This is a genomic window from Rheinheimera sp. WS51 (genome assembly GCF_050936095.1).
Taxonomy (GTDB): domain Bacteria; phylum Pseudomonadota; class Gammaproteobacteria; order Enterobacterales; family Alteromonadaceae; genus Alishewanella.
In genome coordinates this window covers 230,686-288,356 of record NZ_JBOTRC010000003.1, presented here as the reverse complement: position 1 = coordinate 288,356, position 57,671 = coordinate 230,686, and the positions used below count along the sequence as shown (strand labels likewise).

The following is a 57,671-nucleotide window of genomic DNA, read 5'->3' as shown; positions in this document are numbered from 1 at the left end:
TTATGAAGGCTGCCGGCAGTTATTTTTATCTATAGTGCGCCACCCGCGCGGCATGGATAATGCGATTACCTTAATGCATCGTTATGGCATATTAGCCGCTTATCTGCCGCAATGGCGCAATATTGTCGGCCAGATGCAATTTGACTTATTCCATGCTTATACTGTTGATGAACATACTCATCGTTTATTAAAAAACTTATATAAATATACCCTTGCTGAGCATGAGAATGAATTTCCATTATGTAGCGACATTGTACGTCGAATGGAGAAACCCGAGCTATTATATTTAGCCGGTATTTTCCATGATATTGCTAAAGGCCGTGGTGGTGATCACTCCGAGCTTGGCGCAATGGATGCCCGTGAATTTGCTAAGTTACACCATTTAAGTGACTTTGATAGCAAGCTTATAGTCTGGCTAGTTGAGAACCATTTACTGATGTCTATCACAGCGCAACGCCGAGATATTTATGATCCTACCGTCGTGACTGAATTCGCTGAAAAAGTACGGGATGAAACTCGACTAAATTACCTTTACTGCTTCACCTTAGCCGACATTCGGGCCACCAACGATAATTTATGGAATGACTGGAAAAACTCGTTATTGCGAGAGCTATTTCTAAGTACGCAAAAAGCATTTCGCCGCGGTTTAGAAAAGCCTATGGATTTACGTGACTTAATTAGAGAAAACCAAGCAGGTGCTTTACCCTTATTATTAAAACACAAGTTTAGTGAAAGCGAGATATTACAGCTTTGGGCCCGTATTAAAGCCGATTATTTTGCTCGCTATAGCCCAAGCCAAATTGCTTGGCATTGCGAGCATATTTTACGGCATAAAAACCCGCTGCAGCCTATGGTGCTTATTAGTAAGACACCTATTCGCGGTGGCAGCCAAGTTTTTATCTATACCAAAGATCAACCACAACTGTTTGCCCGCATGGTCGCCGCTTTAGATAGCAAAAAAGTGAATATCTTTGATGCTCAAATTATGACCAATAAAGACGGTTATGCTATGGATACCTTTGTAATATTAGAACAAAATGGTAAACCCGTTAATTCGCCTTCGCGCCAGCAAAGCATAAAACGCGCCCTAGAATTATATATTCAAGGTAAACCAGATTTATCTCGGCAAAAAAATCGTTTATCCCGAAAAATGCGCCAATTTAATGTGCCGCCTAAAGTCGCTTTTATGCCCGGCAATACTAGCAAGCGCACTATGCTAGAGCTTGCCGCTTTAGATACCCCAGGTTTACTGGCAAATATTGGTGAAGTATTCCAACGCTGTAACATCAATATTCACGCTGCAAAAATTACCACTATAGGTGAAAGGGCTGAAGACTTCTTTATGCTATCAAATAGCGATGAACAAGCACTTAGCCAAGAGCAGCAAGCCAGCTTAAAAACAGCATTAATTGAACAACTCTCACAGCACTCAGAAGGTCTTTAATACCCATGTTAGAATTAAAAACAATTATTGAACACGCATTTGAACATCGTGCCGAACTTAGCCCGAAAACGGCCTCAGCAGACATAGTTCATGCTGTAAATACAGTAATAAGTAAACTCGATGATGGCAGCTTACGTGTTGCTGAAAAGATTGCCGGTGAATGGGTAGTCCATCAGTGGCTAAAAAAAGCCGTTTTATTATCATTTCGCATTAATGATAATGTCGTAATGGACGGCGCTGAAAATCGCTTCTTTGATAAAGTGCCAATGAAGTATGCCCATTATACAGCAGAACAATTTCAACAAGACGGTGTTCGTGTTGTTCCGCCAGCCGCAGTACGCCAAGGTAGCTACATTGGCAAGAATGTCGTTGTTATGCCATCTTATGTAAACATTGGCGCCTATGTAGACGAAGGTACTATGGTAGACACTTGGGCCACTGTGGGTAGCTGTGCGCAAATAGGTAAGAATGTCCATTTATCAGGCGGCGTGGGTATTGGTGGCGTATTAGAGCCATTACAGGCTAACCCAACTATCATTGAAGATGATTGTTTTATTGGTGCACGTTCAGAAGTTGTTGAAGGTGTTATAGTAGAACAAGGTGCCGTCTTGTCTATGGGCGTATACCTTAGCCAAAGTACCCGTATTTATGATCGCGAAACCGGCAACATCAGCTATGGCCGTGTTCCTGCAGGTGCGGTAGTCGTGCCCGGCAATATCCCAAGCAAAGATGGTAGCCATAGTTTATATGCCGCTATTATTGTTAAACGTGTAGACGCACAGACGCGCGCTAAAGTAGGCATTAATGCCTTATTGCGCAGTATTGATTAAGACGTAAATAACAGCTATCAATATTCGGGCCGATTAAGATGAAAGTACTCTAACGGCCCGCACTATAAAGCTTTGATAGGGAGGTAAAACTCGCTTTATTAGCTAATAAATAGCATTACAATAAATAAAATTAATCCTGCACCACCTAGCACACCATATTCAAGCCTTTTTTCAAAACGCTTTTCTGGGTTTGCTTGTGCTGGCACTAATGCTGCTGAAACACAAAATGTCAGGCCCATCACTAGGCATAGCACGGTAGCGGCAAACACTAACGCAGTAAATAACATCGTCATATCACACCCTTTATTTAAAACATTACTCAGCAATAGTATTTACTACAGCATAAATATCAGCCGCTATTCTAGCATAAAACCTTAGGCTAATTACTAGCTTTAGCAGCAAACAAATTTCCTGTAATTGTCATCAATTATATTCTGTTACGAAAAATAGGCTAACAATAGCAGTTATTTTTGCTTAACAACTTTATACTGAAGCTAATTGAGATCTGTGCGCTTAATTGTTTCAGATTATTTTATGCTTAATTTTCAATTATAATAACGGCTAATTCATGGCCAGCCCGTTTAAGCGAGATACTAATGCATTATTTTTTTCAAGGCTTCCGTCTCATTCAAACCAAAGGCCTAAAGCGCTTTGTGCTAGTCCCCTTATTGATAAACCTCGTTTTATTCTCTTTTGCTTTTTATATTTTATTAGCACAAATTAGCGCTATGGTAGATGCCGTTCAACAGTACTTACCGGCGTGGTTGCATTGGCTAGAGTACTTACTGATCCCGCTTGGCGTTATGACCTTAGTTATCAGCTTAGCCTATAGTTTTACTATGGTAACTAATTTTATTGCGGCGCCCTTTAACGGCTTATTAAGTGAAAAAGTTGAAGCTCATTTAAGCGGTAAAAAGCTACCGGATGTTGGTTTTAAGGCCTTCCTTAAAGATGTACCAAGAATGCTAGGCCGCGAATGGCAAAAACTAATCTATGCCTTACCGCGCATGGTAGTGTTATTTATTCTGTTTTTATTTATTCCGGTTATTGGCCCTATTCTTTGGTTTTTGTTTACCAGCTGGTTATTGGCTATTCAGTATATTGATTACCCCTACGACAACCATAAAATTGATTTTTATACCATGCGGTCACAATTACGCAATCAGCCAATCACTAGTTTAGCCTTTGGGCTAACGGTAAATATCGCTTGTATGATCCCTATTTTTAATTTATTCGTTATGCCAATAGCTATTTGTGGTGCCACAGCAATGTGGGTAGATAAACTAGCAATACAAAACGACTCTGAATTAAAAGCACCAGGGGCTAAAACCTATAGTAAGTTAGATAAATACTGTTGATTAAAGTTGATAAATAGCTGTTATTGACTATTTATCAACTCAGTCGCTACAGCTAAGCTTGCTTAAGCACAGTAAAATCAACCTTTAACTAAAATGGCTTTCAAGCCAAGGTATAGCAATTAATTCTGGCTCTAAGGTTTCAATGGCATCAATGCGTAACATAGCTGCAATCTCGTTACCTTGTAGCTCAGCCAGCAGCTCTGAGAACTTTTCACCGGCACCACAAAAGTTGTCATAACTACTATCGCCTAAAGCAATAACAGCATAACGTTTATTGGTTAATAGCGGGAATTGCTCTTTCGCTTGTAAGTAGAAAGGGAACACATTATCGGGTATATCACCCTCCCCTGTTGTAGAACTGATAACTAACCAAATATCGGCATCAAAGGCTAACACTTGCTCTAAACTGGCCTCTTCAAATAGCTGACACTGATAACCACGCTCAGCTAATGTTGCCTCTGCTTGTTCGGCAACATACTGTGCGGCTCCATATACTGTCCCTACAATTATTGCAATTTTTGTCATGCTTCCTCCATAAACTGTATTTAAACGAAATTATCAGCAAATTGCTGCTGATAATAATCTTCGCTTAGCGGCCAGCCAAACTGCTGGAATAGGGGTTCAAGTTCGTTAAGACCTGCACTAAACAATAAAGGTTCGCCCGTAATGGGGTGCAAAATACACAGTTGTTTAGCAACTAATAATAAACGGTGACAATGTAAATGCTGCTGAAACAACTTATTGTGTTTGCCGTCACCATGGCTAGTATCACCAACTATAGGGTGACGCAAATGAGCCAAATGTCGACGAAGCTGGTGTTTTCTACCCGTTAGCGGCTGTAAAGCAAGCAAAGAGTAACGTGCTGTCGGATAGCGACTGACCGCAATAGGCAACTCGACTTGCTGTAAGGGATGATAACGGGTGACTGCCGATTGAGCCGCTTTATCATCTCGACTAAATTTATCTGCAATCTTATCTTGCTGCTCTTTTAACGGATAATCTAATTCAGCGCCTTGCAAAACATAGCCTCGCACCACAGCTAAATAATACTTCTGCCATACATTTTGCTGCTGCTGTTCAGATAAAATGCGCGCTACTTCACTTGATAAAGCAAAAACTAATACGCCCGATGTTGGCCTATCTAAACGATGCACCGGAAACACATGCTGGCCAATTTGGTTACGCAATGTTTGCATCACAAACACAGTTTCATGCTTATCTAAAAAAGAGCGATGTACTAACATACCGCTTGGTTTATCAATTACCACTAAGTAGTTATCTTGATATAAGATCGTTAACAACGGAGGCGCAGCTACCGTTTGCTCGAATTCAGACAACCTTGTAGCTAACTTTTGCTCGCTCATTTTTCACCTGATAAGCATATATCTATACGTTTAATTACGCTTAATAATGGCTGAGCAGTCACCGAATGGTGCTTAAAGGCTTCTTCAGCCATAGGATGAACGCTAATTTTTGTCGGTAAAGCGACTTTAGCGGCGATGAGTGCCTGCATTCTGGGAATAAAAATATACTGCAACCAATTCTCTAATGGCATAGTGTCACAGCAAAATGGTGCTGTACTACTCATCGCCTTGCTATCCGGCACAGAGCTACTCCATAGTTCGAGTTGTTTTAGCTGCTGCTCTAGCTCGGCTAGCAAGCTTTCAATGGTACTATTCATAAAGCTCTATTCATTACGCTTTGAAATTTTTTGCTAGTTTACCATAAGCTGATTCCAGCGCTAGGCTTGTAAAATTAGTAAAACAACAGCATGATCAAGACTTAATTGCAGGAGAAAGCAATGGGTTCAGTATTATTATTATTAGTCTTAACTGGAATTTGTTATGGATTTTGGTTGCAACGAAAACAAGATGAGCGCGCCAGTTTATTAGCCAAACAACTATGCCAACAACAAGAGCTACAATTATTAGATTGCGCCAGACAAAAATACTGTTTTAAAAAGCATAATGGTAGCTTACGCTTTTTAACTAGCTATCAAGTCGACTTTAGTGGCGATGGTGAAAGCCGCTATCAAGCTGAGCTACTATTATCAGGCATGCGGTTAGCGGCTTTTCAATTACCCGCTTACCGTGTTTAGTGTTTAAGCTTTAGGCTGCTGCGGCCTAAACATTAAATAACCGCTTACATTATTAAAACTAAGCTCTGTAATATGTTGATAATGATTTTCAACAAATAAAGATTTGTACTTATCTAGTGTAACAAAGACACCTACACCCGATGAGTTAGTATTACCTTCTACAAGTGTATTAACCGCGCGTAATAAATAATGGCCCAACCCCAGCGCTTGATGCTTAGGTGACACTGCTAAAAATGCCAACATATGATAATGCTCAACTGGCATAGCTGAATGCACAGTTTGCTCTTTTTCTAAAAGTTGCTTAGTTGAAACATAGCCTGCCGTGAGTAACATTTTTAAACGCCAATGCCATAAGCGTTGGCCATTATCTGTATTTGGTTCGGTTAAACAGGCCACACCCAATAATTGCTGCTGATTAAATAAGCCAATCATTGGCTGCTCTGCATGCCAAAATGTCGTTAACTCTTCTCGAATAGCTGCCCGTAGCCGTAATTCATAATCTGACTCGTTGGCGCGAAATATTTTCATAAATAGTGGATCATCATGATAGGATAAATAAAGTAACGACCCCGCTGACTTAACGTCTTCAGCCGATAGCATAGCTACACTTAGATTATCTATAGATAACGCATGATCATTAGTACCCATAATATCTCGTCTTGGCTCATTTATATGTATTCACATTAGCAGCAAGCGGCAATATTGCCAACTTCATACTATACTTTACCTATACTAATCTTTACCCATACTGTGCTTTATCTAGGCATTAACCATAAGTAGTTAATAAGGAGTGAAGACATGCAAGCAGAAATACACCGAATGGCTAGCCTATTCGCTCAATTAGGTTTGCCATCTGAACCTAAGGCTATTATCAGTTTTATACAAAGCCACAAGTTAGCAGCCAATGTTGCTATTGAAGATGCGCCGTTCTGGCAGCCTAATCAAGCGGCATTTATACGCGAATCTTTAAAGGAAGATGCTGAATGGTGTGAGGTTATAGATGAGCTTAATATATTGCTGCATTAACTCCGGTGCTAACATCAGCAATATATTAGCCTAATTATCACCCAAGCTATATTACAAATATTGATAGGCTTTATCACCCCAGCCAACTAATTTGTCTTGCTTAAAAATAAGAGGTGTACACTCGTCTTTTGTCGTTTTACCGTCACTTTTCATATGATGAGTACGGTAAAAAAGCACCTGAATAGTTTCGCCTTCCTTTGTAAAGGTTTCACTAAAGTCGGGGGCACCCATTAAACTACGAATATGCTCAGCTGATAAGTCTAGCGTTAGTTGATTAACCTGTTGTTGATTATGGCGTTGGGTTTTCTCCCAACTGCTATCACCAACGGTATCATTATCATTCTTACCGCCAACGGCAACAACGCAGCCCGATAACGCTAACACTAAACCTGAAGTGACAATAAGTTTTGCTATCATAATGTTTCCTTTAATTATTATTTAAATTAATTTTTTAAATGATTATATATGAAAAGCGATACAGCAATAGATATGCCATAAAATAACCAGAATTAAAACAACAACTTAGAAAGATAGCACTACTTTTATTTGAATAAGAGTGGTAAATTTCACTACTTCTTAGTCAAACAGGTTGCCACAATGTCAGACTCGGTACTCTTACTACAACAGGTTGCTGCCCAGCTAATACAAGAGGGTAAAACGCCTAATCTGGCATTATTTCGCGCTCGTTTAGCCGGAAAAGTAGCCCCCGCTCAACTTTTTACTGCTTACCAACATTGGCGGGCTAACCCTATTGCCATAAGCCCCTCTTCTACCCAGCTACAGGAAATAACGAGCCCTACAAGCAACCAAGATACGGCGAAGCTAGAACAGAATATCAAAAGCAGATTAGAGCGTGTTGAAGCTAAATTAGATCGGATCCTAAGCCTGCTGGAGTCACGCTAATGTATGTCGCTGAATTAACCTTTAGTGTTATTGCCGATACTGACTTTAATCGAGCTGAAGTGGCTATTCGCCGTTATATAGAAGCCTTAATTTTTAATGGCCAAGTATTAGGCCGAGAATTCCCGACTGCCTGGTTACAAGACAGTTTTAGCTGCCGTGTTGTTTTACCGCATAATGAGGCCTTAATGGCGAAACATCATAGCCCAAAAGCCACAGCAGCGTTAAATCAATTAGGCTCTGCAGGGCTAGCTTACCCGAAGCTGGCAATTTTGGGCATGGATCTGATGTCGCAACATACCGATCCCTGTGCAGCGCCAGCAAGTTACATTTTGTATACTCGTTTTAGCGATACCTGTTCACCGCTGCGCTGCGCCGAGCATTTAGCCCCAGTACCACTATATTTACTTAATAGCACTGAATCAGATTTTGAACAGCTGATCCGATGGCAACTGCAATACCAAGCCTTAGACGAAATACAAATGCAACAAACACGGGTGTTAAATAAAACGGCTGAGCGCAGCCTGCAACAACTTAATAGCCAGCTTAACCGCCAAGGCCGAGCTTTAGCCAAAAAACTTGAACTTAGTATGCAAATGCCAGTTTATTACGCGCTATATAGTGGTACTAGCACAGACTGTGCAAGTGAACAGAATAAGCGTTGCCCCAGCTGTCACTGTGAGTGGAAACTCGCTGAACCTCTAGCTGAGCTATTTGATTTTCAGTGCCAAAACTGTCGTTTAGTCAGTAACATAGCCTGGGAATGTCAAAGCCCCTCATAAGCACATGGCTGCAACTGGGTGAAAAACTCGGCTAAGTTTGCAGCCAATTTTTCCGTCACTTCTTGGCCTACTCGCTCTAAGAACACTTCGCCAGTGCTATTTAAAACGCTCAGTAAAATATCATCATCTTCTGTGGTGGCAAAAAACACGGTTTCTTGCTGCTTTAAACGCCGTTTCATTAAAATATGGCCAATAATATTCTCTTGTAAGCGGTTTAAATCATCGTTATTCCATACCATCAATAAAGCCAATTTACCTTTTGGGTGCTCTGCGGCTAAACCTGCACCAAAATAGGTTTGATAAAAGGTTATAATATCAGGGTGTAAGGTTAGCTCTAAGGCTTGCTCAACATTAGAAAAGTCAGCTTTAGGCTGCTGTAAAACAGGCTGCCACTGCACAGTACCATCAACAATATCATTTACTTGGCACTGCGATGGACTCTTAGGATCGGCCCAGGTTATTAAGGTCAGCTTTTGCTGTTGATGCCAAAGCAAAGATTGCTGAATAAAATCTGCATAATTACTACTTAAGGCCACAGGATCTTCCATCTTGGTTTATGGTAAACTTAGGCTATTGTACCCTTAACTTCTAACTGATGACAAAGCCGATATGAGCAACGACTCTCTTGATCCATTAGCAGCTTTAAGCCTAGGTAAAGCGACTGAGTATCACAGCCAATATGATGCCACTTTGCTACAGTCTGTGCCTCGCAGTTTAGGCCGTGATGCCTTGGCTTTAGATAATAACGCCCTGCCTTTTGTTGGCCATGATATTTGGCACGGCTATGAGTTATCTTGGCTTAACAGCAAAGGCAAACCGCAAGTCGCTTTAGCCACCTTTACTGTGCCCTTTGACTCTGAGAATCTCATTGAGTCTAAATCTCTTAAGCTATACTTAAATAGTTTTAACCAAAGCCGCTTTGCCGATTTAGGCCAAGTTTACCAATGCTTACAACAAGATTTATCTAAGTGCGCGGGCAAAGCAGTGACAGTAAGCTTACATCATGTTAATGAACTAACCGCTTTTCAGCCTACTTGGTTGCCTGGTTTTTGTATTGATGATCAAGACATAGAGGTGAGCCAATATAACTATGATGTTAACTTACTTAAACTTACAGAAGATGCTGTTATTGTTAATGAAAAGCTACATTCGCACTTACTTAAGTCAAATTGTTTAATTACATCCCAGCCTGACTGGGCTAGTGTATATATTGATTATCGCGGTCGTCAGATTGATCACGAAGCCTTACTACGCTATTTAATTAGTTTTCGTAATCATAATGAGTTTCATGAGCAATGTGTTGAGCGAATATTTCTTGATATTTGGACTCGCTGCCAGCCCGAGTATTTAGCCGTTTATGCCCGCTATACTCGCCGCGGTGGTTTAGACATAAACCCATGGCGTTGCAGTGAAAAAAGACTGCCACCCACAATACGTTTAAGCCGACAGTAAATATCGCTTTTAATTGGTTTAACGATATACTCAACTTAGTAAGCTATGTTATCGCTAATATAGGACATTATTTTGCAAAACGATCAAACAAAACTTGAAAAGGCTATTCAAGCACGTAGATTACTAGAAGAGACTTATGAAGCTCAATTTACTATTTTAGCTCAGTTTGTATCGCGTTTATCTTTAGCTTGCAAAGGGATTGATACTGAACTTGATAACCGACTAGCTAAGCTACGTACTGAGTTAAACCGAGGCACTGATTTAGAAACACTCTTACCCTTTATTGAAACAACCAGCGTTAGCTTGCAACAATTAGAAGCAAAACATCAACTTGAACTGCAAAAAGTGCAGCAAGGCTTAACTAACGCCGGTAAATATTTACAGCTACAAAAAGGCTTGCCAGATCAGCTAAGACGTGAATTGCGCTCTTTGCTAGTCAGCGTAGAGCAACCCTCAGCTTCAATGCATGCCTTTTTACCGCATTTATCTAAGTTATCAGAGTTATATCAAACCGCTTTACAAGCTAAAGCAAGTTTAAAACAAAGTAAGTCTGATTATAAAGAAAACCATCAATATATTGAAATTTGTCAGAAAATTAGCCAAGAGCTGATGAACTTATTAAGTGAGCTGGCATTTTCTGAAGAGTCGGCACAAGAAATTGATCACATCAGAGATAGTTTACTTGGCGAGCTGAATATTGAAGGTTTACTCCAAGCTTGTTTAAAAACAATTACCGTTATTGTTCACAGTATTAATAACGAACGCCAGTCTGCAGAGCACTTTTTATTAAATCTTAATGACGCTTTGTCTAGTGTACAACAGGCCGTGATCACCTCTGTTTCTAGTTCTAATGAGTTGCAATCGCAACTTAACAAGTTTAATCAGCAAATTAGTACTCAAATAAGTCACTTATCAAAAGACAGCCATAACGCAACCTCTTTAGAACAATTAAAAAGCTTGGTTAATGATAAGCTTTCGGCCATATCGTTATCATTAGCGCAAAAACAAAAAACGGAGCAACAACATAGGCAACAAACAGTCGACACCTTAAATACGATGAGCCAGCGTTTACAAGAATTAGAACAAGAGGCCGTGACATTTAAACAACGCATTGCTGAGCAAAACTTCCGTAGCTTGCAAGATGCATTAACCCAGATCCCTAATCGTGCTGCTTTTGATGAACGTTACCTCTTGGAAATTAAACGTGCTCAGCGCTATAAAACGCCTTTATGTGTAGTCATTGCTGATGTTGATCACTTTAAAAGTATTAACGATAACTATGGTCATAATGCGGGGGATAAAACTTTAAAGCTAATCGCGAAAGCATTACAAAGCTCACTGCGTGAAACCGATTTTATTGCCCGCTATGGTGGTGAGGAGTTTATATTTTTATTTCCCAAAACCTCATTAACCAATTTAAAAGTGCCTTTAAATAAAATACGAGAAAAAATTGCTAATATTCCATTTAAATTTAAAAACGTTAGAGTACCTATAACTATTTCGATCGGTGCAACTCAACTCGGCAACTCGGATACACAGCAAAGTGCCGTTGACCGTGCCGATAAAGCATTATATGAAGCCAAGCATTCAGGTCGTAATCTGGTTATTTTAAAATCAACATCAGACACTGTGACTGACTGACTTTAGACAAGGAATTTCTATGCACGTGCAGTTAAACCCTCTAGGTTCAATGGATTTACTATCTCAATTAGAAGTCGACAAGTTAAAACAAAATACCGAGAAAGCTACTTTTCAGCTATTTAGAAATTGCTGCTTAGCCGTATTAAACGCAGGCAGCCATACCGACAGTTCAGCTGAGATTTATGAGCAGTTTCAAAACTTCAGTGTTAACTTACTTAGCCGCGAGCGCGGCATTAAGATAGAACTTTTTAATCCCCCTGAAGATGCTTTTGTTGATGGTAAAATTATAAAAGGGATCCATGAGCATCTCTTTGCTGTTCTAAGAGATATTTTATTTTACCACTCTAGACTACAAAACCAGAAAAGCTGGCTTGATCTTAGCAACAGTAGTCATGTTACTCATGCCGTATTTGATATTATGCGTAATGCCCGCGTGATTGACGGCACCAATGAGCCTAATTTAATCGTTTGCTGGGGTGGTCATTCTATTAGTGATACCGAATATAAATACACTAAAGAGGTGGGCTATCAACTTGGCTTGCGTGGTTTGGACATTTGTACAGGCTGTGGTCCGGGCGCAATGAAAGGCCCGATGAAAGGTGCGACTATTGGCCATAATAAACAACGTATTTATAATGGTCGCTACTTAGGTATCACAGAACCAAGCATTATCGCCGCAGAGCCGCCTAACCCCATTGTAAATCAACTGGTTATTTTACCTGATATAGAAAAACGCTTAGAAGCTTTTGTTCGCACCGCTCATGGGATAATTATTTTCCCAGGTGGCGCCGGTACTGCTGAAGAGATATTGTATTTGCTCGGTATAATGCTGCACCCAGATAATGCCTTACAGCAACTACCCATTATTTTAACTGGCCCTAAGCAAAGTGAAAGTTACTTTAACTCTTTAGTCTATTTTATAGAGCAAACCTTAGGAGCAGAAGCCTTAGCATTAATAGAGGTTATTATTGATGATCCAATAGCAGTTGCTCGCAAATTAAAACAAGCCAATAAGCAAGTTCGAGACTATCGGTTACAAGTAGGCGATGCTTACCATTTTAACTGGACTTTAAAAATAGAAGATGACTTCCAACAGCCATTTTTACCTACCCATGCTAACGTCGCTAGATTAGACTTACACTTAAACCAAAGTAAAGCCAAGTTAGCCGCCAATTTACGTCGTGCATTTTCTGCCGTTGTTGCTGGAAATGTCAAAGAAGAAGGTATTAAGGCAATCCGTGAGCAAGGACCTTTTGTTATTAGTGGCGATGCAAAGCTGATGCAACTTATGGATACGCTATTACAGGAGTTTGTTGTTCAAGGCCGAATGAAGTTACCTGGTTCAACCTATACCCCCTGCTATCGAGTGGTTAAATAAATGGTTCATCTGCTATTGATAGATGCAATGAATTTAATTAGACGCATATATGCAGTGCAAGAACGCCCCTATGCGCCTTTAGCTGACGAAGTTGCTGATACCACTAAAGCACAAATTGTGACCAATACCGAACAAACATTACGGCAATCTTTGCTACGGTTACAACAGGAACTAAAACCTAGTCACGCCGCTTTAGTCTTTGATGGCCAAAGCAGTTACTGGCGACGGCAGCTATTTGCTGATTATAAAGCTAATCGTAAGCCCATGCCTAGTTTGCTTGCCGATGCGTTACCAAGGCTGCAATTAGTTGCCAAAGAACTCGGTTTTGTTTCGCTGCAACAGCAAGATTATGAGGCAGATGATATTATTGCCTCTATAGCCACACGCATGGCTAAACATCAGCAGCAGGTAACCATTGCCTCAACCGATAAAGGCTTTTTACCTTTACTGTCGCAGCAAATTCAAATCTACGACACTTTTAATCGACAATATAATAGCTCTGACTCAATTCATGAGAAATTTGGCGTTCAACCTTCCCAGCTGGTTAGATATTGGAGCTTAGTGGGTGACAGTACTAACAACATTCCAGGGGTACCAGGCATTGGCCCTAAAACAGCGCTGGAAGTTTTAGCCTTAGCCAACACTTTTAGCCAAGCGGTTCAACATGAGAGTTGTCATAAAAAAACGGCTGAAAAATTAATTCAACATAAAGCAGACATTCTGGTCTTTATGCAAATTTTAAGTTTAAAAACCGATGTTGAAATGGGTATTAATTTACAGGAGCTACGTCTTGAATCTAACTTGGCTTAGCCAGATAAATCTACGTCACTGCGTTGCTAGCACTAAAGCAAAATTACTCTGCTTTTTGTTATTAGGTGTCGGCAGTTATTTACTATTAACTCTAATAGTTGTATTTTTTTATCAAGATAATACCGAACAAATGAACTGGGTTGACCGTGAGGCCTTTAATAACAAGGTTATCGCAAAATATAAGCCCTATTCAGGATTAATGCAGACAGAGATAATACAACGATTAGGTAGTCCTGATATCACCGAAGCCATTAAAACTAATGCCGACCTATATCAAATTTTATATTATCGCAGTAATAGAAATAACCCGGATGGCATCACAACTGCAGATGAGTGCACCGCCTTACTGTTAAAAAACCGTCAGCTTATCGCCATAGGGCCTGATGCTGTAAATCAATTTTCAGCAGTAAAACAATATGAAGATAGATAATGAACAATCACCGTGGCAACGTTATAGTCAGCTGTACTTAATACAGCTAAGCCTGCTAAAACAAAATCAACCCCAAACTCAGTTAGAAACACTCAGTCAACAATTAACTGAAGCTCGATTAGCCTTAGTTGAAAAGCCGAGCCAGGTATTAAAATTTCAAGATCAACTAACCCCAGCCTTAGCTAGAATCGAACTGATTTATATTTGGTGTATAGAAAAACAATGGCCTACACCTATTACAACCTTATTACTCAATGCGAGCTTTTGTAGCAGCCTTAATGCCGACATGATGGCAGAGCATAATAAGACCACGACAAAATACCCTGCACTAGCCTGCATTAAATACCAGCAGCAAAGTTTGCCCAACCCTATAATCACACTACTAACTCATTGCTATGCCAATCAGCGTAAGCTTGCATACTATAAGCAAAACCCATTAAGTGCCCTACTTACTTTAGCGGAGCGACTGACAAACTTTACAAGCCTCACAACACCTACAGTTATAAACCTAGCTTTGTTACGCCAGCAAATAGGGTTATGTATTCTGTCTAGTCGTTGTGAATTAGAACTTAACTTATTGGCGATACTTGCTAACTACTTACAGCCTAAAGCTAAAGAAATCATTGCTTTAGCCCCTTTATTATCTGAACATTCAATAACAGCAAGTTTACCTTTAGAAGAATATAGTCAATTAGAAAGCTATCTCTCCCAATACCCTGTCATGGCAGGTTATATAATGCGTCGTGCATCACAACTTAATCGTAAAAAGCAGCCTATAAATCAAATTAAACTCGCAATTTCTCTGCTGGGTTTAAATGCATTACCTTTGTTACTAGCCACAGCTGAGATTAAGCAACAACTTGCAGATCTTATGCTACCTAACCACGAAGTTTTAGACCAATTTAGCCGTTGTTTTGCTGTGGCTATACATTTACTCCTACCCGGCGACTTGACTAAAGATAAAGCAGATTTAGTCTGCTATTGTCTTTGCGCGCCTCTTTGGCTTAATCAGCAAAATTATTTACAAGCCTTAGTTAAGGTTAAGCCAAATTCTTCAGCTCAATTAAACTTGCCTTTTACAACACGGCTAAGTGAAACGCGTTATATAGATAACCTTCGCACAATTTTGCCGCGCTATGAGCTCGAACACTGGTTTCTCCCCACAACAGAACTAATACATTATCTAAATCGTCAGCCGACTCAATTAACCTCAAGCAGCTTAGTTTTATTAACCGCTTGGCAAGCAGCAAAAATACTTTTAACGGGTATAACAGACAAGAATCTCGTTTCGCTACAGCAATTATTAAACCGCTTTCAACAATTAACATCAGCCAACTTTAGTTATCAAGCCGATGAACTATGTCAAAATATCGCTACCTATAGTAATTGCTACTGCCCCATAACCTTGTCGTTATAATTTAGCAGCAACCTTTTCGCTGCCAGCATAAACATTCACCTCACTTATAAGCATTATAACCAATGACATATAAGCTACAGCCCTTGTAAACTAGCGCATACATCAAATAAATGCTATATTCTTCCGCATTCTCAGAGGCCCATCAGTGGCTCTCTCTTGCATAAAAAGCTAAGGATCTCCCATGAGTAATCAAACTATCACTGTCATCAAAGGTGATGGCATAGGCCCGAGTATTGTTGAAGCCGCAATTCAAGTATTAGATAAAGTGGGCTGTAACTTTACTTATGAATATGTTGACGCAGGATTAATCGCATTAGAGAAAACCGGTGAGCTTTTACCCCAAGCTACGCTAGATGCAATTGCTCGAAACAAGATAACCCTAAAAGGCCCACTCACTACGCCTGTAGGTGATGGTTTTACGTCTATTAACGTAACGTTACGCAAAAAGTTTAGTTTATACTCTAACGTTAGACCCGTTATTTCATTTAAAGGCACTAAGGCGCGTTACGAAAATATTGATATTATTACTATTCGTGAAAATACAGAAGGCATGTATTCAGGCCATGGCCAAGTGGTCTCTGAAGACGGTATGGTTGCAGAAGCAACAAGTATTGTCACTCGTGAAGGTGCTGAGCGTATAGCCGTTTTTGCTTTTGAAACCGCCCGCCGCGAAAAACGTAAAAAGGTCACTATTGTTCACAAAGCCAATATCTTGAAATCTACTTCAGGCTTATTTTTAAAAACTGCGCGTGAAGTGGCAGGACGTTATCCTGATATTGAAGTGCAAGAGATGATAGTCGACAATGCTTGCATGCAGTTAGTTATGAATCCACAACAGTTTGATGTTATTGTTACAACAAACTTGTTTGGCGATATTTTATCTGATTTATGCGCTGGTTTAGTAGGTGGCTTAGGTATGGCGCCGGGGGCAAATATTGGTACTGACTGCGCTATATTTGAAGCCGTCCATGGTAGTGCACCTGATATTGCAGGTAAAAACTTAGCTAATCCTAGCTCAGTGATTTTAGCTTCGATCCAAATGCTTGACTATTTAGGCGAGCAAGAGAAAGCCTTAAAAATTCGCAATGCCTTAGCCGATGTCATTGCAAAGGGTGATCGTACCACACGCGATTTAGGTGGCAATTATGGCACAACAGACTTTACAGCTGCTATGTTAGAGCGTTTATAATTTAAGCTGCATCAGATCAAAATAAAAAAGGCGCCATAAAGCGCCTTTTTTTTAAAATCTATATTCGGAGCAATAATGGCTACAACTCAAGCAAACAATCCGCTACACGGTATAACATTAGAACAAATTGTTACTGCCTTAGTCGCTCATTATGGCTGGCAAGCATTAGCTGAAAAAATAGATATAAACTGCTTTAAATTAGATCCTTCAATAAAAAGCAGTCTAAAGTTTCTGCGCCGCACACCTTGGGCAAGAGATAAAGTAGAGCAGCTTTATGTTAATACAAAGCTAAATAACTAATTTAAGTTGCTAGCAATCAACTAATGGCTAGCTTTCTCTACTAATGGCTGGCTATAGGCCAATTCCATATCCCAAGGCAGCTGGATCCAAGTATCTTGTTCTATATCTGTAATATACTTATCCACTAAGGGTTTACCTTTTGGTTTGGCATAGACAGTAACGAAATAGGCTTTAGGAAATAGTTCACGCAATACCTTTGCGGTTTCACCGGTATCAACTAAATCGTCAACCACTAATAACTTTTCACTATCTTCAATACTAGCTTGCTTTAGTACTTGCAGCTTGCCTTGCTTATTATGATCATAACTTGCAACACAAACGCTATCGACTAAACGAATATTGAGTTCTCTAGCCAAAATTGCGGCCGGAACCAAGCCACCTCGACTCACCGCAATAATGCCGGTATAGCCACCATCAATTAGCTGATGAGCAAGTTCTTTTGTGGCACGATGAAAAGCTTCCCAAGAGACATAAAACTGCTTATTTTTAGATAAAGACATGTATTAACCTGTATATTGTCACAATTTACATTAAATTATAAACAGCCTAGCGCCACTTCAACCATTTCATTAAAGCTTGTTTGGCGTAGTTCTGCACTTAATGACTCGCCGGTACGAATATGATCGCTAACGGTGAAGATAGATAGCGCATTAATACCATACTCAGCAGCAACACCATATAAACCAGCGGCTTCCATCTCAACGGCTAAAACGCCATATTTTTCTAGCCTATCAAACACGGTTGGATCAGGGTTATAAAATAAGTCAGCGGTAAAAACATTGCCTACTTTTACATTGATCCTATTCTCTCTAGCCGCACTAACCGCCTTCTCTAGTAAGGGATAACTAGCAATAGCCGCAAAATCCATTCCGCCTAAACGATTACGATTGACATTAGAGTCAGTGCACGCGCCCATTCCTATTACCACATCACGCACTTTTACTGATAACGGTAAACCACCACATGAACCAATACGAATAATATTTTTAACGCCATAGAATTTTGCCAGTTCAGTAGCATAGAGTGACATAGATGGGATCCCCATACCGGACCCTAATACACTGACAGCTTTACCTTTATAGTTACCGGTATAACCCAGCATATTACGAACAGTGTTAACACAAACAACATCTGTTAAAAATGTTTCAGCTATATGTTTAGCCCGAAGCGGATCGCCAGGCATTAAAACGGTTTGCGCAAAAGAACCTTCATCTGCATTAATATGCGGTGTAGCCATAATATTCTCTCATCATTTAATTAATAGTAAGCCAAATTAGCCCTTGTTAAAAAAATTAAGTTAAGCCTAATTCAGATAAAAAAGATTCGCCATAAGGCATGGGCTCCAAACTAAAGTAAGCCGCTAACGTTTGGCCGATATCGGCAAAGCTGTTGCGCTTTCCTAAATTAACCGCTTGGGTACCAGGTTGATATACCAATACCGGGATATATTCACGAGTATGCTCTGTTCCTGGCCAAGTTGGATCGCAACCATGATCAGCAGTTAAAATTAATAAGGTATCCTTATCGCAAGCCGCCATAATTTCAGCTAAGCGGCCATCAAAATACTCTAAGGCTTCACCATAACCTATAGGATCGCGTCGATGACCATAGTTTTGATCAAAGTCGACTAGATTAGTGAAGATAAGACTGTTATCAGGCTGCTGAGTCATTTGCGCTAAGCTAGTGTTCACTAACTCCTCTAGACCTGTCGCCTTAATATTAGTGCTGATCCCTTGGTGGGCAAAAATATCTGCTATTTTACCAATACTAATAACCTGACCGCCGGCTTTGCTTAACTTATCTAAGACTGTCGGTTCAGGGGGTAATACCGAAAAATCACGCCGGTTACCTGTACGGGCATAATTATCCGCATTGTCACCTAAAAATGGCCGGGCAATTACTCTACCAATATTATATTTATCTAATAACTCGCGCGCCACTAAACAAAAATCGAGTAAAGCTTCTAACCCAAAATGCTGTTCGTGCGCCGCAACCTGAAATACGCTATCAGATGAGGTATAACAAATGGGTTTACCTGTTTTAATATGTTCATCGCCTAACTTAACTAGAATGTCAGTACCAGAAGCATGGCAGTTTCCCAATATGCCACTGACGCCGGTACGTTGACATAACTCTTGGATCAGCTCATCTGGAAAACTATTGGTTTTCTTTGCAAAATACCCCCAATCAAACAATACTGGCACGCCTGCCATCTCCCAGTGTCCACTTGGCGTATCTTTACCACTACTGAGCTCTTGAGCATAGCCATAGCTGCCTTTAAGTTGATCTACATCAGCAACCTTAGGCTGCAAGCCTAAACTGGCCTCTGTGGCGGCTTTAACTAAGCCTAAAGAGCTTAGATGTGGTAATGCTAACTGCCGCCCCTTTTGCTTTACAAACTCTGACGCTATGCTGGCAAAAGTATTAGCTCCAACATCATTAAACTTGGCAGCATCGGCTGAATAGCCAATGCCAAAACTGTCTAGAACAAGAATTACTGCTTTAGCCATATCTGTGACTCCACTGATGTTCGAATAATACTCTAGCCTAAGGCGCGGTTACTTGCGTGATACCAAGACATTTTATTGAACTGGCTTAGCATCTGTCGCTATGACTTGCGATTATACTGCTAAAAATGAAAAACCCGCTAAAAGCGGGCTTTTCATCGCTAATAACCGCTATTTAGGCAATGTTTGATAACCCATATTATATAGCGTAAAGCTAAATATATCGGCCATTTGCTCAATTTGCTTTGACACTGGTGTTCCAGCGCCATGCCCCGCATTCGTTTCAATACGAATTAACTGCGGATTTAAACCGGCATCTTTGGCTTGTAATTCTGCCGCAAATTTAAATGAATGTGCAGGTACAACTCGATCATCATGATCAGCTGTCGTGACTAAGGTAGCAGGATAAGCCACATCTTGCTTAACATTATGAACCGGTGAGTAAGCATGTAAGTAATCAAACATCTGAGCGCTTTGCTCACTGGTGCCATAATCATAAGCCCAACCGGCACCCGCTGTGAAAGTGTGATAACGCAGCATATCCATAACGCCAACGGCAGGTAGCGCTACTTTTACTAAGTCTGGCCGTTGGGTCATCACTGCCCCTACTAATAAGCCGCCGTTAGAGCCGCCACGTATCGCTAACTTTTCGGCAGACGTATAACCTTGCTTTTGTAAATATTCAGCTGCAGCAATAAAGTCATCAAATACATTTTGTTTTTGCATTAAAGTGCCAGCTTTATGCCATTCTTTACCGTATTCACCACCACCACGTAAATTAGGGACAGCATAAACGCCACCTAACTCCATCCACACAGCATTAGTTACCTTAAAATTTGGGGTTAAGCTAACATTAAAACCACCATAGCCATACAAAATGGTTGGGTTAGACCCATCACGTTTTAAGCCTTTTTTATAGCTAATAATCATTGGCACTTTAGTGCCATCTTTTGAAGTATAAAATACCTGTTCTGACACAAAGTTATCACTTGCAAACTTAGCGCCTGACTCTTTATAAACTTCTGATTTACCACTTGTTGCAGCATAACGATAAATCGTTGGCGCCGTTGTATAGTTATCAAAACTATAATACAAGGTATCGTCTTGCTTTTTACCTGCAAAACCAGCCACGCTGCCTAAGTCTGGCAATTGAATATCACGAATTAAATTACCGTCGTAATCGAATTGTTGCACTTTCGAAATAGCATCAACCATGTATTCAGCAAAAAGATAACCAGCTCCTGTACTAACACTTAGCACATGCTCAGTGTGCGGAATAACATCTTGCCAATGTTCAACAGCAGGATTAGCCGCATTCACTTTAACTACTTTTTTATTCGGGGCATTTAAGTTAGTGACCAGCAATAAGCTATCACCATCACTATCTAATAAATCGGTATCAGAGTCAGTATGGTCTAATATAGTAACTAATGGACTATTAGGCTTAGTTAAGTCCTGTAAAAACAGCTTATTTCCAGAAGTTGAAACAGCAGCTGAAATTAATAAGTAACGGCCATCATCTGTTACAGAGCCACCAACATAACGGTGCTTCTGAGCATCAGTAGCACCAAAAACAACTTTATCTTGCTGCTGTGAAGTACCTAACTTATGGTAATAAAGCTTATGTTGATCTGTTTTAGCTGACAACTCGCTACCATCTGGCTTGTCATAGCTTGAGTAGTAAAACCCTTCATTCCCAACCCAGCTGATGCCACTAAATTTAACATCAACTAATTCAGGCTCTAGCTGCTGCTTCGTTTCTACATCAATAATAAAAACCTTACGCCAATCACTACCGCCTTCAGAAATAGCATAAGCAGCTAAAGAGCCATCTTTAGAGAACGTGACTCCAGCCAATGAGGTTGTGCCGTCTTCACTGAACGTATTTGGATCAAGAAATACCTCACTGCTGCCATCTTCTAATTGGCGATATAAAACATATTGATTTTGTAAGCCATCATTTTTATAAAAATAGGTGTGCTTACCTTCTTTAAAAGGAGCACCTACTTTTTCATAATTCCATGAAGCGGTTAATTTTTGTTTAATTTGCTCTCGGTATGGGATCTGTTGCAAATAATTAAAGGTCACTTTATTTTGCGCTTTAACCCAAGCTTCAGTTTCTACACTGCGATCATCTTCTAACCAACGGTACGGATCGGCCACCTTTTGTTCAAAATACTGGTCAACTACATCACCTTTATGAGTCGTAGGATAAGTTACAGCTGAAATTGTTTGCGGCATAGTCACTGTCGTTTCGCTAGTTGAAACTTTATTGTTATCTGCACTGCCACAGGCAGTTAATAAAGAAAGAGTTAGAATACTAAGGGCGTACTTCATCGCTGAAAGCTCCAATTTATTGTTGTAATATCTCAGAGCAGCTTAACAAAGAAGCCTAAGCTTGCCTATTAGCAATAATGTAAAAATAGCATTGCGTAATAAGAACAATAAACCCGAACGAGATTTGAGTTCTCAAAAACAAAAAAACCAGCCTAAGCTGGTTTTTTTGTTTATTTATGGTGCCCAGACCCGGAATCGAACCAGGGACACGAGGATTTTCAATCCTCTGCTCTACCGACTGAGCTATCTGGGCAAAAATGGTGCCGCTTATCCGAGTCGAACGGATGACCTACTGATTACAAGTCAGTTGCTCTACCAACTGAGCTAAAGCGGCTACGATTTAATCGTAATTTTTTTAATGCTGTTTTTTGTAACACAGGTTAAACGTTTAACGTTTATCTGTCAAAATATTACAGGCACCAATTTATTCAATGGTGCCCAGACCCGGAATCGAACCAGGGACACGAGGATTTTCAATCCTCTGCTCTACCGACTGAGCTATCTGGGCAACGCGGGACGTATTAAACGGATTTTGCGCTATTAAGTCAACAGATATTTTTACTAACCTGACTGTTAGCTTATAAGTTAACCAAATACGATTAATTAAGCTGTAGTTTTAGCAATCAACTATGCTATTTTGCAAAAGTTGTTAAAATAGTCTTCAGTCGATAAATCTGCTTAAGTTAAGCTACAAAAATGGATTAAAAATGAAAAACTCGTCATTTAGCCAACCAATTTTAAAAAGGTTAGCTTTACTAACGCTGATTACCTTGTGCCTTCAAGCCGGTTTACTTTTCTTAATTACCTTGCCGGATCCAGCAAAAAATGAAAACGCTATCGAGCGACTTGAAACTGAAACTAAAATGCTCAGCCGCGTATTAGTGCCCTACTTACAGCAAGACGATCATGCCCAAGCTGAACAAATGTTACTGCAGAGTCGTAACGGTGACTCACTACGTGCTCTTTATTTATATCAAAATAAAAGCAAGAGTAACAATGTTGAGTTAATCGCTAACACCAGTAATGTGCAAGGCTATGCACCAGAGCCTAAATGGCAGAACCTTAGCCAACAACAAGATAATTATCTAATTAGTCAGCAAATTATTGAAATCAACGGTAAAGCTCAGGCTTTGTTGGTCTATATTCAAAAAACAATCCCAGCGACGCCTGTACCTTTCTTTATAGTATTTATCCTGTCTTTGTTGTTAGGTATTATTTTAAGCTTTTTATTTTCTAGACATATAGCAACCTTTTTTAGTCGTCGTTTATCCCCTTTAGTCAGCGGCACTCGTCAGGCGTTAGATAAAGAGCAATATTATGGCAGTTTAGACAGCCACGCTCAGGATGATTACGGTGTTTTAGCCGGCTATATTAATCAGTTGTTCCGCCGTATCGAGCAGTCTCATGAAGATTTCGCTGAATCAGAAGCCAATATTGCTAATTTGAAGCAAGAAGTTGAACAGCAGATTAAACAACGTACTGAAGCGTTACAAACAGCAAAATTAGCCGCAGAAAAAGCAAATGAAGCGAAATCAACATTTTTAGCAACCATGAGTCATGAAATTCGCACTCCGATGAATGGCATCATTGGCACTGTTGATCTACTACGTAAAACTTCGCTATCGACATCACAATTTCGCATGTCAGATACCATAAGAGAATCTTCATTTTCATTACTGCGTATCTTAGATGACATTCTCGATTTCTCTAAAATAGAAGCGGGCAAATTAGAGCTAGAGACAATACCGCTTTCTATAACTGAAACCATAGAAGCTGTTGGCCGGATCTTAGTTTCTGTCGCCCATCAGCGACAAATTGATTTAAAGCTATTTATTGATCCAAAAATTCCTGAAGGATTGATTGGCGACCCAGTACGATTACGACAAATTTTATATAACCTTGCTGGTAATGCGATTAAATTTACTAATACAACCAGTGACAAAGTCGGCTTAGTAATGATTAAAGCCGAGTTACTAGAAGAGAATCTAGACTTTAGCCAAATTCAATTTAGTGTGATTGATAATGGTAAAGGCATGACACAGCGTCAGTTAAATTATGTGTTTCAGCCCTTTAATCAAGCCGAAGGCTCTATTACTCGTAAGTTTGGCGGTACCGGCCTAGGCCTATCTATTTGTCAGCGCTTAGTCACCTTAATGTATGGCGAAATAAATGCCCAAAGTGAAATAGACAAAGGTACAGAGTTCTCGGTTCGCATACCAATGCGTCGTTCTAACGAGTTGGAGTACATTGCAAAAGAGTTATTAAATAACATCCATATTTGCTTCTTTACAACCGATGAATTTAACCGTGAGCATCTGCAAAAATATTTAAGCTATGCTGGTGCAGAGCTAGATTATGTCAGCAGTATTAAAGCCTTAAATCAACGCGTGACTAAACAGCAAATACTGCCACCGAAAGAAGCTGCTGTCTGGGTGTTAGATGCAACTTATGAACAAATATCATTAACTGAAATAGAACAATTACAACAGCACGAGAGCATGAGTCAGGTTAAGTTTGTTGTAATAACTAACCAAGTTGAATTATCAGAGAAAAGTAATGATAAAGTCTATTTCTTACATAGCGCACCAATTTGCCGCAGTCATTTATATGATGCCATTTTAATTGCGGCTAATCGCAAGCCGAAACCGGCTTATCACGCAACAAATTCAACTGAAATTAAACAAGCTCCTTCAATTAACGATGCTAAAAAGCAACGACGCTTAGTACTGCTAGCTGAAGATAACATTATGAATCAACGTGTTATTGTTGATCAACTTAATGCCTTAGGTTATGCCGTTGAAGTCGCTGATGACGGTGCTATTGCGCTTGATATGTGGCGTCGCTATCACTACCCCTTGATTTTAACTGATCTACATATGCCAAATATGAGTGGTTATGATTTGGTCACGGCCATTAGAAAAGAAAGCTTACACTTAAGTGAAGGTGCAGAATTTACTCGTATTATCGCCGTGACAGCAAATGCGCTTAAAGGTGAAGAGCAAAAATGTTTAAGCCTGGGTATGGATGGCTATATTACTAAACCAATTGAACTTGCTACATTAGAAACCATGATGGAGCATTGGTTGCCGCAAGATGCTGCGGCTAAGCGTATTCTAGCGGAAATAAATCTTAAGGATACACATCCTGCACCGATTTGCTTCACAACAATGGCAAACTATTTAGGCAATGATCCAGACAAACATGAGCAGCATCTAAATAATTTTATTAAAAATAGTTCTGATTTGCTAAAGCAACTTGAACAACACACTCAGAACCAAGATAGAAGTTTAGTCCGCTCTATTGCACATCAATTAAAGTCCACAGCAAAAAGCGTAGGTGCTTTAACGCTGAGCGAGCAAGCCTTAAAGTTAGAAAAGGCAGCAGAGCAAAGCGATTGGTCTGTTATTAATGAGTTGATTCGTATGATAAATCAACATTATCAAGAAGTCGTAAGTTACGTTGAGCAGCGTTACTAAAAACTGATATGTTGATCAAAAATAAAGGCAGCTATAGCTGCCTTTATTATTTTTAGAACCTAGAGACCTTTAAAAGTACATCAAAACTGATTCATAGTATTATCTTTACCACCAGCCTTTAATGCTGCATCACCAGAGAAGTATTCTTTATGATCATCCCCAATATCTGAGCCTGACATATTTTGGTGTTTAACACAGGCAATATTTTGTCGGATTTCTTTGCGTTGTACACCAGCAACATAACCCAACATACCCGCATCACCAAAATACTCTTTTGCTAAGTTATCAGTGGATAACGCTGCAGTATGGTAAGTAGGCAAGGTAATTAAATGATGGAAGATCCCTGCTTCTCTTGCGGCATCGGCTTGAAATGACTGAATACGCGCATCAGCCTCTTTAGCTAAAGCCGTAACATCATACTTAACATCCATCAGCTTAGCTCGCTCATAATTCGAAACGTCTTCACCCGCTTCTTGCCAAGCATCAAACACTTGCTGACGAAAATTTAGGGTCCAGTTAAATGATGGACTATTGTTATAAACCAATTTTGCATTAGGCACGACTTCACGAATACGATTCACCATTTGGGCTATTTGCCCCACATGCGGCTTTTCTGTTTCTATCCACAGTAAGTCAGCGCCATGCTGTAATGAGGTAATACAATCAAGCACTACACGATCAACACCCGTATTTGCTTTAAACTGGAATAAACCACTCGCTAAACGCTTGGGCTTTAATAACTTACCATTAGCTTTAACAACTACATCACCATTAGCAATATCCGCAGCGCCATTAATAACATCACCATCTAGGAAACTATTGTATAAATCACCTAAATCGCCAGCTTGTTTCGTTACTGCAATTTGCTTAGTTAAGCCTGCACCTAATGAGTCGGTTCGGGCGACTATGATGCCATTATCTACGCCTAGCTCTAAGAATGCATAGCGAATAGCGTTAATTTTAGCTAAGAAGTCAGCATGAGGTACAGTCACTTTACCGTCTTGATGGCCGCATTGTTTTTCATCAGACACCTGATTTTCAATTTGAATAGCACAAGCACCGGCAGCTATCATTTTTTTAGCAAGAAGATAAGTCGCTTCTTCATTACCAAACCCAGCATCAATATCGGCTATAATTGGTACAACATGGGTTTCAAAGCTATCTATTTTTTGCTGCACTGCTGCTACTTGGCTCGCACTTTTTGTAGCCTTAGCCGCATCTAGCTCACGAAATAAGCCTCCTAATTCACGCGCATCGGCTTGCTTTAAAAATGTATATAATTCCTCTATTAATGCAGGCACTGAGGTTTTTTCATGCATAGACTGATCTGGCAAAGGGCCAAAGTCTGAACGTAATGCCGCTATCATCCAACCAGATAAATATAAGTATTTCCTTTTAGTGCTGCCAAAGTGCTTTTTAATTGAAATAAGTTTTTGTTGACCTATAAAGCCATGCCAACAACCCAGTGATTGCGTATAAGCACTAGGATCTGCATCATAAGCAGCCATATCTGCCCGCATGATGTCTGCGGTATAGCGAGCAATATCTAGTCCGGTAAGAAAGCGGTTTTGCACTTGCATTCTAGCAGCCGATTCTGGGTTAATCGCAGCCCAAGCAGCACCATTTTTTTGGCGTAGTTGGCTTATTTTCTGTATTGCATCTTGGTACGCTGACATAGTTGCATCCTCTTATAATTTTTGTATATAGCGTCTTAAAGCTAACGGGCTATAGGTCAGTCTTGCCTAGTTGATTAATACTATAGATGCGAAACAGAAGATTCATATAGCTAATTCCAATGATTCTTATCATTCATAAAATTTATAGCCAATTAAAATTAAAGTTTACTTGACGCTGAACACAGCTTGCTGCCTATAATTCAGTATTCTTATTTTATAACCCTGAGTCATAGATAAAATGAATATCAAAAAGATGGATCTAAATTTATTAGTTTATTTAGATGTTTTACTTAGAGAAAAAAATGTTACTAAAGCAGCAGGCCAGTTAAATATCACGCAACCAGCGATGAGCAATGGTTTAAAGCGGCTGCGAAATTTATTAAATGATCCTATTTTAGTTCGTACTTCTGAAGGTATGGTTCCAACAGAAAGAGCTCGTGAGCTTGCCCCTATAGTGCGTGGCGTACTACTAACATTAGAAGAAACCTTACAGCCCAATAAAGACTTTGAACCAGAACAAAGCCAACGGGTGTTTAGAATTATGGCCAGTGATTACGCTGCATCAACCTTAATCCCGGTGTTATTAAAAAAAATGCGCGTATTAGCTCCTAATACCAGCCTAGATATTATGACGCCATCTGATGTTAACTTTCATGATGTTGAAAACGGTAAAGTCGATATGGCAATAAATCGCTTTGATCAACTACCACAATCTTTTCATCAAAAAACCGTTTGGCGTGACACCTTTTCATGCTTGATTAATGCTAAAAATCCTGTATTAGCGCGTTTTAACTTAGATAGTTATTTAAAAGCACAGCACATTTGGGTTAGTAAAACCGGTTTTGGCGTTGGGGTTGGTATGGATCCCAAAGATGTACAAAAACTTGGCTGGGTAGATGAAGCGTTAGCCCATTTAGGTAAACAACGTAATATCTCTGTTTTTACTCGTAACTATCATGTCGCCATGCATTTATCAGTAGGAATGGATTTGATTGCCACTTTACCAACACGGGCTGCACGCTTGTATGAAAATGATCCATCAATGGCCATTATGGATCCTCCCTTTGTTATCCCTGCAATCGAGCTAAAAATGATATGGAGCCCATTATTGCATCAAGATGCCAGTCATATTTGGTTTAGACGTTTGATTACTGAGGTTGCTGAGGAGCTAAATTAAACTTTACCATCAGCGATAAAACCAGCAGGCGTGGCGGCTTAGTCGCCTGCTAGTGTTATTCACTCGGCTAATAATAATTAGTGTAATAATTCATAAGCGGGCAACGTCAAAAAATCGACTAATTGATCAGAGGTAGTAATGTCTAGCAATAGTTTTTTAGCTTGGCTAAAGCTATTGCAGGCCCACACGGCTTCCCCTACTTCATCCCGCACTACTGCAGCCTCTTGCTCTAACATAGTACTAAATAGCTGTTTAGTAATTAACTGGCCATTACTTAATGTCTTTTTATGTTGGATCCATTGCCAAATAGATGTTCTTGAAATTTCAGCTGTCGCTGCATCTTCCATTAAGCCATAAATAGGCACACAGCCTTTACCACTTATCCAAGCTGCAATATATTGTAATGCCACCCGAATATTTGTTCGCATACCTTGCTCGGTTCTTTCCCCCGCACAAGGCTGTAATAAATCTGCCGCTGTTATCGGCGCATCATGCTCACGCAACACATCTAATTGGTTAACTCTTGTGTCACTAAGGTAGTTATCAAGTACCCCATTTACTGTTGCGGCTAATCCAGGGTGAGCAATCCAAGTGCCATCATGACCATTTTTCGCTTCTAATTCTTTATCTGCTTGTACCTTAGTTAAAATAGCTTTGTTCTCAGCTTCATCTTTAGTAGGAATAAGTGCAGCCATTCCGCCCATAGCCAAAGCGCCACGTTTATGACAGGTTTTAACTAATAAACGGGAATAAGCATTTAAAAATGGTTGCTGCATTGTCACTACTTGCCTATCTGGCAAAATTCTATCAGCATGATTCTTTAACGTTTTAATATAGCTAAATATATAATCCCAGCGGCCACAGTTCAGTGCCACTATATGATCTTTTAACATATATAAAATCTCATCCATCTCGAACACGGCAGGCAAGGTTTCTATTAAAACAGTCGCTCGTATACAGCCAACCTTTTGGCTAAATTTCTGCTCGGTATAACGAAAAACATCAGCCCACCATTTAGCTTCTTGGTGGGTTTGCAGTTTAGGTAGGTAGTAATAAACACCGGTGCCTTTCGCTATACGCGTTTGATAGTTATGCAAAAAATACAAGGCAAAATCGACTATAGCACCGGGCACTGGCTCACCATCAGCAATGAGATGCTTTTCCCATAAATGTAAGCCACGCACTCTAGCAATTAACAACGCGGGATCTGGATCTAACTGATAATACTTACCCGACTTTTCATCGGTATAGTTAATAGTCCCTAAGTTCGCATCACGTAAATTAATCTGCCCCGCCATTAAACCTTGCCAACTTGGCGCTTGCGAGTCTTCAAAGTCAGCCATAAATACTTTTACATCAGCGTTTAGGGCATTGATAATCATTTTACGATCCACCGGCCCAGTAATTTCAACTCGCCTATCTTGCAAATCAGCAGGAATAGGGGCAACTTGCCACTTTGACTGTCTAATTTCTGCCGTCTCGGCTAAAAAATCAGGCAGCTGCCCGCCATCATATCTTTTTTGCACCTGTTGCCGTTTAGCAAGCAACTGTTTTAAACCAGGCCGAAACTTCCTAGTTAATTCAACAAGCAGCTTGCAAGCATCCGGGGTTAAAATTTGCTGATATTCAACAGTAAGTGGTGCATTAATACATAATTCAGCTTGGGTAGTGGTTGTCATAGTAGTCGTCCTAATTACTGGCTTAGCTTTTAATTTATAAGCCTCTAGCTTGCACTAAATAGTTTTTAACTATAATACCTATCAACCATAAAGCATATTAATACCAATAATCCCTATCATTCACATTAAATATGATTAGATTTAATTAACTCTATAAAAGTTGGCACACATTGTGCTTAATCCTTTATGAGTAAATTGACGCTGCACATTGTGTCAAATTAATGTCAGAGGTAGTTATGGAATTTGTTCTATTATTGATTCTACTGTTAGTGATAGTGGTTGCTTTGGTTGCTAATCGATTTGCATCTAATGACAATCCCTTTCCAGTGCAAAAACGCACCAGCATTTTTAGCCCAGTTGAACGGGCGTTTATGCAATTGCTAGAGCAAGCTGTTAATAATGAGTACAAAGTATTAAATAGAGTTAAGCTAGCTGATATTATAGAAATTAAATCAGGTGTTAGTGATAAAACACGTAGCAGTACCTTGCGTAAGCTAAATGCAAAATATTTAGACTTTGTATTGTGCAATCCTAGTGATATGAGCGTGGTTGCTGTTATTGACTTAGTTAACAATACTAATAAAGATGGCCATAAAGCCATTCCTGACTGGTTTGTTAATGGCGCCTTAGATGCTGCAGCTATGCCCTATTTAAGAATGAAAATTAAAACAGGCTATACTGTAAACGAAATTCAAGCTGTGATTGCCAATAAGCTAGGTAAGGTTGTCACTAAACCTGAAGCCACTTTAAAAGGTTTAGTGAAAAAAGGCCCAACAAGACCAGTACGATCGTTAAGGCCAACAACTAGCGGCAATACTATGCCGGTACCGGCGTTATCGCACTCACAAATTAAGGCGCAGCAAACCGCGCTAATACAGGCTTCTTAACGCTTTGGAGAAATGAGTCACTCCGCGCTAAGTTGGAATGCCGCCCGCTGCAACGGGCGGCATTTTTTATGCCTAGAAAAAATAATTAAATTTAATTTTAAAAAAAGCTTAAGTTTTTCTGTGCATTGCCGTTAGACTGGAACAGAGTATTGTCATAGGAGGTAACTATGAGTCAATCTGTAGGATCTACTGCATCAGCACAAGCTTTTGAAGTTCTTGGTGCCGTAATGGCTAAAAAGCAACAAAATCAAGAAGCTAAAATGGCAACTATGCTAGTTCAAAGTGCCATGCAAAGTGTTGAACAAGTGCAATCTTCTGCACCTGTAGGCAATTTAGGTCAAAACATTAATATTAGTGTTTAATCTGTCAGAAACTAAAAAGCCAGCATAATGCTGGCTTTTTTATATTTCCCAATTAAGTTAGCTTTTATCTTGTTGCTCTAAAAAGCCTTTAAATTCGATTGCGTATAACTTCAATAACACAACCGTTAAAGCAAAAATAATAGGTCCATAGATAACGCCAATTAAGCCAAATAACTGAATACCACCAATTAATGATAAGAAAATCATTAGTGTATTCATATTTGAGCTACCTTGCATTAAAATAGGCCGTAAAAAGTTGTCTATTGATCCGACAACGATAATACCCCAGCCCACTAAAAATGCCGCCCAACCCCATTCACCCGTTAAGCCTAAATACAAAGCAGCAGGTATCCAAATAAGCGCTGTTCCAACCAAAGGAATAAAAGACGCAAAAGCCATCATCGTGCCCCAGAACAAACCGGGCAAGCCCACAATTGACATCGCTATACCACCCGCAACGCCTTGCGCAATCCCAGTTAGAAATGATCCCATAACCGCTGAGCGAGCAACTGACTTAGCTTCTACTAATAACGCATTTTCCTGACTACGCGATAAAGGCACTAACCAATGAAGAGCATCTACCACTTTGTCATGATCGCGTAATAGAAAAAATAAAATAAATAACATCAAAAATAAGCCAAATAGAACACCGGTAATATCACCGACTAATTTAGTTCCCATATCTAATAGTACTTTGCCAAAACTCGATGCAAATTCAGTTAAACGCTGCACTAGATCCTGAGTATTAATGCTATCCGGTAAGTAAGGTTCTATTTTTTGTTTAGTGTTAATAATATAGGGGTTTTGTAGCAGCTTTTCAGCCCCCCCCTTGCTTAGCCATTGATAACTCTGTTTAGTAAACTGAGCCGCTTGCTGAACAATGGCAAAAAATACTAAACCGGCAGGTATTACAATAACCAACACCAAAGTTGTGCAAGACAGCGCCGCAGCTAAATTAGGCTTACCTGGCAACTTTGCTTCTAAGCGTTTATGTAATGAGATGCAAAGTAATGACAGTACAAAAGCCAATACAATGGCACCAACATAAGGTGCTATCAGCAGATAGCTAGCGTAGAGTGCCAGTAACAAAGCAATAATTAATAACCAATGCCTAGGCTCTGCTTTAAATCCTGTCATTACGGCTCAATCCTTTTTCAATAATAAAAGTAGTAAACAACTGTCCGCAAAATGCGACTAAGGTGCCACTTGCTGCAACAGCAAGCCACAAATATAGGCACCATAAGTGCCTAAACCATAACCTAGCACAGCAAGTAACACACCAACCGGTGCTAACGAAGGATGAAAAGCCGCCGCAACAACAGGGGCAGAAGCCGCACCACCGACATTAGCTTGGCTACCAACAGCCATATAAAACATAGGAGCCTTAATTAACTTTGCTACCACTAACAGTAAACCGGCATGAATAGCCATCCAGACCAGTCCAACTAAAAACATATGCGGGTAATCAAGTATCGCAGTAATATCCATATGCATGCCAATAGTAGCAACTAGAATATATAAAAACGCAGAGCCTATTTTCGACGCACCGGCAGCCTCTAAGTTACGAGCCTTAGTTAAAGACAAGATTAAACCCACAGTAGTAGCAATAACCACTAGCCAGAAAAAACTACTTGTTAAGCTATACATTGCTAGCTGAGGAGCGACCTGTTCTATCCAAGGTGCAATAATATCAGCCATTGCATGTGATAAACCTACCACACCAAAAGCTACTGCAACTATAAGCATAATGTCTGTTAGGCTTGGGATCCGCGAGTTTTCAGCTTGGTACTTTTCTATTTTTTCACGTAAAAATTTAATGCCGCTAGTATCAGCACCATTAGCTTTATCAAAGAAATCTGCTCTACTGGCAATCCAAAGCAAAACCGCCATCCAAATATTAGCCACAATAACATCGACAGTAATCATGACAGAGAAAATATCACCTTGAACTTCAAACACTTCTTTCATTGCTGCTTGGTTTGCGCCACCACCTATCCAGCTGCCGGCAATTGTTGTCATGCCACGCCAAACATCGCCACCTAACTCTTGTGGAAAAATGGTTCCCATAAGTGTTAATGCGATAGGACCACCAATAATAATACCTAATGTTCCGGTTAAGAACATAATTAATGCCTTAGGACCAAGCCCAAGTATTGCTTTAAAATCAACGCTTAAGGTTAAAAGCACTAAGCTAGCCGGTAATAAATAACGCGAAGCAACTTTATATAAAGCAGACCCTTCGCCATCAATAATGCCAAAACTGTTAAACAAGGAGGGAATAAAATAACATAACAGCAATGCCGGAATATATTTGTAAAAGGCTTTACAGTAACGGTTTTCACTATGGCTAGTATAGAAAACGACGCCTAAAATAGTTGCTAATATCCCTAAGACAACGGCATCATTAGTAATTAAAACAGCACTTTCTTGCATAAGAGACCTTGTTCAAGTTGACACGTTATTATATTAATTTCGTCAAAATAGCACAGCTTCAAGTTAGCACAAAGCAGACCCCATCATTTTGCCCTGTTTTGCGACGCTTATGCGACAGTTTGCTGGCAGTACAAAACAGCACTAAGGTAGCTTGTTGCTGCCTTAAGCTGTAAATTAATTTTCTTTATCGTCAAACATGGCATAGTCTTTTCTCTAGCTATAATGCTTAAGCAAGTTATGCTGGCGACACTGATATTAGCAACGTAGTAAGGAGTATTTTATGGCTTTTCAATATATCGACACCCCTATAGGGGTAATAGGTATTTCTGCGTCTGCACACGCTGTCACGTCAGTTAGCTTTATTGAGACTTCAGAACAAGAAGTTAATATAGTCCAGCCTTCACCTTTGACCGAACTGGCAGCAAAACAACTCAATGCTTACTTCGCAAGAGAGCTAAAACAGTTCACCTTGCCCCTAGCCCCTGTTGGCACAGTTTTTCAACAAGGTGTTTGGCAACAACTAAGACGTATTCCCTATGCCACAACATGCAGTTATACCGCTATTGCACAGTTAATTAAACAACCTAAAGCTGTACGTGCTGTGGGGGCGGCAAACGGTCGCAACCCAATAGCTATTATTGTTCCTTGTCATCGTGTTATTGGTGCTAATGGCAAGCTTACAGGTTACGCCGGTGGCTTAGAAAGAAAAGCCTGGTTGCTTAAACACGAACAGCACCAAAAAGGTGCTGTTCTGTTATAACCACGGCTTTAGCGTTTTATTAAAACTGGTAAGAAACACCAAAGCGAAATTCATTTTTCACGTCATTACTGTTTAAAGCAATATTACTGCGAACTGCCCAATCTGGGCTGAAAAAATAAGCAATACCACCACTTAAACTAGCATGATTATCATAAATTGAGTGATAACTAGCTTCTGTGTATAACTCAACTTGGGGTGTTAATGGATGACGTACACCTACACCACCATAAGCTCCGGTTTCGTCACCATCTTTAAATTCTGTTTCTAAACCAGCTAACACATAGGTTTGGCTTCTTGGTGAAAAATCTAAGCGAAAACTGGTTAAATATTTTACACCAGCTTGTAAAATATTAACGTCATAACTATTTTTTGACAGTGCAGAGAAACGACCATCAATAACCCAGTTATTATCTAAACGCATAGAACCCTCAATATAGGGGCCGTCAACATTTGCATCAGTATAACCTGTACCTACGTAGTCCCAACGAATATCAGCCATGGCTGAGGCGGTAAATGCGCTAGCGAATAAAGCAGAAAATAATATTGATTTTTTCATCATTAAAACTCCTTGGGTTAAGGCTTAATTAGATTTCGCTGTTGGCAAAATTAAGCCTAAAGTCAATTTAATATCTGCACTATAGCCAGCGCAGATTAACGGCAACTGAACTTTAAACATGGAAAAATCGAGATTTTATAGCGCTAGCACTTTATACTAGCCATTTTTAATAAAGAGAGCACAGCATGCAATTGATCGGTATTATTGGCGCGATGGAGCAAGAGGTAACTTTACTTCGCCAGCAATTATCAGGTTTAGATACTACAACTCTTGGTAACTACACTTTTTACACAGGTGGCTTAAATGGCTGCAATGTTGTGCTAGTGCAATCGGGTATAGGGAAAGTCGCTAGCACCGTCGCCACCACGTTAATGATCCAACACTTTAAACCAGCTGCTATTATAAACACGGGCTCTGCCGGTGGCTTTGATCCCGAGCTTAATGTCGGCGATATAGTAATCAGCAATGAGGTTCGTCATCACGATGTCGATGTGACTGCTTTTGGCTACGAAATAGGTCAAGTACCGCAAATGCCGGCAGCTTATAAGGCACACTTAGGTTTAGTCAGTGCTGCAGAACAAAGCATTAACAGTTTAGGTTTTTGTCAAACTAAAAAAGGCCTTATTACCACAGGTGATAGCTTTATCTGTGACCCTAAGCGCATAGCGCTAATGCGCCAGCAATTTCCAACTATGTTAGCCGTTGAGATGGAAGGCGCTGCAATTGCTCAAACTTGTCATATGCTTAATACTCCTTTTGTAGTTATCCGTAGTTTAAGTGATATTGCCGGTAAAGAGTCACCACAGTCTTTTGAAGCCTATTTAGAAGTAGCCTCTAAAAACAGCTCTGCCATGGTACAACAATTATTAAGCCGTTTAGCGACTCTTAGTCTCTAATATGGAATGGCTGGCAACATTACCTATAGATCCTTTGCTAATCCTAGCGGTTATAGTCGCTTCTTGGCTATTTCCGCTACCTGAGGCCTACCATCCTCTTAACTTATTTCGTTTTTTTGCTAAGCAGTTGGCTAAGAAAGTTAATCCGGATCTAAGTCGCAGCACCCAACAACAACTTATTTCCGGTAGTCTAGCCGTTTTTGTTGCTATATTGCCTATTTGGCTGCTGTTTTATGCCTTATACCAGTTTTCAGAATTACCTTGGCTATTAGATGCACTTATTCTTTATGGTTGCTTAGATTGGCGCCGGCAAACTAAAGCTGCAACTAAAGTAGGCTCTCTGTTACAAGGACAACAGCTTTCTTTAGCGAAACAACAGGCCGCAACCATTCTTTTGCGTGACACAAAACCGCTTAACGAGATGGGTGTAAGTAAGGCAGTAATTGAAAGTTTAGTGCTACACAGTAGTAAACTTTTTTTAGCCTGTTTAGGCTACTTTATGCTTGGTGGTGGGCTTGCTGTACTAGCTTATCGGTTACTGCAAGAGCTACAACGGCAATGGAATCCAAAATGTCAGCATTATATTAATTTTGGTCAGCCAGCATCAGCTATAGCCAATCTCACTTCTGCACCGGCATCTCTATTTTCCGCTTGCCTTCTCGCTTTGCAATATGGCTTAGTTAACAGCTATAAAAAATGTCAACAGCACCGTCAATTTTTTAATCGAGGCAGCTTCTACTTACTATCTTGCGCCAGCGAAGCATTACAATGTGATTTAGGTGGCCCAGCCTATTATGGCAATATAAAATTAGCAAGAATGCGATTTAATGCTAAACATCCGCCAATTGCTGCCGATATAGCAAAAGCAATGCGTCAGCTACATTTTTTACATTTTTATTTTTTTCTACTTGTTTGTGCTGTTGGCTTACTCAATTATCTGTGGTTATATTAACATTCATCACTCTAGTAGATTGTGCTAAGAAGAGCTGTCGATAACTGGACAAAGTTAATCTTAACCAGTATATGTTGAATTTAAAATCAGATTAGCGCTACGACAATTCAGACTAGGCTATGCATGATAGGGGTATTAGTGAAATATTTGCGTTTTATAGTCTTTGCAGTGTCTTATGCAGCACTTTTTGTTGTTTACTCCTCTGCAGCTACACCACTATTAAGAGCATTGACACCAGATCAAGGCTTGTCACAAGGCTCTATTCGCGACCTATTAATTGATGATCAAGGTTTTCTTTGGCTTGCCACTAATGCCGGCATTAACCGCTATGATAGTAATAAAGTTTTACAGCCTAAAGCAGTTAATTATTCGCTTAACGAGATGGCCTTTTCTACCGTCATTCAAGATTCACAACAACAAATATGGGCGGCTACAGATCAAAATGGTATCTATCGTTTTGATTCCGAACTAGCAGAGTTTGAATTAGCGGTTCGACAACAGCAGCTAACCGACACTCCTGATATTTCACGAACTATTTCTCTAGTTGAGTACGATGACAAACATATTTTAGCGTTAGTGGATGATAGCTTATATCTTGTTTCTACTGATCATGTTAACCCTGAAGATGCTAGAATTAAAAAACTATTCAGTTTAACCGATCAAGGTATTAAAAATGGTTGGTTACGCAATAGCTATGTCTATAAAAGCAATATCTTCATTGCAAGCTTTCGTGGTGTTTATTATCTTGATATGGCAACCGATGAAGTTACCCTCATACCTCACTTAACTACAGCTTTGTTAAACAAGGACGCTAGCAGACACAACGAACAACGTCACGTAAAGTATTTAAATGTGCAACACAAACGATTATGGGTTGGCACTGTTGATGGTTTATACAGCATAGATATTGATGATATACAGCACTATCTGCAGTATAAAACACCTTATACACCAAAGCTTAATCTTGAAAATTATAATATTTGGCAAATCATCTGGCAGCAAGATAAAGCCCTTATGGCAACAAATGAAGGCATAGTTGAATACACTTTAGCCACAGGTGAAACTCGTCATGCCTTACAGTTAACTCAAAGTAACCATAGCTTATACGATGATAATATAGTAGATATTGTAGCCGATGATTATGGTGGTTTTTGGTTAGCTAGTCGTGATGATGGCGCTTATTACTGGCACAGCCGAGGACAAGCCTTTACCAACATTTCTAGAGCAGCTAATACAGCATATAGTTTAAGTAATGAAAAAGTATATTCGATTGCCGCAGTATCTAACAAGGATTTATGGGTTGGCACTAGTAATGGGTTAAATCATATTGATTTAACCAACAAAAAAGTTAGTCAGTACCTATTAAATACTGATCTTAAAGCCATACAGCATGGTAGTTATTTTCATAAAATATTTCCTGCAAACGATAATAAAAATCTCTGGTTAGTGACCAGTGATGGACTTGGTTATTTTGATACTTCAAGCTATCAGCTTTCTCCTGCGCCTAGTTTATCTAATCATGATGCTCAAGTTTTAGCACAAGCAAGATATTACTTTTATAAGCATAAAGATCTGTTATATTTCTCTGATAGCCAACAATTTTACCGTTATAACTTAGCGACTGCTGAATTAGTGGCACTACCGAGTATATCTAAAGTAATCGATCCGGCTAATTATGGTGCTTTTCTAGGCTCTATAAATAATAATGAACAACTACTGGTATCTGATGCCGACCAACTTTGGTTATATGACACTCGAAGCAAAACCATAGAATTGGTTTATCAACATCAACCCTATAGGCCACATTTAGGCCGTAGTGCTGAATCGATGATAATTGAAAACAATACTATTTGGGTTGGTTTCGTAGGGCTAGGAGTTTTAGGCTTTGATGCCACTAACTTAGACTTAACCCACAACGTAGATAGCACTAAATCACAAAATATTGCTTATGACTTACAGCTCGATAGCAGTGGCCATATTTGGTTTTCATCTCATCAAGGCTTGTCGCGTTTAAATCCAAAACAACTCTATACAGAGCATTTTACTAAAGCCGATGGTTTACTGTCGCATGAATATAATAGCGGTGCTGCCACATCACTGGCCGATGGCCGCTTAGTATACGGCAGCATGCACGGCATCACTATTGTTAATCCACAAGCCTTAGATGTTGAAGAACAGCAGCCTAAAATTATTATTACCTCTTTATCCACTCAAACGGGTGAAAGCATTGATATCGAAGGCAACTTAAATCAGCGGAAATTTAAATTATCACACCAGGATTTAGGCATAGAATTGCAGTTTAGCAGTATGAACTTTCGTGATGCGCATAAAATGCAGTATCATTTTTGGTTAGAGGGTAAGCAGTCTTTAAGTTTTCCGATTCAAAACCAAAATAAAGTTAATTTTCCGCAACTTAGTCCTGGCGACTATATTTTTAATGTAGCCGCTGTCTCACCAACTAACGGTAGAGAGAGTAAAGCGGCACAACTATTTTTAACAATAAAACCAGCGCCTTGGCTATCAAACTGGGCATTGGCCTGTTACACAATAATTCTACTCGCTATTGCTTATATCATTATCCATACTCGTTTAAAGCAACACAGGTTTGTCAAGCAAGCGCACGCCAGAATTGCAGAGAGTGAGCAACGCTTACAACAAGCTTTAGCAACAGTAGATAGTGGTGTTTGGGAATGGCGAGCCAGTAATGAGCAAATATATGCATCTAAAGTTCTATCGATATTAGGCTATCCAGAACATAAAACCACATTAACTATCGCTCAACATAAACAATTAATTCATCCTGATGATCTAGATGGCTTCATTTTAGCTTGGAAGCGTTTTTTACAGCAACCTGATATGGGATTTGATCACAGCTATAGACTTCAACATAATGACGGACGCTGGTTCTGGTTTAGGGTTATGGGCAAAGCCGTTAGATTTGAACACAATAATCATATAGAACAAGTGTTAGGCACCTTTTCTAATATTACAGAAACGCGCGCCACCTCAGAAAAGGCCCGTTTATTTGGTGAAGCATTTCAGCAAACCCGTGACTGGGTTGTTATTATGGACCACCAACAGCGACTAGTAGCCGCTAATCAGTCCTTTGGTAACGCCTTTGGTAATAAAGAACAACATTTAACCACTCCTAAACCACATCATTTAGGTATTAGCTTAAGCCGCCGCCGTTATTATACTAATTTGTTGAAAAAACTAAGTGTTGGTGAGCATTGGCAAGGCGAAGAAATGGTTATTACGCCAGATGGGCGTGAAAGACCTACTCTAATAAATGTCAGTGTCGTGGGCGATCAGCCAGATAAACCGTTTTATGTTTTAGTTTTTACCGATATAACAGAGCAAAAGCTGGCTGAAGCGGAACTGCGCTACTTAGCTAATTACGACGCATTAACCGGTTTACCTAACCGCGCTTTATTAATGGATCGTATTTATCACGGCATTGATCATGCTAAACGTAATAAAAAGTCTATCACTTTATGTTTTATTGATTTAGATCGATTTAAACAAATTAATGATTCTTTAGGCCATGATATTGGTGATTTATTATTAAAAGAGGTTTCTCGTCGTTTAACCTTAAGCCTACGCGAAAGTGATAGTGTGTCTAGATTAGGTGGTGATGAGTTTGTCGTTTTATTAGAAGACTATAAAAACGAAGACAACATTAGCCATGTTGCTCGTAAAATATTATCTGTCATTAGCGAACCTATGTTGCTAGGAAGCCATACTGTTGGTGTTTCACCAAGTATTGGTATTGCGCTTTACCCGCAAGATGCCTTAACCGCTAATGAGCTTCTAAAGCATGCTGATGTTGCTATGTATCATGCTAAAGCGGCTGGCAGAAACAATTTTCAATTCTTTACTCCTGAAATGAATGAAAAAGCGCATATGCAGTTAGCGCGAGAAACTCAGCTTCGCCAAGGTATACAGCAGGATGAGTTTTTTAATGTGTATCAACCTATTATTGATAACAATAACAGGCAGGTTGTAGGGGCAGAAGTGTTATTGCGCTGGCGAACAGCTGAAGGAATGAAGTCACCTGCTGAGTTTATTCCACTTGCAGAAGAGTTGAGATTAATTATCAATATGACTCAACGCCTATTAGAGCGAGCTTTAGCTGATTTAAAACATTGGCACAACCAAGGTCATAAAATTTACTTATCCGTTAATTTATCGACCCAGCATTTAGAGCAGCCGGCTTTAGCTGAGCATACCCGTTTATTATTAGAGAAATATAATATATCAGCCAAATATCTTTGCTATGAGGTAACAGAAAGCGCCTTAATGCGCGATCATGAAAGCGCAATTAAAACCATGCAAGCTTTAAGCGACTTAGGCATTAAGCTCGCTTTAGATGATTTTGGCACAGGCTATTCATCTTTAAAATACTTAAAAGAATTACCTATTGACGGCATTAAAATTGATCGTAGCTTTGTCAAAGACATTGGCATTGATGTTAACGACGAAACTATCATTGAAGCCATTTTAAGCATGGCTTCAAGCTTGGGCATGTACTGCATTGCTGAAGGCGTAGAAACAGAGCCACAACTGGCCTTTTTCAGCCAACGAAACTGCTCTTTGATCCAAGGTTTTTTATTTTCTAAACCTATGGCATCAGACGATTTATTACAGTTTTTACAACTTGATACCATTGCATAAATAGCTAAGCGGTTTATTGCAGCCCCTAACTGCTGCAATAAACCACTTTAGCTCTGTTATACTACGCTGCCTTTTCATACTATCTTGGAGTAACACCTTGCCCCCCTTAGTCAGCGGTGCCTTACTATTATTATTAGCCGAGGCCTGTTTTGCCGGTATTGGTGCTCTTGTTAAGTTTACTACCGGAACCGCCTCCGAAGCCCAAGTGGTTTTTTTCCGTAATTTTTTCGCGCTCTTGCTTATGCTGCCGTTTTTATATCGGCATGGTTTTAGCCTATTGAAAACCCAACGTTGGTATCTTCACTTAGCACGCTCTATTACCGGCATTATCTCTATGTATTGCTTTTTTTATGTTTTAGCTAGAATGCCTCTGGCCCAAGGGATGTTAGTTTTATTAATTTCACCTTTTATCGTGCCGCTAATAGCTTACTTCTGGTTGAAAGAGCGCCCTAGCCGGTTAACCCTGTTTAGTATTGGCTTAGGCTTTGTCGGTGTCGTACTTGCCTTGCCGGTAGTTGAGCATGATGTTACAGCTATTGTGTTAGTTGCCCTAGCCTCGGCGTTTTTAGTTGCTGTCACGAAAACCACGATTCGCTATATGTCTGATACCGAGCCCGCGGTGCGCATTGTTTTTTATTTTTCACTATTAACGGCCATTATATCTGTGCTCCCCCTGCCATTTTACTGGCAGCCACTAACCGCCACGGTATGGTATGCCTTTGCTGGCATGGGACTGCTTGCCGCTATTGGTCAATTAGCCATGACCCGCGCCTATGCCATAGCGCCTGCAAGTGATATTGGTATCTGGACTTATAGTAGCGTTATTTTTGCAGGCTTTTTTGGCTATATTTTTTGGCAAGAGCCCGTCACTATGAGCTGGCTATTAGGCGTTATTATTATTTTTTACGCGGGTTATATTAGTACTCGTCAACGATTACTTTAAATACAGTCTGCGCAATCGCTGGTAACCCTGAGCTGAACAGGATAAAATACCAGCCATTTATTTTATGTAACAATACAGGTAACAACGCACGATGGGCAAAAAACTGCACATTAAAACTTGGGGCTGTCAGATGAACGAATACGATTCATCTAAAATGGCCGATCTCTTAGACTCAACACATGGCTTTGTTCTAACAGAAGAAGCTGAAGATGCAGATATTATTTTGCTGAATACCTGCTCTATTCGTGAGAAAGCACAGGAGAAGGTTTTCCACCAATTAGGACGTTGGCGGCCACTTAAAGAAAAGAACCCTAATCTAGTAATAGGTGTCGGTGGCTGTGTTGCCTCTCAAGAAGGTGCCGCTATTCGTGAGCGTGCACCTTATGTTGACATCGTTTTTGGTCCGCAAACCTTACACCGTTTACCAGAAATGATTAATGCTGTGCAGGGTTCCAAGTCACCTGTTGTTGATGTCTCTTTCCCTGAAATTGAAAAGTTCGATCGCTTACCTGAGCCTAAAGCTAATGGCGTAACCGCCTTTGTTTCAATTATGGAAGGCTGCTCAAAATACTGTACTTTCTGTGTTGTCCCTTATACTCGCGGTGAAGAAGTTAGCCGCCCTTTAGATGACGTATTATTTGAAGTCGCCCAACTTGCCGAGCAAGGTGTACGTGAAGTTAATTTATTAGGCCAAAACGTCAATGGCTACCGTGGCGAAACGCATGATGGCCAAATTTGTCACTTTTCAGAGCTATTACGTTTAGTCGCCGCTATTGATGGCATTGACCGTATTCGTTATACCACGTCACATCCGGTTGAATTTACCGACGATATCATTGAAGTTTATCGTGATGTACCTGAATTGGTTGATCATTTGCATTTACCCGTACAGTCTGGCTCTGATCGTATTTTAAACTTAATGAAACGTGGCCATACGGCAATTGAATATAAGTCGCAAATACGTAAATTAAAGAAAATACGGCCTAACTTAAGTATGTCTTCAGACTTTATTATCGGCTTCCCAGGTGAAGATGATGCCGATTTTGAAGCCACTATGGACTTAATTAAAGCCATTGATTTTGATATGAGCTTTAGCTTTATTTATAGCGCTAGACCTGGCACACCTGCAGCAGACTTACCTGACGATGTACCAGAGGCAGCTAAAAAGCAGCGGCTTTACATTTTACAAGACAGAATTAACCAACAAGCACTTAAAATTGCTAGAAACATGCTAGGCACCGAGCAACGCGTACTTGTAGAAGGGCCTTCGAAGAAGAATATTATGGAGCTAACCGGCCGCACAGAAAATAACCGCGTGGTTAATTTTGAAGGTTCTCCCAATATGATTGGTCAGCTAGTTGACGTTAAAATTACCGACGTTTTTAGCAACTCGCTGCGTGGTGAGTTAGTGCGCACTGAAGCCGATATGGGCTTACGTCGTGATACAACTCCTCAACAAATATTGGCGAAACAAAAAGCGATGACCGATGCCACCAATGAACTTGGTGTTGCAACCTTTGTTCCTTAACTTAATCAGGAACAGCATTTGCTGTTCCGTTTCTTTTTGAGAGCTAACTTTGACTCTAACTACTCACAGCGAAGAATTAACCTTAACCCCCGCAGATAACCAGCGACTAACCTCTTTATGTGGCCCCTTTGACGATAACTTAAAACATATTGAACGCCGTTTATTAGTGCAAATTAGTTATCGCGATAACCTTATCAAAGTCACAGGTCCTGAAGAAAACACCTCTGCTGCTATTGATATTTTACGTCAGTTATATGCCCAGACCGCGTTATTAGAGCAAACAGCCTTAACGCCTGAACAAGTGCATTTAACCATCAATGAAAATTATGATATTAGTTATCAGCAAGATACCCCTGAACCGCAGCATTTTAGTTTAAAAACTAAAAAAGGCTTAATAAAACCCCGTAATCCTAACCAAGCGAGCTATGTCAGCAATGTGCTAAGTCATGATGTTTGCTTTGGTATCGGTCCTGCAGGTACAGGTAAAACCTATTTAGCCGTAGCCTGTGCAGTAGATGCACTAGAGCGCGATCATGTTAAACGTATTATTTTAACTCGACCTGCTGTCGAAGCCGGAGAAAAGTTAGGCTTTTTACCCGGTGATTTAGCGCAAAAAGTCGACCCCTATTTACGTCCTCTATACGATGCGCTGTTTGAGATGTTAGGGTTTGAAAAGGTAGAAAAGCTATTAGAGCGTGGCATTATTGAAATTGCCCCTTTAGCCTATATGCGTGGCCGTACTCTAAATGATGCATTTATTATTTTAGATGAAAGCCAAAACACCACTATGGAACAAATGAAAATGTTCCTAACCCGGATTGGTTTTAGCTCTAAAGCGGTGATTACCGGAGATATTACTCAAGTGGATTTGCCACGAGGTCAGTACTCGGGTTTAAAACATGCAATAGACGTATTAGCCCATGTTGAGGGGATTAGCTTAAATTACTTTAATGCTAAAGATGTTGTACGTCATCCTGTTGTTCAAAGTATTGTTATGGCTTATGAAGCGCATGAAGCAGCAAAGTTAGCCGAAACAGCAAGCAAAGAGAGCAAGCAAACTAAATGAGCATTACCTTAGACTTGCAATTAGCTTCAAGCCTAGAAAATTTGCCCACAGCAGCTCAGTTCCAGCTTTGGCTTGAAACGGCTATTTTACCGTTTCAAGCAGAAGCTGAAGTGACAGTGCGTATTGTCGATAACGCTGAAAGCCAACAGCTTAATAAACAATATCGTGGTAAAGATAAGCCAACTAATGTGCTTAGTTTTCCTTTTCAATGTCCGCCTGGATTAGAATTACCCCTGTTAGGTGATTTAGTAATAAGTGCACCTGTTGTTGCAGCCGAAGCTAAGGAGCAAGGAAAAAGCCTAACGGCACATTGGGCACATATGATCATACACGGAAGCTTGCATTTACTTGGTTTTGACCATATAAATGATGCTGATGCACAAGAGATGGAATCAGAAGAAATCCAACTCCTGCAACAGCTTGGCTTTACCAACCCCTATTTGTTGGATAATGAATAGTTTCTTTAACTTGTTTGGAGCACCAGTTCACTGATGAGTGACGATAACCCCCACTCTAGTCGCGGTTCTGCCGGTAAATCATGGCTAGAGCGTATTGCTAGTATTTTTACCGCAGAGCCCCAAGATATTTCAGACTTACAAGACATCATTGCAGAAGCAGAAGTCCGTAATTTAATAGATAACGATACCAAAGGCATGCTGGATGGTGTATTAGATGTATCTAATATGCGAGCGCGCGATATTATGATCCCGCGTTCACAAATGGCGACTGTCGATATCGACCATAGCATAGAGCAATTACTACCTATCTTAAACGAGAATAATCACAGCCGGTATCCAATAGTTAATGAGGACAAAGATCATATTGAAGGAATCTTGTTGGTTAAAGATATACTGCAATATACGTTAGATCCGAATAAATCAGATTGGAACTTACGTGACCTATTACGCCCTGCTGTTATTATTCCAGAAAGCAAACGGGTAGATGCACTATTAAAAGAGTTCAGGCAAAAGCGCTACCATATGGCTATTGTGGTTGATGAGTATGGCGGTGTATCCGGTTTAGTGACCATTGAAGATATTTTAGAGCAGATTGTCGGCGAAATAGAAGACGAACACGACTTAGAAGAAGAGCATGATATTAAGCGTATGGCTTCTCATGTTTTTAAAGTGAGTGCTTTAACGCCAGTTGATGAATTTAATGACACCTTCGAAACCAGTTTTGATGAAGAGGATGCCGATACCATAGGCGGTATAGTGTTACACGCTTTTGGCCATATGCCAGAAAAAGGCGAAAGCATAGAACTGCAAGGTTTAACCTTTAAAGTAAGTAAATCTAATAGCCGCCGCTTAGTTCAGCTACAAGTCACTTGTGCTCGAGAAACCAATAGTGAAGAAGAGTCATAATATTGCTAAAAGTTAACACACCTCTTATTCGATGCTTGTTACTTATAATCAGTGGCGGTGTTAACACTTTCGCATTTGCTCCTTATACCTTGTGGTGGTTACCCATCTTCAGCTTAGCAGTATTGGTCTGGTGTGTGCAGCATGCTAGCAACTATCGCCAAGCTAGCTACTATGGTTTTAGCTATGGTTTAGGCTGGTTTGGCGTAGGCATCAGCTGGGTGCATGTCAGCATAGCTGACTTCGGAGGATTACCTCTTATTGGTAGCCTTAGCTTAATGCTCATGTTAGTGAGCTACTTAGCTTTGTTTCCGGCCTTTGCCGCTTGGCTTATAGCCCGATTCAACGTCGCTAATTACACGCCTTTACTGGTGGCGGCTAGCTGGACACTAGCTGAGTGGATACGTAGTTGGCTACTTACAGGCTTTCCATGGTTATCTTTAGGTTATAGCCAAACAAGTGCTGGCTTACAGCCATTTGCTCCTCTTATTGGCGAAACAGGCATTAGTTTTTTATTAGCCTTTTCAGCCGCCGCCTTGGCCCAGGTTTTTACTTTATCTAAACAGGGTACTGCAACAACTTTATCCCGGTATGGCTATATTATTATCGCAGGTCTGTTATTTGTTATAACCCCTTTTTTAGGGGCTTTTAAGGGCTGGCAACAAAGCGATAAAACGGTCTCAGTACTATTAGTTCAGGGTAATATTCAGCAAGCTCTGCGCTGGCAACCTGAGCAAGAGTGGCCGACTATGCTTAAGTATTTAGATCTAACCCGACCGCACTTTGATGCTGATATTGTGATCTGGCCTGAAGCGGCTATCCCGGCACTCGAACCCTTAGCAGAAGCCTATTTAGATAACTTAAATCGCTCAGCTTTTTATCAAAATAGTGCCGTTATCAGTGGCATACTTGATTACAACTTTAAAACGACTGAAGCCTGGAATAATTTAATTGTGCTGGGTAAACGCAATACTGAATCTACAGCTGGCGATTATCAGTATGGTCATGCTAATCGCTATAGTAAACATCACTTATTACCCATTGGTGAATTTGTTCCTTTTGAAAACTGGTTGCGTACTCTAGCCCCCATTTTTGACCTGCCCATGAGCTCATTTAGTCGTGGCCGTTATATCCAACCTAACCTTGTTGCGAAAGATCACCATCTGCTTCCGGCTATTTGCTTTGAAATTGCTTTTCCGCAGCAAATAGCCGCTAACTTCACAAAAGAAACAGATATTTTATTAACCGTCAGTAATGATGCTTGGTTTGGTGACAGTATTGGCCCGCAACAACATTTACAAATAGCCCAAATGCGCGCTTTAGAATTTGGTAGGCCCTTATTACGCGCAACAAATACCGGCGTTACCGCAATCATTAATGCAAGTGGCCAGATCCAACAGCGTGCCGCTCAATTTGAAGCGACGGTTATAAAAGATAGCATTAACCTAACAAAAGGTACGACACCTTACCTACAATGGCGAGACTGGCCACTGCGTATTAGTTGTGGTTTTATTTTTATTTTCATTTTATTTCATCGTTGGCGCCAAACTAACTTGTTAACACCAGGCACTAAGGTAGACTAAAGGTATCTACAACGTCTCGGAGCTTCTGATGACGCTTTTACAAAAAATGAGTAGAACCCTACAACGCCGCCGTAATACTACTTGGCATTCTATGGGTTATGAGATCCATGTTCGTAAAGAAACCGCTGCCGACTGGGCTAATGTAGCCGCCTTAACAAAAACCGTTTTTAACACCCAAGAAGAAGCTAAACTCAACGACAAATTACGCCAACAAACTCAAGACTATGTGTCATTAGTTGCCGAACAACATGGCAATATCGTCGGCCATATTATGTTTTCACCTGTGCACCTAGCAAGTCGGCCAGATATAAAGATGATGACTTTAGCACCTATGGTAGTCTCTGCAGGATTACAAAAACATGGTATTGGCTCAGCACTGGTTCGAGCTGGATTAGAAGCCTGTTATCAAAAAAGTATTGATGCGGTGGTTGTGTTAGGCCATGCCAGTTATTACCCTAAGTTTGGCTTTACGCCAGCCAGTCGCTTTAATATTAGCAGCCCCTGGCAAGTGCCTGATGAAGTGTTTATGTTATTAGAGTTAACACCAGACATAATGAAGCAAGCCAGTGGCACAGTACAGTATCTACCTGCATTTGAACAAGTATAAAGCCTAAGCTTGTTACTTAAGCTTTACCTATGCTGGATAATATTTAAAGGTTAAAGGCTTAGTCGTCTAAACTGCCATTGACGATTTCGGCTATTTGCTCTAAGCGTGCTAATACTTTGCCGTTTACCGATCGTTTTGGATAAACACCTCGTTTATTCGCTACACCAACGTCTAAGCCCGTTAACAGCGCCAGCGCTTCATCTACCGTTTGCACAACATAAATATGGAATTGCTGTTGCTGCACCGCATTAATCACATCTTCATTCAATACTAAATTAATGTGGTTGCTTGCGGGTATAATTACGCCTTGTTCACCGGTTAAGCCACGTGTTTGACATAAACGAAAATAGCCCTCAATTTTTTCATTCACACCACCAATTGCTTGCACTTGTCCATGCTGATTAATTGAACCTGTCACCGCCAAGCTTTGCTTTAAAGGAATATCAGTAATTGCCGAAAGCAAGACACAAATTTCAGCTAAAGCGGCACTATCGCCATCAATATGGCCATAAGATTGCTCCATGGCTATATTGGCGGATAAGGTCAGGGCAAAATTACGTGCATACTTAGCACCTAAATAGCCAGTAAGTAATAGCACGCCTTTTGAATGAATTGCTTTGCCTAATTCAACTTCTCGCTCAATATCGACAACACCACTAGAGCCAGCAAACACCGTAGCACTAATACGCGCTGGCGTGCCAAAAGCGGTATCGCCTATTTCTAAAACGGTTAAGCCATTTACCTTACCTACGGCAACCCCGCTAGTATCAATTAAAATTTGGCCCTCTTGAATATCTTCTAAGAAACTTTCGCTGATCCGCCCTGTACGATATTGCTTGCCCTGCAAGGCTTGGTGCACATGTTCTGCAGTAAGGGTTTTATGCTGTTGCTGATTAGCGTAAAAACAGGCTTCTCTTACTAATTCGAGTACATCAGCGAAACGGGCTGATAACTTATGTTGATGCTCGGCTTGGCGAAAACTAAAGTTAAGTAGCTGGGTCAAGCCACAACGACTTAACTCAGTAATTTGTAATTGCTCCATTTGCTGCTTAATTTGCAACGTCATATTACTAACCGTTTGCTCTGTAAAGGGTAAATAATATTCAAAGTCTGCTAATACCCGAAACAGCTCATTAAACTCCTCGTCAACATCTTGAATTAAATAATATAAATCTCGTGAGCCTAGCAGCACCACTTTAACGTTTAATGGGATCGCTTTGGGCGTAATAATGGTTGAATTTGTTACCGCCTGATCACTTAAGGTATCAATAAGTAATTCGCCAGATTTTAAAGCTTGCTTTAAAGCATCCCATACAGCAGGTTGAGTTAAAAGTCGGTCTGCATCAAGAATAAGATAACCGCCATTAGCACGATGTAAGGCCCCTGGACGGATCATCCGAGAATTGGTATAAAGTGAGTTCCCCGCAGAGCTATATTCAACTCGACCAAATAAATTACCATAACTCGGGTTGGGTTCAAAAATAATCGGCGCACCCGACATTTGCTCATAATGTACTAAAACATTAGGCACAAACTCTTCAATAAAAAACTCGCGGTTATCGCTTTCTTCCTGTTTGTCACCATCTGACTCATCAGGTAAGAACTCAAGCACGGCCTTTATTAAATGACTGCGCATTTCTCTTATATAACGCTGCACGCCAAGCTGAGTGGCATAGTCATGCTCTAACTGTTTTAGCATTGGTTTAATGGCTTGCTCTATGGTTTCTTTGCGTAACTCTCGTTGTTGTTCAGATAGCTCTCGCTTCCACTTTGGTAGCTCAAGCAACTGCTCATGTAAAATAGTTTCAAGCTCTGTCACCATGTCATAAAAATGCTGGCGTTGCTGCTCAGATAAGTTAGCCGATTCTTGATCATTGACCGGCTTACCATCAATAATGGGTGAGAAGCCTACCGCGCCATTATCTTCAATTAGTAATACCTGTTTAGTTAGGGCTTCTTTCTCCACTAAGGCGATGGCTTTATCATATTTTTGGTCAAAATCTCTCGCAATGGCTTTTTTCTTTCTCTGAAACCCTGGGTTATCAAAGGCCGCAGGAAAAGTACCTAATAAGTCATCAATCAAGGTTTCTAATTTCTTCACTAACTTTTTGCCTTCACCTGGTGGCATACGCAAAATGTTAGGCACTCTTTCATCTTCAAAGTTATTTAAATAACACCATTCATCGGGGGTTGGCTTTTTAGCTGCTGCTTGCTTTAAGCTATCGTCAACTAAAGTAAATCGGCCCAAAGCAGGCTCACCCATCACATATAAGTTATAGCCTGGCATATCCATACCAATAGCAAAACTTAATGCAGTTTTAGCGCGTTCTTGGCCTATAAAGCCAGCCGTTGACTGGGTATTAGTTAAGGCTTGCGAAATTAAGGCTTGCTCAAATTGTGGCGCCAGCTGTGACGGCGACAGTGGGTGTACGGTGTTGGTCATGTATTACCTTAAAGTTAACAAGGGTTTCTAATAGCTATACTAACAAAAAGCCTCAGTACTGTGCTGTGCTATTTCAGCAAATAATTAAAGAATCGACCATTTAAGCCGATATAAATTATATCCTAGCGAATAAATGAGCATTGTTATGAGCGAAACTAACCGTTTACAAAAAATACGCAACCTTGGCGTACGCTTGCAAGAGTTAGACTTAGTCGCCATAGCGCCCAATAAATCTTATGCTGCCACAGCATTAAACTTTCTATTTGCTGTGCATAAATTAGAGCGGCCTTCAGGTATGCCACTTGAGCCTAGCCTATGCGCCTTAGGCCAAGCCATTATTCGCAGCAAGCAGATCCGTTTCAGTCATCTAGATGCCGATGCAGTTATTGATTTTTTTTGCCGACAATACCGAGTGCATTAATTTAGCTAGCTGCTGAAATATTTTCTTGCTACTGCCGTTCTATGATCCTAAAGCCATACTATAATTTAGGATCATCATGTTTTGCTCTACTCATTCCAAAAACACTGTAGCCATAGCTAGCCTATTAAACAGCGCTATTTTCCGTCTCTTTTATCGTTTAAACCTACGTTTTTATTGTTAAATTAATAATGAATAACAGCAAAACATGTTCTTTAGCTCTAAATAACGTTAGGCTAGATCCAATTAACCACCGCCCTTTGCAAGTGAGCATGCCAGCATCAAACTATGTTAGTGCAAAAACAGCGAAGCTAGCTGCTGTTTTAGGTATAAAAAAAACGAAACAACGCCGTTACGAGCAACTGGTGCAGCAGCATCATGCCGACTTATATCGCTATGCCTACTGGTTATGTAAAGATCCTGATATCGCGAAAGATATAGTGCAAGAAACCTATCTTCGGGCATGGAAAAACTTAGACAGTCTAGTAGATCCTAATGCGGCTAAAGCCTGGCTATTCACCATTTTAAGGCGTGAAAATGCCCGTCGCTTTGAACGCAAACAATTTAATTATGATGACGAAGCAGAGCAAGACAACTTAATCGATACAACACAGCTTAGCGCAGCACAAAGTTATGATAACGATAAACTAAGAGAAAAAATGGCACTACTGCCTATGGAATTTCGTGAGCCTTTATTGCTACAAGTGCTAGCCGGCTTTAGTAGCGATGAGATTGCTCAGCTACTGGCATTAAATGTTAATACCGTAAACACCCGTTTATTTCGAGCTCGCAATAAATTACGCAGCCTACTTTGTTCTACCCTGTCACAGGAGAACGGTTATGAATAATACCGAGCTATATCAGTTGGTACTAGAAAACCCGCAGGCTGAAACCGCTGAAATCATTGCGAAAATGCACAGTGATGCCAAGTTTAAGCAGTTTGTATTAAAACAACGCCTACAACAGCAACAACTTGAACAAGCCCTACGCATTAGCCCACCGGCTGAGTTACAAGCCCAATTGCTAAAATTGCCACAACAGACCAAAACAACTCACGGTTGGCTATCTAACTTAGCCATAGCGGCCTCTATTGCCTTTTTAGCATTAAGCAGCACAATCCTTTATAACCAATTTAGCCAGCAAGATTTAGCAAACCATATCCTAGCTCATGTCCATTTTGAACAAGAGCGGCTAGACCGCCATTTAGTTAATCAGCCTTTAGCTGAGGTTAATGCAAAATTAGCGAGCTTTAATATGAGCTTAGAAGATTGGCCCGAACAAATTCTCTACGCTCAATATTGTAACTTTAAAGGCATACGCTCACTGCATTTAGCCGTTAAAACTGCTTCTGGCTATGCCACTGTGTTTATTATGCCAAAAGAAGCTAAGCTAAAGTTCACCAGCCACTTTTCTGATCTAGACTATCAAGGCTTAGCCTTAACAATGCAAGCGGCAAACTTAGTGATTGTTAGTCAGCAAGCAGAAGATCTCAAGGTGTTACCCGGGAAGTTATTAGCAAATTTACGCACTAATGCGTAAGTTTGCTGTTATTTCTATACGCTAGGTGCATCGTAATCAGCAGGTTCATCGCTATAGACACAAACATTCCAATCAGCCGCTAAGCCATCATCTGCAGCGCAGTATTTAGCAAAAAACTGTTTAATTTCCTCACGCTGGCAATGCGCTTCAAAGCTAGCCATATCAGCCCAAATCTCATTAAAAGCGATAGGGAAACTGCTTCCCGGTGCAAAGTCACTTTTGATCTGACGTGTCACACGGTACTGTAAACAGCCATCCTCACGTAGCGTATTAGGCTCTAAACTTTGTAGCACTTTAAATAAAGCCGCTTCTTGGCCCGATTTTGGCAAAAACTGCGCTATACAATATATTTTCTTCGACATCTTGCTCTCCAATTAAAACCGCCTATCGCCCTAGACGGTTTAATTAATCTTATTCAGTGCGGCTATAGTTTCACTAAGATACAAAATACTTAGCATTTAGCCACAAGTGTGTCGCCACACTAGCGGCATAACCTAATAAAATAACAGGTGCCCATTTTAAATGGCCCATAAAGGTATAGTAGCCTCGTGCTTGGCCCATTAACGCAACACCTGCTGCAGAGCCTATAGATAATAAACTACCGCCAACACCGGCCGTTAAGGTTATTAATAACCATTGGCCATGCGACATAGCCGGCTCCATGGTTAATACTGCAAACATCACTGGAATATTATCCACCACAGAAGACATTAGCCCCAGAACTACGTTAGCTAAAGTCGCATTACCACTGCCGTATAAGCTAGTGGATAAAAGCTCTAAATAACCAATGTAACCTAAGCCTCCAACACACATAACTACGCCATAGAAAAATAACAGCGTATCCCACTCGGCACGAGCAACTCGACTGAACACATCAAATGGCACCACTTGGCCTAATGAACGTAACCGCTCTTCATCACCTACTCTTTCAGCCATCGCCTTTTTACGGGCCAAAGAACCTGGCAAACTCACCCGCAAGAAATAACCAAAAAATTGCAAATAGCCTAAGCCGGTCATCATGCCTAATACCGGCGGTAAATCTAGCCATGAATGACAAACAACAGCGGAGGCAATAGTAAATAAAAACAAGGTTAAAATACGTAAGGCACCACGTTTTAACTCAACATCTTCTTGTACTGCTGCCGGAAAACGGTTTTCAACAAACAGGCTCATAATAAGTGCCGGCACTAAATAGTTAACAACCGATGGAATAAATAAGCTAAAGAACTCATTAAAGCTAACAATACCGGCTTGCCATACCATTAGGGTGGTAATATCACCAAAAGGAATAAAAGCACCACCGGCATTAGCTGCGATAACAATATTGACACAAGTTAGGTTAATAAACCGCTTATCGCCTTCTGCAACTTTCATTACTACCGCACACATCAACATAGCGGTTGTCATATTATTGGCAAACGAAGAAATGATAAACGCTAAAACACCACTTATCCAAAACAGGCTGCGATAGCTAAAGCCTTTACGAATCATCCATGCCCGCAAGGCATCAAATAAACGGCGCTCTTCTAACGCATTGATATATGTCATCGCAACTAATAAAAACAGCATTAACTCAGAGAACTCTAACAAGGTATGGCGAAACGCCTCTGCTGCCACACCTGGCAAACCGGCTTGCATATATTGCCAAGCTATTAATACCCAGATAATACCTGCAGCAACTAGCACCGGTTTTGATTTTCGTAGATGAATCTTTTCTTCTGCCATCACCAACATATAGGCTAAGAAGAATAAGGCTAAAGAAATAATACCAATGGCAGAACTAGTGAGATTTAAACTTCCCGTCGCAGCAAATGCTGCAGGTGAAAAAACCAAACACAGCATTAGGTACAGCCAAGATTGTTTCACATGAGTATCCTCAGAGTTAACTAAAAAAAGCGCCCGACTAGGCGGGCGCTATTATAAAACATCTGAATCAGAATACTCAGATTAGTTAATACTTTTTAACTAAAATAATGACTATTTAACCAAAGGTGGGTAAATATACTCGCGATATAACCCAATGCGATTACCGGTGCCCATTTTAAATGGCCTATAAAGGTATAAGCGCCACGAGCTTGGCCCATTAACGCAACGCCTGCTGCTGAGCCTATAGATAGTAAACTACCGCCCACACCTGCGGTTAACGTAATTAATAGCCAATGGCCATGCGACATTTCAGGTTGCATTGTTAACACCGCAAACATCACTGGAATATTATCCACAACAGCAGAAATTACCCCTAAAGCCACGTTAGCTAAGGTGGGATCCCACTGGGTATATAGTAGATCAGACATCATGGCTAAATAGCCCATAAAGCCTAAACCACCCACACACATAACCACACCGTAGAAAAACAATAAGGTGTCCCATTCGGCACGAGCTACACGGTTAAAGACATCAAATGGCACGACTTGACCTAATGAACGTAATCGTTCTTCATCGCCAACCCGCTCAGCCATCGCTCTTTTACGGGCTAAGGAACCCGGTAAGCTAACACGCAAGAAATAACCAAAGAACTGTAAATAGCCTAAACCTGTCATCATGCCCAGAACCGGTGGTAAGTGCAGTACGGTATGAAAAGCAACCGCCGTCGCTATAGTGAATAAAAATAATGTTACTATGCGCAAAGCGCCTCGTTTTAATTCAATATTATCAACAACACCCGTTGGCTTACGGTTCTCAATAAAGTAGCTCATAATAAGTGCTGGTACTAAGTAGTTAACAGCAGAAGGGACAAATAAGGCTAAGAACTCAGCAAAATTTAACATGCCAGCCTGCCATACCATTAAGGTTGTGATATCACCAAAGGGGCTAAAGGCACCACCGGCATTGGCCGCTATAACGATATTAATACAACATAGATTAATAAACTTTTTATCATCCTCGGCCACTTTCATAACCACAGCGCACATTAATAGAGCCGTTGTTAAGTTATCTGCAATAGGAGAAATAAAGAAAGACAGGATACCCGTTAACCAAAATAACTGCCTGTAGCTAAAGCCTTTACGTACCATCCAGCTACGTAATACATCAAATAAACGTCGTTCTTCTAAGGCATTGATATAGGTCATTGCCACCAGCAAAAACAACATTAGCTCAGCAAACTCTAATAAAGTATGCCTAAACGCTGCCTCAGACTGCTCTGGAAAACCGGCTTGTACATACTGCCAGCCAATCATGGCCCAAATTAAGCCTGCCGCCACTAAAACGGGCTTAGATTTACGCAGATGAATTTTCTCTTCTGCCATAACTAAAGCATAAGCAACAACAAAAATAACTAAGGCAACAATGCCAGTTAAGCTTGCCGTTAAATCCATCGAACCAACAGCAGCATTAGCCGCTGGTGAAAAACAACACATAAAAACGAGTAACGCAAAAAAAATTTTGTGGGTGTTCATAACTAAAACTATACCTTGTGGCCTAAATTAAGCGCCTAAAATACCAAAATAAATTAGACCAAAAATTATCTTAGAATAAGTAATGAACACTTTGCATTACAAATCATGCCTGTTGTTGTGCTACCAACAATAAATTGTCTAATACGCGAGTGGCCATAAGCGCCCATCACCATCATGTCAATATGATGCTGTTGCTGGTATTCGTTTAATACTTCTTCCGGATCACCATCAACAATAGCGCTTTGGGTTGTAAAGCCGGCTTGCTCTAACTGCAAGGTTGCAGCTGCGATAAGATGGCGATTAGCTTCACTTTCTTCACCCGCCATAACAATATGCACCGGTAGGCCAGCTGCAAATGCACTATTCGCTAAGGTACTTAAGCATTTTTCAGCTGTGGCGCTGCCATCAAAAGCCAGCATGACTTTTTTAGGTTCAATAAAACGCTGTTGAGTAAGTAAAATAGGGGTACTAATGCTGCGAATAACCCGCTCAACATGTAAACCAATATGGCCATGCTCTTCAGCACTACTAAAGCCGCGCTTGCCCATAACAACTAGCTTACTTCTATCGGCCATACAAGCTAAGGTTTCAACTAGCTGGCCATGACGTAACAGCTGCTCTACATCGGTTACACCGGCTTGTAATGCACGCTCTTTAGCGGCATCTAAAATATGCCGACCGCGCTCCATGGCTAACTTGCCATGCTTTTCATCTAGCTCGGCTAATTGTTGCAATAAAAGCTCTTGCGAGCCCAAACCTATGCTGCCGCTGAGATCTGGCGTCTGCGTATGCAAGGCTTTGTCTAACACATGGATCACCGACATAGCCGCTTGCAGCTTTTTCGCCGCCCAAACAGCGTAGTCACAGGTTGCTTCAGCATAAGGAGAAGCGTCAATACAGGCCATAATTCTTTTTGTCATTGTTTTGCTCCTGCAAACGTATTAATGCTCAATTAATTTAGTTATATCATCCGGTTGATTATGCACTGCAAATTTATCTACTAAGGTTGCACTGGCTTCATTTAAGCCAATCAACTCGACTTCTGTCCCTTCGCGACGGAATTTAAGCACCACCTTATCTAAAGAACTTATCGCGGTAATGTCCCAAAAGTGCGCCTGGCTTAAGTCTATGGTGACTTTCTCAATGGCTTCTTTAAAATCAAAGCCCGCTACAAACTGTTCAGCAGAGGTGAAAAAAACTTGGCCAAACACTTGGTACTTGCGCTGTTGTTTATCGGCTGAAAGCTCAGAACTAATCGATAAAATTTGGCCCACTTTACTAGCAAAGAATAACGCGCTTAATAACACCCCAACAAAAACCCCATAAGCTAAATTATGCGTAAACACCGTTACTAAAAC

General features: G+C 40.4%; 55 protein-coding genes and 3 tRNA genes (2 of these 58 only partly in view). 33 read left to right on the top strand and 25 right to left on the bottom strand.

Annotated elements, in window-relative coordinates:
• Together glnD and dapD are read left to right on the top strand one after the other, a co-directional pair.
• Positions 1-1,444 carry the 3' portion of a bifunctional uridylyltransferase/uridylyl-removing protein GlnD gene (gene glnD / locus ACRCA4_RS06795; RefSeq protein WP_433185991.1) on the top strand. Its footprint begins 1,184 nt before the window's first position, so the window shows 1,444 of its 2,628 coding nt (coding positions 1,185-2,628); its start codon lies beyond the left edge, outside the window; it ends in the stop codon at positions 1,442-1,444.
• A 5-nt stretch (positions 1,445-1,449) separates the two neighbouring features.
• Positions 1,450-2,274: a 2,3,4,5-tetrahydropyridine-2,6-dicarboxylate N-succinyltransferase gene (gene dapD / locus ACRCA4_RS06790; protein WP_433185988.1), complete on the top strand. Its 825-nt coding sequence runs from the start codon at positions 1,450-1,452 to the stop codon at positions 2,272-2,274.
• Positions 2,275-2,372: 98 nt separating this feature from the next.
• On the opposite strand, the gene ACRCA4_RS06785 is transcribed toward dapD, so the two are convergent.
• Positions 2,373-2,567 carry a hypothetical protein gene (locus tag ACRCA4_RS06785; protein ID WP_433185985.1) on the bottom strand — a complete coding sequence of 65 codons (195 nt, stop codon included), beginning with the start codon at positions 2,565-2,567 and terminating at the stop codon, positions 2,373-2,375.
• Between the two features lie 303 nt (positions 2,568-2,870).
• Here ACRCA4_RS06785 and cysZ point away from each other — a divergent pair, with 303 nt between their 5' ends.
• On the top strand, positions 2,871-3,632 hold the full coding sequence (gene cysZ, locus ACRCA4_RS06780; RefSeq protein WP_433185982.1) for a sulfate transporter CysZ: 762 nt from the start codon (positions 2,871-2,873) through the stop codon (positions 3,630-3,632).
• Positions 3,633-3,716: 84 nt separating this feature from the next.
• On the opposite strand, the gene ACRCA4_RS06775 is transcribed toward cysZ, so the two are convergent.
• The 3 genes from ACRCA4_RS06775 to ACRCA4_RS06765 are packed head-to-tail and all read right to left on the bottom strand — an operon-like array spanning position 3,717 to position 5,313.
• Positions 3,717-4,157 carry a flavodoxin gene (locus tag ACRCA4_RS06775; protein ID WP_433185979.1) on the bottom strand — a complete coding sequence of 147 codons (441 nt, stop codon included), beginning with the start codon at positions 4,155-4,157 and terminating at the stop codon, positions 3,717-3,719.
• A 20-nt stretch (positions 4,158-4,177) separates the two neighbouring features.
• Entirely contained in the window at positions 4,178-4,996 is an 819-nt protein-coding gene (truC, locus tag ACRCA4_RS06770; protein ID WP_433185977.1) for a tRNA pseudouridine(65) synthase TruC, read from the bottom strand.
• Positions 4,993-5,313 carry a YqcC family protein gene (locus ACRCA4_RS06765; RefSeq protein WP_433185974.1) on the bottom strand — a complete coding sequence of 107 codons (321 nt, stop codon included), beginning with the start codon at positions 5,311-5,313 and terminating at the stop codon, positions 4,993-4,995. The genes truC and ACRCA4_RS06765 overlap by 4 nt, the downstream gene beginning before the upstream one ends.
• A gap of 120 nt (positions 5,314-5,433) precedes the next feature.
• Here ACRCA4_RS06765 and ACRCA4_RS06760 point away from each other — a divergent pair, with 120 nt between their 5' ends.
• Positions 5,434-5,730: a DUF3301 domain-containing protein gene (locus tag ACRCA4_RS06760; RefSeq protein ID WP_433185971.1), complete on the top strand. Its 297-nt coding sequence runs from the start codon at positions 5,434-5,436 to the stop codon at positions 5,728-5,730.
• A gap of 3 nt (positions 5,731-5,733) precedes the next feature.
• Here the strand turns inward: ACRCA4_RS06760 and ACRCA4_RS06755 are convergent, their stop codons facing one another.
• The gene (locus ACRCA4_RS06755; protein WP_433185969.1) at positions 5,734-6,378 is read right to left on the bottom strand and encodes a GNAT family N-acetyltransferase; all 645 of its coding nucleotides are present in this window, start codon (positions 6,376-6,378) and stop codon (positions 5,734-5,736) included.
• 150 nt (positions 6,379-6,528) lie between these two features.
• Here ACRCA4_RS06755 and ACRCA4_RS06750 point away from each other — a divergent pair, with 150 nt between their 5' ends.
• The gene (locus ACRCA4_RS06750) at positions 6,529-6,756 is read left to right on the top strand and encodes a DUF2789 domain-containing protein (RefSeq protein ID WP_433185966.1); all 228 of its coding nucleotides are present in this window, start codon (positions 6,529-6,531) and stop codon (positions 6,754-6,756) included.
• A gap of 51 nt (positions 6,757-6,807) precedes the next feature.
• Here the strand turns inward: ACRCA4_RS06750 and ACRCA4_RS06745 are convergent, their stop codons facing one another.
• Positions 6,808-7,173 (bottom strand): DUF3192 domain-containing protein, encoded by a 366-nt coding sequence (locus ACRCA4_RS06745; protein ID WP_433185963.1) that lies wholly within the window; start codon positions 7,171-7,173, stop codon positions 6,808-6,810.
• Positions 7,174-7,353: 180 nt separating this feature from the next.
• On the opposite strand from ACRCA4_RS06745, the gene ACRCA4_RS06740 reads away from it, so the two are divergent.
• Complete coding sequence (locus tag ACRCA4_RS06740; protein WP_433185960.1) at positions 7,354-7,659, top strand: hypothetical protein; 306 nt, start codon at positions 7,354-7,356, stop codon at positions 7,657-7,659.
• Positions 7,659-8,438 (top strand): Zn-ribbon-containing protein, encoded by a 780-nt coding sequence (locus ACRCA4_RS06735; RefSeq protein WP_433185957.1) that lies wholly within the window; start codon positions 7,659-7,661, stop codon positions 8,436-8,438. Before ACRCA4_RS06740 ends, ACRCA4_RS06735 begins: the two co-directional genes overlap by 1 nt.
• On the opposite strand, the gene syd is transcribed toward ACRCA4_RS06735, so the two are convergent.
• The gene (syd, locus tag ACRCA4_RS06730) at positions 8,423-8,974 is read right to left on the bottom strand and encodes a SecY-interacting protein (protein ID WP_433185954.1); all 552 of its coding nucleotides are present in this window, start codon (positions 8,972-8,974) and stop codon (positions 8,423-8,425) included. The two genes, ACRCA4_RS06735 and syd, sit on opposite strands and share 16 nt — an antisense overlap.
• Before the next feature lie 73 nt (positions 8,975-9,047).
• On the opposite strand from syd, the gene queF reads away from it, so the two are divergent.
• From queF to ACRCA4_RS06690, 8 genes are all read left to right on the top strand, one after another.
• Positions 9,048-9,890, top strand: coding sequence for an NADPH-dependent 7-cyano-7-deazaguanine reductase QueF (queF, locus tag ACRCA4_RS06725; protein ID WP_433185951.1), 843 nt, complete (start codon positions 9,048-9,050; stop codon positions 9,888-9,890).
• Positions 9,891-9,962: 72 nt separating this feature from the next.
• A complete protein-coding gene (locus ACRCA4_RS06720; protein WP_433185948.1) occupies positions 9,963-11,531 on the top strand; it encodes a diguanylate cyclase in 1,569 nt (522 codons plus the stop codon).
• Positions 11,532-11,550: 19 nt separating this feature from the next.
• A complete protein-coding gene (gene ppnN, locus ACRCA4_RS06715; RefSeq protein ID WP_433185945.1) occupies positions 11,551-12,909 on the top strand; it encodes a nucleotide 5'-monophosphate nucleosidase PpnN in 1,359 nt (452 codons plus the stop codon).
• Positions 12,910-13,719, top strand: coding sequence for a flap endonuclease Xni (xni, locus tag ACRCA4_RS06710; protein WP_433185942.1), 810 nt, complete (start codon positions 12,910-12,912; stop codon positions 13,717-13,719). It begins immediately after the preceding gene.
• Positions 13,700-14,149 carry a DUF3192 domain-containing protein gene (locus ACRCA4_RS06705; protein WP_433185940.1) on the top strand — a complete coding sequence of 150 codons (450 nt, stop codon included), beginning with the start codon at positions 13,700-13,702 and terminating at the stop codon, positions 14,147-14,149. Before xni ends, ACRCA4_RS06705 begins: the two co-directional genes overlap by 20 nt.
• Entirely contained in the window at positions 14,136-15,566 is a 1,431-nt protein-coding gene (locus tag ACRCA4_RS06700) for a hypothetical protein (protein ID WP_433185937.1), read from the top strand. Before ACRCA4_RS06705 ends, ACRCA4_RS06700 begins: the two co-directional genes overlap by 14 nt.
• 181 nt (positions 15,567-15,747) lie before the next feature.
• Complete coding sequence (locus tag ACRCA4_RS06695; RefSeq protein WP_433185934.1) at positions 15,748-16,755, top strand: isocitrate dehydrogenase; 1,008 nt, start codon at positions 15,748-15,750, stop codon at positions 16,753-16,755.
• A gap of 75 nt (positions 16,756-16,830) precedes the next feature.
• Positions 16,831-17,055, top strand: coding sequence for a VF530 family DNA-binding protein (locus ACRCA4_RS06690; RefSeq protein ID WP_433185931.1), 225 nt, complete (start codon positions 16,831-16,833; stop codon positions 17,053-17,055).
• Between the two features lie 20 nt (positions 17,056-17,075).
• Here ACRCA4_RS06690 and gpt read toward each other — a convergent pair whose 3' ends face one another.
• The 7 genes from gpt to ACRCA4_RS06655 form a co-directional block, all read right to left on the bottom strand.
• Positions 17,076-17,555, bottom strand: a complete 480-nt coding sequence (gpt, locus tag ACRCA4_RS06685) for a xanthine phosphoribosyltransferase (RefSeq protein WP_433185928.1) — start codon at positions 17,553-17,555, stop codon at positions 17,076-17,078.
• 35 nt (positions 17,556-17,590) lie between these two features.
• Positions 17,591-18,292, bottom strand: a complete 702-nt coding sequence (deoD, locus tag ACRCA4_RS06680; protein ID WP_433185926.1) for a purine-nucleoside phosphorylase — start codon at positions 18,290-18,292, stop codon at positions 17,591-17,593.
• A gap of 55 nt (positions 18,293-18,347) precedes the next feature.
• Complete coding sequence (locus ACRCA4_RS06675; protein WP_433185923.1) at positions 18,348-19,565, bottom strand: phosphopentomutase; 1,218 nt, start codon at positions 19,563-19,565, stop codon at positions 18,348-18,350.
• Positions 19,566-19,733: 168 nt separating this feature from the next.
• On the bottom strand, positions 19,734-21,899 hold the full coding sequence (locus ACRCA4_RS06670) for a prolyl oligopeptidase family serine peptidase (RefSeq protein WP_433185920.1): 2,166 nt from the start codon (positions 21,897-21,899) through the stop codon (positions 19,734-19,736).
• A gap of 177 nt (positions 21,900-22,076) precedes the next feature.
• Positions 22,077-22,152, bottom strand: a tRNA-Phe gene (locus tag ACRCA4_RS06665).
• 5 nt (positions 22,153-22,157) lie between these two features.
• Positions 22,158-22,233 (bottom strand) — tRNA-Thr (locus tag ACRCA4_RS06660).
• Between the two features lie 98 nt (positions 22,234-22,331).
• Positions 22,332-22,407 (bottom strand) — tRNA-Phe (locus ACRCA4_RS06655).
• Positions 22,408-22,606: 199 nt separating this feature from the next.
• Between ACRCA4_RS06655 and ACRCA4_RS06650 the strand changes: the two genes are divergently transcribed.
• Positions 22,607-25,375, top strand: a complete 2,769-nt coding sequence (locus ACRCA4_RS06650) for an ATP-binding protein (RefSeq protein ID WP_433185918.1) — start codon at positions 22,607-22,609, stop codon at positions 25,373-25,375.
• Positions 25,376-25,455: 80 nt separating this feature from the next.
• Here ACRCA4_RS06650 and ACRCA4_RS06645 read toward each other — a convergent pair whose 3' ends face one another.
• The gene (locus tag ACRCA4_RS06645; protein ID WP_433185915.1) at positions 25,456-27,051 is read right to left on the bottom strand and encodes an isocitrate lyase; all 1,596 of its coding nucleotides are present in this window, start codon (positions 27,049-27,051) and stop codon (positions 25,456-25,458) included.
• A gap of 253 nt (positions 27,052-27,304) precedes the next feature.
• Between ACRCA4_RS06645 and ACRCA4_RS06640 the strand changes: the two genes are divergently transcribed.
• Entirely contained in the window at positions 27,305-28,228 is a 924-nt protein-coding gene (locus ACRCA4_RS06640) for a LysR family transcriptional regulator (RefSeq protein WP_433185912.1), read from the top strand.
• Between the two features lie 77 nt (positions 28,229-28,305).
• Here the strand turns inward: ACRCA4_RS06640 and aceB are convergent, their stop codons facing one another.
• Positions 28,306-29,907 (bottom strand): malate synthase A, encoded by a 1,602-nt coding sequence (aceB, locus tag ACRCA4_RS06635; protein WP_433185909.1) that lies wholly within the window; start codon positions 29,905-29,907, stop codon positions 28,306-28,308.
• Positions 29,908-30,143: 236 nt separating this feature from the next.
• On the opposite strand from aceB, the gene ACRCA4_RS06630 reads away from it, so the two are divergent.
• Both ACRCA4_RS06630 and ACRCA4_RS06625 read left to right on the top strand, forming a co-directional pair.
• The gene (locus ACRCA4_RS06630) at positions 30,144-30,794 is read left to right on the top strand and encodes a DUF2726 domain-containing protein (protein ID WP_433185907.1); all 651 of its coding nucleotides are present in this window, start codon (positions 30,144-30,146) and stop codon (positions 30,792-30,794) included.
• Between the two features lie 167 nt (positions 30,795-30,961).
• Positions 30,962-31,156, top strand: a complete 195-nt coding sequence (locus tag ACRCA4_RS06625) for a hypothetical protein (protein ID WP_433185904.1) — start codon at positions 30,962-30,964, stop codon at positions 31,154-31,156.
• 57 nt (positions 31,157-31,213) lie between these two features.
• On the opposite strand, the gene ACRCA4_RS06620 is transcribed toward ACRCA4_RS06625, so the two are convergent.
• A complete protein-coding gene (locus tag ACRCA4_RS06620; protein ID WP_433185901.1) occupies positions 31,214-32,293 on the bottom strand; it encodes an AI-2E family transporter in 1,080 nt (359 codons plus the stop codon).
• 57 nt (positions 32,294-32,350) lie between these two features.
• Positions 32,351-33,589 carry a DUF819 domain-containing protein gene (locus ACRCA4_RS06615; protein ID WP_433185898.1) on the bottom strand — a complete coding sequence of 413 codons (1,239 nt, stop codon included), beginning with the start codon at positions 33,587-33,589 and terminating at the stop codon, positions 32,351-32,353.
• A gap of 280 nt (positions 33,590-33,869) precedes the next feature.
• On the opposite strand from ACRCA4_RS06615, the gene ACRCA4_RS06610 reads away from it, so the two are divergent.
• The gene (locus tag ACRCA4_RS06610; RefSeq protein ID WP_433185895.1) at positions 33,870-34,349 is read left to right on the top strand and encodes a methylated-DNA--[protein]-cysteine S-methyltransferase; all 480 of its coding nucleotides are present in this window, start codon (positions 33,870-33,872) and stop codon (positions 34,347-34,349) included.
• A 19-nt stretch (positions 34,350-34,368) separates the two neighbouring features.
• On the opposite strand, the gene ACRCA4_RS06605 is transcribed toward ACRCA4_RS06610, so the two are convergent.
• The gene (locus ACRCA4_RS06605) at positions 34,369-34,908 is read right to left on the bottom strand and encodes an outer membrane beta-barrel protein (protein ID WP_433185892.1); all 540 of its coding nucleotides are present in this window, start codon (positions 34,906-34,908) and stop codon (positions 34,369-34,371) included.
• Positions 34,909-35,090: 182 nt separating this feature from the next.
• Here ACRCA4_RS06605 and mtnN point away from each other — a divergent pair, with 182 nt between their 5' ends.
• From mtnN to ACRCA4_RS06555, 10 genes are all read left to right on the top strand, one after another.
• Positions 35,091-35,801, top strand: a complete 711-nt coding sequence (gene mtnN, locus ACRCA4_RS06600) for a 5'-methylthioadenosine/S-adenosylhomocysteine nucleosidase (RefSeq protein ID WP_433185889.1) — start codon at positions 35,091-35,093, stop codon at positions 35,799-35,801.
• A 1-nt stretch (position 35,802) separates the two neighbouring features.
• Positions 35,803-36,753 carry a cobalamin biosynthesis protein CobD/CbiB gene (locus ACRCA4_RS06595; protein ID WP_433185886.1) on the top strand — a complete coding sequence of 317 codons (951 nt, stop codon included), beginning with the start codon at positions 35,803-35,805 and terminating at the stop codon, positions 36,751-36,753.
• 138 nt (positions 36,754-36,891) lie between these two features.
• Entirely contained in the window at positions 36,892-41,427 is a 4,536-nt protein-coding gene (locus tag ACRCA4_RS06590; RefSeq protein ID WP_433185883.1) for an EAL domain-containing protein, read from the top strand.
• A 97-nt stretch (positions 41,428-41,524) separates the two neighbouring features.
• Complete coding sequence (locus ACRCA4_RS06585; RefSeq protein ID WP_433185880.1) at positions 41,525-42,370, top strand: DMT family transporter; 846 nt, start codon at positions 41,525-41,527, stop codon at positions 42,368-42,370.
• Between the two features lie 91 nt (positions 42,371-42,461).
• Positions 42,462-43,898 (top strand): tRNA (N6-isopentenyl adenosine(37)-C2)-methylthiotransferase MiaB, encoded by a 1,437-nt coding sequence (gene miaB, locus ACRCA4_RS06580; protein ID WP_433185877.1) that lies wholly within the window; start codon positions 42,462-42,464, stop codon positions 43,896-43,898.
• A 49-nt stretch (positions 43,899-43,947) separates the two neighbouring features.
• Positions 43,948-44,964: a PhoH family protein gene (locus ACRCA4_RS06575; protein WP_433185874.1), complete on the top strand. Its 1,017-nt coding sequence runs from the start codon at positions 43,948-43,950 to the stop codon at positions 44,962-44,964.
• Positions 44,961-45,422: an rRNA maturation RNase YbeY gene (ybeY, locus tag ACRCA4_RS06570; protein WP_433185871.1), complete on the top strand. Its 462-nt coding sequence runs from the start codon at positions 44,961-44,963 to the stop codon at positions 45,420-45,422. Before ACRCA4_RS06575 ends, ybeY begins: the two co-directional genes overlap by 4 nt.
• Positions 45,423-45,455: 33 nt before the next feature.
• Positions 45,456-46,328: an HlyC/CorC family transporter gene (locus ACRCA4_RS06565; protein WP_433185868.1), complete on the top strand. Its 873-nt coding sequence runs from the start codon at positions 45,456-45,458 to the stop codon at positions 46,326-46,328.
• Between the two features lie 2 nt (positions 46,329-46,330).
• On the top strand, positions 46,331-47,908 hold the full coding sequence (gene lnt, locus ACRCA4_RS06560) for an apolipoprotein N-acyltransferase (protein WP_433185865.1): 1,578 nt from the start codon (positions 46,331-46,333) through the stop codon (positions 47,906-47,908).
• Positions 47,909-47,936: 28 nt separating this feature from the next.
• Positions 47,937-48,515, top strand: a complete 579-nt coding sequence (locus ACRCA4_RS06555) for a GNAT family N-acetyltransferase (RefSeq protein WP_433185862.1) — start codon at positions 47,937-47,939, stop codon at positions 48,513-48,515.
• Between the two features lie 58 nt (positions 48,516-48,573).
• Here ACRCA4_RS06555 and ACRCA4_RS06550 read toward each other — a convergent pair whose 3' ends face one another.
• Positions 48,574-50,958, bottom strand: coding sequence for a Lon protease family protein (locus ACRCA4_RS06550; protein WP_433185859.1), 2,385 nt, complete (start codon positions 50,956-50,958; stop codon positions 48,574-48,576).
• A gap of 145 nt (positions 50,959-51,103) precedes the next feature.
• Between ACRCA4_RS06550 and ACRCA4_RS06545 the strand changes: the two genes are divergently transcribed.
• The 3 genes from ACRCA4_RS06545 (at position 51,104) to ACRCA4_RS06535 (ending at position 52,915) form a co-directional block, all read left to right on the top strand.
• Positions 51,104-51,379 carry a hypothetical protein gene (locus ACRCA4_RS06545; protein WP_433185856.1) on the top strand — a complete coding sequence of 92 codons (276 nt, stop codon included), beginning with the start codon at positions 51,104-51,106 and terminating at the stop codon, positions 51,377-51,379.
• 269 nt (positions 51,380-51,648) lie between these two features.
• Positions 51,649-52,224, top strand: a complete 576-nt coding sequence (locus ACRCA4_RS06540; protein ID WP_433185853.1) for a sigma-70 family RNA polymerase sigma factor — start codon at positions 51,649-51,651, stop codon at positions 52,222-52,224.
• Positions 52,217-52,915 carry a DUF3379 family protein gene (locus ACRCA4_RS06535; RefSeq protein WP_433185851.1) on the top strand — a complete coding sequence of 233 codons (699 nt, stop codon included), beginning with the start codon at positions 52,217-52,219 and terminating at the stop codon, positions 52,913-52,915. Before ACRCA4_RS06540 ends, ACRCA4_RS06535 begins: the two co-directional genes overlap by 8 nt.
• 14 nt (positions 52,916-52,929) lie before the next feature.
• Here the strand turns inward: ACRCA4_RS06535 and ACRCA4_RS06530 are convergent, their stop codons facing one another.
• The 5 genes from ACRCA4_RS06530 to ACRCA4_RS06510 all read right to left on the bottom strand — a co-directional run.
• Positions 52,930-53,277, bottom strand: coding sequence for a putative quinol monooxygenase (locus tag ACRCA4_RS06530; protein WP_433185848.1), 348 nt, complete (start codon positions 53,275-53,277; stop codon positions 52,930-52,932).
• A gap of 73 nt (positions 53,278-53,350) precedes the next feature.
• On the bottom strand, positions 53,351-54,757 hold the full coding sequence (nhaD, locus tag ACRCA4_RS06525; protein WP_433186018.1) for a sodium:proton antiporter NhaD: 1,407 nt from the start codon (positions 54,755-54,757) through the stop codon (positions 53,351-53,353).
• Between the two features lie 119 nt (positions 54,758-54,876).
• On the bottom strand, positions 54,877-56,313 hold the full coding sequence (gene nhaD, locus ACRCA4_RS06520; RefSeq protein WP_433185845.1) for a sodium:proton antiporter NhaD: 1,437 nt from the start codon (positions 56,311-56,313) through the stop codon (positions 54,877-54,879).
• Positions 56,314-56,378: 65 nt separating this feature from the next.
• Positions 56,379-57,233: a universal stress protein gene (locus tag ACRCA4_RS06515; protein WP_433185842.1), complete on the bottom strand. Its 855-nt coding sequence runs from the start codon at positions 57,231-57,233 to the stop codon at positions 56,379-56,381.
• A 21-nt stretch (positions 57,234-57,254) separates the two neighbouring features.
• A protein-coding gene (locus ACRCA4_RS06510; RefSeq protein WP_433186015.1) for a SulP family inorganic anion transporter crosses the window boundary here: on the bottom strand, positions 57,255-57,671 show its final stretch. It continues 1,068 nt past the right edge of the window; only the last 417 of its 1,485 coding nucleotides appear in the window; its start codon lies beyond the right edge, outside the window; its stop codon occupies positions 57,255-57,257.

What these genes read in the sequence shown, in the direction of transcription:
- dapD (WP_433185988.1), top strand. Translation starts at nt 1,450, where the DNA reads ATGTTAGAATTAAAAACAATTATTGAACACGCATTTGAACATCGTGCC.
- ACRCA4_RS06785 (WP_433185985.1), bottom strand. Translation starts at nt 2,567, where the DNA reads ATGACGATGTTATTTACTGCGTTAGTGTTTGCCGCTACCGTGCTATGC.
- cysZ (WP_433185982.1), top strand. Translation starts at nt 2,871, where the DNA reads ATGCATTATTTTTTTCAAGGCTTCCGTCTCATTCAAACCAAAGGCCTA.
- ACRCA4_RS06775 (WP_433185979.1), bottom strand. Translation starts at nt 4,157, where the DNA reads ATGACAAAAATTGCAATAATTGTAGGGACAGTATATGGAGCCGCACAG.
- truC (WP_433185977.1), bottom strand. Translation starts at nt 4,996, where the DNA reads ATGAGCGAGCAAAAGTTAGCTACAAGGTTGTCTGAATTCGAGCAAACG.
- ACRCA4_RS06765 (WP_433185974.1), bottom strand. Translation starts at nt 5,313, where the DNA reads ATGAATAGTACCATTGAAAGCTTGCTAGCCGAGCTAGAGCAGCAGCTA.
- ACRCA4_RS06760 (WP_433185971.1), top strand. Translation starts at nt 5,434, where the DNA reads ATGGGTTCAGTATTATTATTATTAGTCTTAACTGGAATTTGTTATGGA.
- ACRCA4_RS06755 (WP_433185969.1), bottom strand. Translation starts at nt 6,378, where the DNA reads ATGGGTACTAATGATCATGCGTTATCTATAGATAATCTAAGTGTAGCT.
- ACRCA4_RS06750 (WP_433185966.1), top strand. Translation starts at nt 6,529, where the DNA reads ATGCAAGCAGAAATACACCGAATGGCTAGCCTATTCGCTCAATTAGGT.
- ACRCA4_RS06745 (WP_433185963.1), bottom strand. Translation starts at nt 7,173, where the DNA reads ATGATAGCAAAACTTATTGTCACTTCAGGTTTAGTGTTAGCGTTATCG.
- ACRCA4_RS06740 (WP_433185960.1), top strand. Translation starts at nt 7,354, where the DNA reads ATGTCAGACTCGGTACTCTTACTACAACAGGTTGCTGCCCAGCTAATA.
- ACRCA4_RS06735 (WP_433185957.1), top strand. Translation starts at nt 7,659, where the DNA reads ATGTATGTCGCTGAATTAACCTTTAGTGTTATTGCCGATACTGACTTT.
- queF (WP_433185951.1), top strand. Translation starts at nt 9,048, where the DNA reads ATGAGCAACGACTCTCTTGATCCATTAGCAGCTTTAAGCCTAGGTAAA.
- ppnN (WP_433185945.1), top strand. Translation starts at nt 11,551, where the DNA reads ATGCACGTGCAGTTAAACCCTCTAGGTTCAATGGATTTACTATCTCAA.
- xni (WP_433185942.1), top strand. Translation starts at nt 12,910, where the DNA reads ATGGTTCATCTGCTATTGATAGATGCAATGAATTTAATTAGACGCATA.
- ACRCA4_RS06700 (WP_433185937.1), top strand. Translation starts at nt 14,136, where the DNA reads ATGAAGATAGATAATGAACAATCACCGTGGCAACGTTATAGTCAGCTG.
- ACRCA4_RS06695 (WP_433185934.1), top strand. Translation starts at nt 15,748, where the DNA reads ATGAGTAATCAAACTATCACTGTCATCAAAGGTGATGGCATAGGCCCG.
- ACRCA4_RS06690 (WP_433185931.1), top strand. Translation starts at nt 16,831, where the DNA reads ATGGCTACAACTCAAGCAAACAATCCGCTACACGGTATAACATTAGAA.
- gpt (WP_433185928.1), bottom strand. Translation starts at nt 17,555, where the DNA reads ATGTCTTTATCTAAAAATAAGCAGTTTTATGTCTCTTGGGAAGCTTTT.
- deoD (WP_433185926.1), bottom strand. Translation starts at nt 18,292, where the DNA reads ATGGCTACACCGCATATTAATGCAGATGAAGGTTCTTTTGCGCAAACC.
- ACRCA4_RS06675 (WP_433185923.1), bottom strand. Translation starts at nt 19,565, where the DNA reads ATGGCTAAAGCAGTAATTCTTGTTCTAGACAGTTTTGGCATTGGCTAT.
- ACRCA4_RS06670 (WP_433185920.1), bottom strand. Translation starts at nt 21,899, where the DNA reads ATGAAGTACGCCCTTAGTATTCTAACTCTTTCTTTATTAACTGCCTGT.
- ACRCA4_RS06650 (WP_433185918.1), top strand. Translation starts at nt 22,607, where the DNA reads ATGAAAAACTCGTCATTTAGCCAACCAATTTTAAAAAGGTTAGCTTTA.
- ACRCA4_RS06645 (WP_433185915.1), bottom strand. Translation starts at nt 27,051, where the DNA reads ATGTCAGCGTACCAAGATGCAATACAGAAAATAAGCCAACTACGCCAA.
- ACRCA4_RS06640 (WP_433185912.1), top strand. Translation starts at nt 27,305, where the DNA reads ATGGATCTAAATTTATTAGTTTATTTAGATGTTTTACTTAGAGAAAAA.
- aceB (WP_433185909.1), bottom strand. Translation starts at nt 29,907, where the DNA reads ATGACAACCACTACCCAAGCTGAATTATGTATTAATGCACCACTTACT.
- ACRCA4_RS06630 (WP_433185907.1), top strand. Translation starts at nt 30,144, where the DNA reads ATGGAATTTGTTCTATTATTGATTCTACTGTTAGTGATAGTGGTTGCT.
- ACRCA4_RS06625 (WP_433185904.1), top strand. Translation starts at nt 30,962, where the DNA reads ATGAGTCAATCTGTAGGATCTACTGCATCAGCACAAGCTTTTGAAGTT.
- ACRCA4_RS06620 (WP_433185901.1), bottom strand. Translation starts at nt 32,293, where the DNA reads ATGACAGGATTTAAAGCAGAGCCTAGGCATTGGTTATTAATTATTGCT.
- ACRCA4_RS06615 (WP_433185898.1), bottom strand. Translation starts at nt 33,589, where the DNA reads ATGCAAGAAAGTGCTGTTTTAATTACTAATGATGCCGTTGTCTTAGGG.
- ACRCA4_RS06610 (WP_433185895.1), top strand. Translation starts at nt 33,870, where the DNA reads ATGGCTTTTCAATATATCGACACCCCTATAGGGGTAATAGGTATTTCT.
- ACRCA4_RS06605 (WP_433185892.1), bottom strand. Translation starts at nt 34,908, where the DNA reads ATGATGAAAAAATCAATATTATTTTCTGCTTTATTCGCTAGCGCATTT.
- mtnN (WP_433185889.1), top strand. Translation starts at nt 35,091, where the DNA reads ATGCAATTGATCGGTATTATTGGCGCGATGGAGCAAGAGGTAACTTTA.
- ACRCA4_RS06595 (WP_433185886.1), top strand. Translation starts at nt 35,803, where the DNA reads ATGGAATGGCTGGCAACATTACCTATAGATCCTTTGCTAATCCTAGCG.
- miaB (WP_433185877.1), top strand. Translation starts at nt 42,462, where the DNA reads ATGGGCAAAAAACTGCACATTAAAACTTGGGGCTGTCAGATGAACGAA.
- ybeY (WP_433185871.1), top strand. Translation starts at nt 44,961, where the DNA reads ATGAGCATTACCTTAGACTTGCAATTAGCTTCAAGCCTAGAAAATTTG.
- ACRCA4_RS06565 (WP_433185868.1), top strand. Translation starts at nt 45,456, where the DNA reads ATGAGTGACGATAACCCCCACTCTAGTCGCGGTTCTGCCGGTAAATCA.
- ACRCA4_RS06555 (WP_433185862.1), top strand. Translation starts at nt 47,937, where the DNA reads ATGACGCTTTTACAAAAAATGAGTAGAACCCTACAACGCCGCCGTAAT.
- ACRCA4_RS06550 (WP_433185859.1), bottom strand. Translation starts at nt 50,958, where the DNA reads ATGACCAACACCGTACACCCACTGTCGCCGTCACAGCTGGCGCCACAA.
- ACRCA4_RS06545 (WP_433185856.1), top strand. Translation starts at nt 51,104, where the DNA reads ATGAGCGAAACTAACCGTTTACAAAAAATACGCAACCTTGGCGTACGC.
- ACRCA4_RS06540 (WP_433185853.1), top strand. Translation starts at nt 51,649, where the DNA reads ATGCCAGCATCAAACTATGTTAGTGCAAAAACAGCGAAGCTAGCTGCT.
- ACRCA4_RS06535 (WP_433185851.1), top strand. Translation starts at nt 52,217, where the DNA reads ATGAATAATACCGAGCTATATCAGTTGGTACTAGAAAACCCGCAGGCT.
- ACRCA4_RS06530 (WP_433185848.1), bottom strand. Translation starts at nt 53,277, where the DNA reads ATGTCGAAGAAAATATATTGTATAGCGCAGTTTTTGCCAAAATCGGGC.
- nhaD (WP_433186018.1), bottom strand. Translation starts at nt 54,757, where the DNA reads ATGCTGTGTTTGGTTTTTTCACCTGCAGCATTTGCTGCGACGGGAAGT.
- nhaD (WP_433185845.1), bottom strand. Translation starts at nt 56,313, where the DNA reads ATGAACACCCACAAAATTTTTTTTGCGTTACTCGTTTTTATGTGTTGT.
- ACRCA4_RS06515 (WP_433185842.1), bottom strand. Translation starts at nt 57,233, where the DNA reads ATGACAAAAAGAATTATGGCCTGTATTGACGCTTCTCCTTATGCTGAA.